This window comes from Luteococcus sediminum (assembly GCF_054783495.1).
The window spans coordinates 1-57,671 of sequence record NZ_BAAGQL010000001.1; the positions used below are offsets into that span (position 1 = coordinate 1).

The following is a 57,671-nucleotide window of genomic DNA, read 5'->3' on the forward strand; positions in this document are numbered from 1 at the left end:
CGCCCGAGGGCAAGTCAACCGCGTCGATCACGTGGTAGTCGGGCAGGTTGAAGATCACGCTCGCAGCGTCACGCAGCAAGCACATAGGCTCGGTCACAGCTCGTGGTCCTTGTCCGGGAGGATGCTTCGCAACACCCATCCCAGCGCAAGGCCACGAGCCCTTGCATCAACGACCCACCACGCTCAACTACGAGTAGCCCAGTATGCTCCGTCCTGGACTTGAATTTCTTCGCATGAAATCTGTAAGTTCGCCTGAAAGGTCCCCAGAAAAAGTCCTCCATCTCTCTCGTAGAGTGAAGAATCGAAGGACGTATTCCACGTCCGTCATCTCCGAATATGCTGCGGACTGCTCGTTGTGAATCTTTAGGCGATCGCGTAGGAATGGAGGCTCTTCACAATCCAGGGTGTAGATCCGGTCTGAATCCGCCTGCTTCGAGCAGTGATCTGGCGATGTAGTGGGTGAGGTTGCGGAAGCCGAGGGCGGTGCCGCGGAGGTGTTCGAGGCGGCCGTTGATGGCTTCCGTGGGGCCGTTGCTGGAGCCTGGGTGGTCGAAGAACGCGAGGATGTCATCACGGCGCTTGGCCAGTGTCCTGCCGAGCTTGGCTACCTCGATCAGGCTGCTGGGGACTGCGGAGCCGAGAGCGTCGATGAGCCGTGCCATCGCCGTCTTGCCTTGGGCGCGGCTGGTGGTTCGGTAGGCGACGATCATGGCTTGGTAGACACCCCAGGTGGCTTCGACTTCGATGTGCTGGTCATCGGCGAACAGGGCATCGAGTCGGGTCTGCTGCTTGTCAGTGAGCAGGTTGGCGCCAGTGTGGAGCGTTCTCCTGGCTTGGTAGAGCGGGTGGTGTTTGCGGCCTCGGCTGCCGTGCAGTGAGATCTGGACGCGACGTCGGCAGGTATCGAGGGCGTCGCCCGCCAGCCGAATCACGTGGAACGGATCCATTACCGTCACCGCCGTGGGGACCTCTTCCGTGGCGGCGGTCTTGAAGCCGGTGAAACCGTCCATCGCCACGATCTTCACTCCGTCTCGCCAGGTCTGGGGTTGTTCCGCGAGCCAGGTCTTGAAGGCCTGCTTGGATCGGCCCTCGACCATCGCCAACAGTCTCGACGGCCCGGTGCCCGTGCTGACCGGGGTCAGGTCGATGACCACGGTGACGTACTTGTCCCCGCGTCGGGTATGACGCCACACGTGCTCATCAACACCGACGACCGTCACCTTGTCGAGTCGGCCGGGCTTGTCGATGAGGAGTCGTTGGCCTTCAGCCAGGACAGCATCATTGGCGGTGTTCCACGCGACTCCCAGTGCGGCCGCGATGCGGGTCATGGACAGGTGGTTGACCACCAGCGCTTCCAGCGCCCACCGCAACGCGCCGTTCGACAAGCAGGAGCGCGGCTGCGCCGCGCCGGTGATGTTCTGGCGCCACACGTGGCCGCATTCGGTGCAGTGGTAGCGGCGCAGGCGAACGTGGAGGGTGGTGGGGCGCCACCCGAACGGGACATGCGCAAGTTCACGGACGACGCTGTCACGTGGTGTTCCGTGGCAGCCGCAACGATGACACCAGTCATCCGGCTGGACCGGCCGGCAGGCTAGCACCGCCTTGGCAGGGGTGATGTGTTGCCCGGTCACGGCCAGGCCGAGGTCGTCGATGCGGCAGAACGTGGTCACGTCAGGCGCGGTGAAGGTAGCGTGGTCCATGTCGAGGTCTTCTGGATGGCGAGCGTGAGAAATTCCATCATCAGGGGACCTCGATCCCTGTCACCAGCCCCTCGGCGACCACCGGCCTACACCCTCATCTGTGAAGAGCCGGAATGGATGCTGTGAGAGCTCAAGGAGTAGGTCATTTAGTTCCCCAGCGAACGCGACATTCCTGAGTTCTTGATTATTCAGGGGCTGGCCGCCAGTGTTGAGGCGCATGAAGACTTCATGTTTCACCCACTCTTGACTTTGGCGCATGATGATGACGGTGCGAAGTGGTCGCATTTGAAGGGTAAGCTGAACGGAGTTTGGTAGATCGGAGAATCTGCAATCATTGAATTCTTCGAGAAATGTCAATCCAGAAAGAGGATAGCCATCATCTATGTAAGTTGCGATCGCTGTGAGGCGTTGCTTGCCATCGATGGCGAGGTACTTTCCTTGTCTGTCCTCCGCCAGATAGACTGGTGGAACAGGGGCATTGATCAGAAATGATTCAATTAGGCGGGATTTTCGGTCACGATCCCAACGATTGCGACGCTGGAATTTTGGGCTGAGGTCCAGTGATCCACCGTTCGCGAGGCTATGAATGTTCATGAGAGCGAGTTCGTTGGATTGAATGACGAGGCCATTTTCGCTAAGTAGCTCGTTGGGGTTGGGTACTAGTTGGGGCATGTTCTTCTCCTGGTGGAACAGGCAATCTCATGAGTTGAGGCGCCGCTCGACCTGACTGTAGCTCAACAGTGATGACGAGGTGCGGAGACTGACGTAATGGCTTCAGGGCAGATCAAGAGGTGGGGGGGTCCCCTGTGGGGAGACCAATCACGTGCGCTTGCTTAGCGGCTTATCGAAGTCCAGCGAATCCGTGGTGCTTGAGGTCGTATCTGCCTAAGGATTGGAAAGGCGCCCCCACCATTGCGGTGGGGGCGCCTTCGTCGTGCGGGGAGGGTGGACCGGGACTCAGTGGTTGCCGCCGTCGCCGGCGATCTCGTCGCGGTTGCCCGACCACAGCACGTGGTACATGCCGTCGCCGTCGATGCGCTTGTAGGTGTGCGCACCGAAGTAGTCGCGAAGGCCCTGGGTGAGCGCGGCATTCAGGCGCGGGGCGCGGGCCTGGTCGTAGTAGGCCAGGGCCGAGCTGAAGCCGGGCACCGGCACGCCGGCGGCGATCGCGGTGCCGATCACGCGACGCCAGGCATCCTGGGCGTCGGCCAGGCCGGCCTTGATCGAGGGGGCCTCGAGCAGGGTCACCAGGTTGTTGGCGGCGTACTCGTTGCTGATGCGGTCCAGCAGCTTGGCGCGGATGATGCAGCCGTCGCGCCAGATCTTGGCGACGGCGGCGACGTCGATGTCCCAGCCGTACTCCTGGGCAGCGACGCGGATCTCGTCGAGGCCCTGGGCGTAGGCGATCACCTTCGAGGCCCACAGCGCCTGGCGGATGTCCTCGGTGAAGGCCTTGACGTCGTCGACCGTGAGCGAGCCGTCGGGGCCCTGCAGTGCGGCCTGGGCGTGCTCGCGCAGCTCGGGGCTGGAGCTGATGGCGCGGGCGAAGACGGCTTCGCTGATGGCATTGACCGGCACGCCCAGCTTCAGGGCGGACTGCACGGTCCAGGTGCCGGTGCCCTTCATGCCGGCCTGGTCGACGATCATCTCGACCAGCGGCTTGCCGGTGCGCTTGTCGACGTGGCGCAGCACGTCGGAGGTGATCTCGATCAGGTAGGAGTCCAGGTCGCCGGTGTTCCACTCGGCGAAGACATCGGCCATCTGGGTGTGGTCGAGCCCGGCGGCCTTCATCAGCGTGTAGGCCTCGCCGATGAACTGCATGTCGGCGTATTCGATGCCGTTGTGCACCATCTTGACGAAGTGGCCCGCACCGTCGGTGCCGATGTAGGTGCAGCAGGGCTCGCCCTCGTACTGGGCCGAGATCTTCTCCAGGATCGGACCCATCGACTCGTAGGCCTCCTTGGTGCCGCCGGGCATCATCGACGGACCCTCCAGGGCACCGACCTCGCCACCGGAGATGCCGCAGCCCACGAAGTGCAGGCCGGCGGCGCGGACCTTCTCCTCGCGGCGGATGGTGTCCTCGTAGAAGGCATTGCCGCCATCGACGATGATGTCGCCGTCCTCCAGCAGCGGGATCAGCTGGTCGATGACGGCATCGGTGCCCTTTCCGGCCTGCACCATGATGACGATGCGGCGGGGGCGCTCCAGCGAGGCGACGAAGTCCTCGATCTTCTCCGAGGCGATGAAGGTGCCCTCGGTGCCGTGCTCGGCGATGACCTCCTCGGTCTTGGCATAGGTGCGGTTGTAAATGGCGACGCTGAAGCCCTTGTGCGCCATGTTGCGGGCCAGCGACGAGCCCATGACGGCCATGCCGATCACGCCGACGTCGGCCAGGGCCTTCGCGTCGGTGGCAGCAGTGGTGGTCTCGGTCATCGAATCTCCATTCGGTCGGGGCAGGGGCCGCGGCACGGCTGCGTACCGAAGCCTTACGGGGACCAGTCCATCATTGCGGTCAAGCCGCACCGAGCCATTGCCACATGTTGTCGCTTCCGCCGGCTCCCAGACGCGTGCTCCCAGAATCTTTGTGGCAAGGGAGTTCACCGTTCCATGCGGACTTGCACTCTGTTGCCACCCGGTGGGGCCGGGCCTAGGCTCAAGCCATGAGCGACGCCAGGCCCGAGGACAGCAAGCCCGCCACCATCTACCAGGTGGCGGAGGCGGCCGGCGTGAGCCCCTCGACGGTCTCGCGCGCCTTCTCGCGCCCCGGCCGGGTGAGCGACCAGACCGCCGCCCGGATCCACCAGATCGCCCAGGAGCTGGGCTACCGCACCGAGGCCGTCTTCCGGGCCGAGCGTCCCGCCCGTACCCGGATGATCGGGCTGGCGATCAGCGACATCACCAATCCCTTCTACTTCAACATCATCCGTGGCGCGGAGAAGGCGGCCACCGATGCCGGCTTCTCCATCGTCCTGGCCGATGCCCAGGAGTCGGCCGAGCTGGAGAAGACCTTGCTGGACCGCACCCTGCAGGTGGTCGACGGACTGGTGGTGGTCACCTCACGACTGTCCGACACGGCCCTGCGCGGGGTGAGCAAGAAGGTCCCGACCGTGGTGTTGAACCGCCAGGTGATGGGCCTGCCCTGCATTGGCACCGACAATGCCCGGGGGATGCGCCGCGCGCTGGAGCATCTGGGGGAGCTGGGGCATCGCCACATCGCCTACGTGGCCGGACCCGAGGCGGCCTGGGTGGACGGGATGCGGTGGCGAGCCTTCCGCGAGGCCTGCCAGGAGCTCCAGCTGGAGGACATCCGCTACGGCCCCGTCGTCCCGACGGTGAAGGGCGGACTGCAGGCAGCGTCCGAGATCGGATCGAGGGGCGAGACCGCGGTGGTCTGCTACAACGACCTGGTTGCCATCGGGGTGCTGCGTGGGCTGTCCATGCGCGGGATCGACGTGCCGGGCAGGATCTCGGTGATCGGCTTCGACAACACCTTCGCCTCCGACCTGGTCACGCCGACGATCACCACCGTCGCCTCGCCCCTGCGCCAGCTCGGCGAGCACGGCGTCAATGCCGTGCTCGCCATGATCAGGAAGCAGCGCCCGATGGGGCCCTCGATGGCGATGATGCCGATGGAGCTGGTGGTGCGGGAGTCGACCGCTCGGCTCAGCGCTGCGAGTTGAGCTTGAACAGGATCTCGCCGGCATTGGGGACCACCAGCGTGCCGGGCACCTTCGCCTCGGCCTCGAGGTCGATCGAGTCGGGGTCCAGGTAGCCCAGGTTCACCTGGCGGCAGACCTCCTCGGGGATTGCGGTGGCCAGCGTCACCGTGAGCCGGTTGGTCTCCACGCCGGTCTCAACATCGTAGGTGCCGGCGCCGCGCACGTGCGTCGAGTGGGCGAGCACGCCCTTGGGCACGTCGCTGAAGCGGTCCCACTGCTTGGTGAAGTACTCGATGCAGTGGTAGCCGATCTCGTGGATCTCGCGGTGCACCTCGGAGACCTCGGTGACGTGGGGGGCGTAGATGACCACTTCGCCGCCGTCGGCCATGGCGGGCTGGGCCTTGTAGCAGCCCTTGGCCGCGGTCCAGATGTCGTCATAGCGGGTCGGCATGCAGGCGATCACCTTCTGCAGGGGCTCGTCCAGCCAGGTGATGTGGCTGTCGGCGGCCACCTGGGCCATCGCGGCCCAGGCGTCCTCGCTGGTGCCGAAGGCGGCGGCCTCGAGCTCTCCCGAACCGGACTCGACCACCAGGCACAGGGCCAGCTTCTCGTTCTCGATCAGGTCGGTGCCGGCATTGATGATGCGTCGCATCGGGGTGATGCCCTGGGTGCCGATCACCTTCTCGACGCCGAGCAGCGCCCCGACCCAGTGGCTCAGGTCGATCGCGTCGTGGGTGGCGCAGCCGGGGATGAAGTACTTGTTGCCGCCCGAGATGCCGACCACCTCGTGCGGGAAGACCGGCCCGATCACGATGTTGTAGTCGGCCTCGACCACGTGGCGGTTGATCTCGACGTCGACCGCCACCTCCTGCGCGCCCTCGCTGAGCTCCTTGATGGTGGCCGCGTCCAGCGTGCCCACCTTGACGATCATCGACGGGTCCTGCCACTCGTGGTTGACCACGCGCAGGCCGGGGTAGGCCTCCTCGAGGCTGGCGGGCTGGCCCTCGCCGCCGACGCCGAACCAGGCATCGATCTCGTCGGACTCCATGTAGGAGTGGGTTCCCAGGGCGATGACGGCGGTCATCTCGGCGACGCGGCCCGCCAGCTGGGCGTGGACGTGGCGCAGCACCATCGGCAGCGGCATCGAACGGGTGCCGTCGGGGACCACCAGCACCACCTTCTTGCCGTCCAGAGGCAGCGGGGCGAGATTGCGCTCGACGAAGGCGGTGAAGTCGGCCTCAGCAATGTGCTGGTGGGCTCCGCCGATGGACTCGACAGGGATCTGGGTGGTCATGCGGCCAGTCAAGCGGCATGGCAGCCGGGCCTGCAAGCAGTTGCCCCGCCTTGCCCCGGGCCGGGGCCGGACTCAGCGACGGGCAGGGCAGAGCTCGGGTTCCGGCCCCAGTCGTGCCTCCAGCCCCGAACGCACCCGGGGCCACTCGTCACGCAGGATGCTGAAGTAGTCCACGTCGGCCACCGTCCCGTCGGCGGCGGGACGAAAATGGCGCAGGGTTCCCTCGAAGTGGGCCCCCAGGCGCTCGATCGCGCGGTGAGAGCGGGTGTTGCGGTGGTCGCAGCGCAGGGCGACGCGGCCCACGCCGAAGACCTCGAAGGCGTGCTCCAGCAGCAGCAGCTTCGCGGCGGGGTTCACCGCGGATCCCCAGACGTGGCGGGCGTAGATGGTGTTGCCGATCTCGACCTTGAGCCCGTCGACCAGGTCGTAGAAGCAGGTGCGCCCCACCAGTCCACCGTCGTGCTCCACGGCGAAGGCGAGGGTTGCCGGGGCGTCAACCAGGTCGCGGAGGTGGACCGCCATGGCGGCATCGGTCGCCGGCAGCGGCACGCCCATGCCGGCCCAGGACTGCTCGTCCACGATCGCCCGGAACCCAGTGGCGTCGGCGGGGGAGAGGGGACGCAGCGTGGTGCTGCCGTGCTGCAAGGCCAGGTGGTGCTCCATCCCTGCACAGTAACGGGGCCGCCGGACCGGACGCCGGTAGTCTCGGGGGCATGGTGGAGCCAACCCCGTCCCCCGCCCCGCGCCCGGCCAGCATCGGTGCGTGGCCAGACCTGCAACACGTGGCAACCGATGGAAAGTGTCACAGGCAGCGGGAAGCATGACGGCCATGGCACCGGCAATGACGCTCCACCCAGACCGACTCTTCCCCGCAGATCCCACGACGCGCGAGATCGCGCGTCGCCTCTACGACGAGGTCAAGGACCTGCCCATCATCTCGCCCCACGGCCACGTGCCCCCGGCCTGGATCGCCGACGACCTGCCCTTCGGCAACCCCACCGAGCTGCTCATCACGCCCGACCACTACGTGAACCGTCTGATGCACGCCAATGGCGTCGAGCTGTCCACCCTGGGCGTGCCCGTCGGCACCGAGATGAGCCAGGAGCAGTCGCGCGAGGCCTGGCGCACCTTCTGCTCACACTGGAGCGACTACAACGGCACCGCCATGCGCTACTGGATGCAGGACCAGCTGGTCGGCATCTTCGGCATCGACCAGCGTCCCACCGCCGAGACCGCCGACGCCATCTACGACACCATCGACGCGAAGCTGGCCACCCCCGAGATGCGCCCGCGCGCCCTGATGGACAGCTTCGACATCTCCTTCATCGCCACCACCGACGACCCCTGTGACGACCTGCACCACCACGAGAAGATCGCCGCCGACGAGGACTTCACCCGACGCGTGGTGCCGACCTTCCGTCCCGACAAGTACCTCGAACCGAGCCACAAGGACTGGAACGAGCTGGTCGACCAGCTCGGCGAGGCCGCGGGCCTGCAAATCACCAGCCACGCCGACTACACGGCCGCCATGGAGCAGCGCCGGGCCTTCTTCAAGGACCACGGTGCGGTCTCCACCGACCACTCCCACGCAGACCTGGGCACCGTGGAGCCCGACCCGGTCGAGGCGGCCAAGCTCTTCGACCTGGCGCGACGCAAGGAGGCCAGCCAGGAGCAGTGCACCCAGCTGCGTCGCCACCTGCTCACCGACCAGGTGCGGATGGCCACCGAGGACGGGCTGACCATGACCCTGCACCCGGCCGTCGCCCGCGGGCACGACCATGCCGCTACCGAGAAGTACGGCGCCGATGTCGGCAATGACATCCCCGTGCGCCTCGAGGTGACCCGGGCACTGGAGCCGGTGCTCAATGCCTACGGCAACCACCCCAACCTGAACCTGGTGCTGTTCACCCTGGACGAGGACAACTTCAGCCGCGAGATCGCGCCGCTGGCCGGCTGGTACCGCAGCCTCTACATCGGGGTGCCGTGGTGGTTCATCGACGCCCCGGAGTCGATCATGCGCTTCAAGCAGGCCACCACCGAGATGGCCGGTTTCAGCCGCCTCTCGGGGATGATCGACGACACCCGCGCCTTCTGCTCGATCCCCGCCCGCCACGACATGTCGCGCCGTCTCGACTGCGCCCACCTGGCAGGACTGGTGGCCACCCACCGCCTCGACGAGGACGAGGCAGCCGCCACCGCCGTCGCACTCGTCTCCGACAACCCGAAGAAGGTGTTCAAGCTGTGACCACGTTGACCCGAGCCGAGCATGGTCGTCCCGTGGCCCCGGTGCGCATCGTCCACCTGGGAATCGGCAACTTCACCCGGGCCCACCAGGCCTGGTACACCGAGCACGCCCACGACGCCGACCAGTGGGGCATCGCCGCCTTCACCGGCCGCTCCCCGCACATCGCCGAGACCCTGCGCCCCTCCGAGGGGCTCTACCAGCTGTGCGTCGCCGATCCCGAGGGTGACCGGGTGGAGGTGATCAGCTGCCTGTCGGCCGTGCACGCCGCCGACGAGCTCGAGGCGTGGCGCGGCTACTTCGCCGACCCGCAGCTGGCGATCGTCACCTCGACCATCACCGAGGCGGGATACCTGCGCAATTCTGCCGGTGACCTCGACCTGGCCGACCAGCAGCTGGCCGCCGACCTGGCCGCCCTGCGCACCGATCGGAAGGCCGAGGTCAGCACGGCCCCGGCCAAGTTCGTCGCGGGCCTGCTGGCGCGCCGCGAGGCCGGCGCGGGGCCGATCACCTTCTGCCCCTGCGACAACATCCCCGAGAACGGGCCCATGGTGAAGCACATCGTGCGCCAGGCCGCAGCGGAGGTGGACGAGACGCTCGCGGAATGGGTCGACGAGAACGTCGGTGTCGTCACCACCATGGTGGACCGGATCACGCCGCGCACCACCGACGAGGACCGCGCGCGGGTCGCCGACCAGACCGGCATCGAGGACCCCGCCCTGGTGATCACCGAACCCTTCTCCGAGTGGGTGCTGGCCGGTGACTTCGTCGCCGGACGCCCCGCCTGGGAGGACAGGGGCGCGCGCTTCGTCGACGACGTCGTCCCGCACGAGGCCCGCAAGCTCACCCTGCTCAACGGCTCGCACTCGCTGCTGGCCTATGCCGGCTCGATCCGCGGCCACGAGACGGTCTTCGACGCGATCAGCGACGAGGTGGTGCTCGGCTGGGTCAACGAGTTCTGGGACGACGCCGTCAAGCACCTCACCCTGCCCGAGCAGGAGCTCGCCGACTACCGCGAGGCCCTGCTGGCCCGCTACCGCAACCCGCGCATCAAGCACCTGCTGGCCCAGATCGCGGCCGACGGTTCGCAGAAGGTGCTGATCCGTCACGCCCCGACCATCAAGGCCGCCCTGGTCCAGGACGAGGTTGCCGAGGGCGCCACCCGCGCCGTCGCAGCCTGGGTGCTGCACCTGCGCGGCCACGGAGCCCCGGTCAACGACACCCGAGCCGACGAGGTCACCGCCCTGGTGGGTGGCGACGAGCAGGATGCGGCCCAGCGGGTCCTCGACTACCTCGACATCGATGACGAGCGCATCACCGAGGCCGTCGTGCGCCAGATGGGCGAACTGCAGGCCTGAGGCACAAGCCCCTCACACGACCGGCGATGGTGCCCCACTCACGGGTCCGGCACCATCGCCACCAACACGAACGAACTGGAGAACACATGTTGAAGCTTCGCGAGGACGCCCAGTGGTCGATGGTGGTTCCCACCAGCATCGGGATCCGCATCACCCCCGAGAACCGTCAGAGCGTCCACGTGAGCGACCGCTACCTCATGCAGGCCACCTCGGCCGAGGCGAATGTCGCCGCGATCTCCTCCTACCTGGGCGAGCCCGCCAAGGTGCTCACCGCCTTCGTGGAGGGCTCCCCGATCAGCGCCCTGATCAAGTCGCAGCTGCGCGCCCGCGGCATGGCCTATGAGGGCCCCGAGGTTCCCCAGGGTGACGCGTGGGGTTTTCGTCACCAGTTCAACATCGCCGACTCCGGCTTCGGTGGCCGCGCGCCGCGGGTGTGGAATGACCGCGCCGGCGAGGTCGGCCGTGAGCTGAGCATCGAGGACTTCGACCTCGACCGCATCTTCGGCACCGAGGGCGTCAAGATCCTGCACATGTCCGGTCTGGTGGCCAGCCTGTCGCCCAAGACCAGCGCCTTCTGTGTCGAACTGGCCAAGAAGGCCAAGGAGCACGGCACCCTGGTGAGCATGGACATGAACTACCGCGCCTCCTTCTGGAAGGGCCGCGAACAGGAGCTGTCCGCCGCCTTCCACGCCATCGCCGAGCAGTGCGATGTCCTGTACGGCAACGAGGAGGACTTCCAGCTCTGCCTGGGCATCGAGGGCCCCGAGGCCGGCGGTGACGAGATCAACGGCCAGATCGACGGCTTCAAGCAGATGATCGGCCGAATCAAGAAGGCCTACCCGCAGGCCTCGATGATCGGGACCTCGCTGCGTGAGGTGGTCAGCGCCAACCACCACAAGTGGGGGATGGTGCTGTGGAGCGACGCCCAGGACGCGGCCGGTGAGTTCAGCGTCCAGGAGCTGCGTGACATCGACGTCCTGGACCGTATCGGGGGCGGTGACGGCTCGGTCGGCGGCGTCCTCTACGGCGTGCTGCAGGGCTGGGGCGTGGAGAAGTGCGCCCAGTTCGGCTGGGCCACCGGTGCCATGGCCGCCACCAGCCTGACCGACAATGCGGCCCCCGCCGACGAGGCCCAGGTGTGGTCCATCTTCGAGGGCAATGCCCGCGTCCAGCGGTGAATTACTGCCTGTAGTTGACCAGGGCCAGTGCCCCGCGGGATCCAGATCCTGCGGGGCACTGCCGTGTGGTCAGGGCTTTTGTCGCTATGGTTCCCGAAATCACCAGTTATCCACCCCCCGGGGTGGAAAATCTGGTGAAAAGCGGCGTGTTATTTCGCTGTCGGTGGATCGGCTCGCCCTGGGGCTGGTCGGATGTCCAGCGTCTAACGGGTCGGAAGGGCCGGAACCGTTGCAAGGGGCCGGGCCCGACCAGTCAGGCCTCGGAGCAGACCGAAGCCACAGTGCAGTCAACCTCAGGAGACATCATGCGCAAGACCCTCGCAGCCGCCGCCCTCGGAGGCGCCCTGGTGCTCGGCGCACCCCAGATCGCCAATGCCGAGACCGCCACGCCGGAGCCCACCGCCACGGCCACCGAGCACACCACCACGACCGTCGAGCACAAGGATCGCACCGGACTGTGGGGCCTGCTGGGCCTGGCCGGTCTGGCTGGCCTTGCCGGCCTGAAGAAGAAGCCCGAGCAGCACGTCGTGCGCGAGCGCCGCACCGAGCCCGTGCGCACCACCCCGGTGCACACCGAGCGCCACGATGCCACCCACACGAGCGCCCCCGAGGGTGCGCACCTGCGCAAGGACACCACGCACACCACCAACACCACCCCGGACACCACCAACACCACCCCGGGCACCCACCTGGACAACGACACCCGTCGCGGCCTCTGAGCCAGCGCGGGCAGTCGCCACACGAAGCGGCCCTCCAGACCTGGTCTGGAGGGCCGCTTCGTGTGCACTACCTGGGGCGGGGTGGATCAGCCCACGGGCTGCAGTTCCTGTCCGGCCGGCAGGTCCGAGCGGCGCTGCAGGCGACCGTCGTAGATGTCCTGGTCGAGCACGCCCTCGCGCTTGGCGACGATCGTCATCACCGCGGCCTGGCCGGCCACATTGGTGGCGGTCCGGGCCATGTCGAGGATCGGGTCGATGGCCAGCAGCAGGCCGACGCCCTCCAGCGGCAGGCCCAGCGTGGACAGGGTCAGTGTGAGCATCACGATCGCGCCGGTCAGGCCCGCCGTGGCGGCAGAGCCGACCACCGAGACGAAGGCGATCAGCAGGTAGTCGCCGATCCCCAGCGGGATGTCGAAGAGCTGCGCGACGGTGATCGCCGCCAGCGCCGGGTAGATCGAGGCGCAGCCGTCCATCTTGGTGGTGGCGCCGATCGGGGCGGCGAAGGAGGCGTAGTCACGCGGCACGCCCAGGTTGTCGACCACATTGGCTTGGGTGACCGGCAGCGTGCCCACCGAGGAGCGGGAGACGAAGGCCAGCTGGATGGCCTGGCCGGCGCCCTTGAAGAAGCGCAGCGGGCTCAGGCCGTGCACCTTGAGCAGGATCGGGTACATCACGAAGACCACCAGGGCGCAGCCCAGGTAGATGTCCAGGGTGAAGATGCCCAGCGGCTGCACCAGGTCCCAGCCGTAGCTGGCCACGGCCTTGCCGATCAGGCCAGCCGAGCCGATGGGGGAGAGCAGGATCAGCCACCAGGTGAGCTTCTGGAAGATCTCCAGCCCGGCGCGCGAGAAGTTGACGAAGGGGGCGGCGGTCTCCTCGCCGATGGCCAGTGCTGCAGCGCCCAGGGCGATGCCGATGACCACGATTTGCAGCACATTGAAGCTGAGCTTGCTCTCGACGGTGGCGCTGGTGCCCTCACCGGAGAGCTCGGAGCTCACCTGCAGGCCCAGGATGTTGTTGGGCACCAGCGACTTGAGGAAGTCCAGCCAGCTGCCCTGGGTTCCGACGGCCTGTGCCTCGGCGGTGGAGATGGTGGCGTGGGCTCCCGGATCGGTCAGCAGGCCGATCACCAGGGCGATGCCGACGCTCAGGGCGGCGGTGATGCCGAACCAGACCAGGGTGGTGGCGGCCAGCTTGGCGGCATTGTTCACCTGGCGCAGGTTGCTGATGCTCACCACCAGGGCGAACAGCACCAGCGGGACGACGACCACCTTCAGCAGGCTCACGAAGATGGAGCCGACGGTGGTCAGCAGTTCGGTGAGCCAGGCCAGCTCAAAGGTCCGGGCGAGGTAGCCCAGGATGATGCCGACGGCCAGGCCGACGAAGACCTTGGCCCAGAAGGGGATGGAACGACGCTCAGAGCGCTGCGGACTGGACGTGACGGGGGTGGAGGGCAAGACGGGACCTTTCGGGACGAGACGTGGACGGGACCTGGGCGTCCCGACACCCCGTGGTCTTGCGTCGCCCCTGGTCGATGGTCCGGCGCTCCCAGAACCGGCGGGCGGTGCCTGCTGCCATGGGTGCGCCTCCTTCATCGGCACTGGGCGCCGTGATGCGCTCCAAGTGACCACAACGACCTCCGGGAGGCATTCTATTCCCGCGCCTTCGACATGGATGCGGGAGCTTGCCTTCCGCTGGTCGCGTGGCATAGGAGAAGACCATGGAGCACAACTACCTCGAGCTGGACGTCTTCAGCACCGGAGCCTTCACCGGCAACCCGCTGGCGGTGATCGGCGAGGCGGACGGCCTGACGGACGAGCAGATGGCGGGCATCGCCCACTGGACCAACCTGTCGGAGACCACCTTCCTGCTGGAACCCACCCGCGCCGAGGCCGACTACCGGGTGCGGATCTTCACCCCGAACACCGAGTTGCCCTTCGCGGGCCATCCCACGCTCGGCACCGCCGGGGCCTGGCTGGAGCTCGGGGGACAGCCGCGCCGAGCGGGCGTCGTGGTGCAGGAGTGCAGCGCAGGGCTGGTGGAGGTGCGCGTCGACGGCGACGAGCTTGCCTTCGCCTCGCCGCCCTGCACCCGCACCGGTGAACTGGAGCCCGAGGTGCTGGCCCGCACCCTGGAGGGTCTGGGGCTGGCCGAGGACGAGGTGGTGGCCCACGGCTGGGGCGTCAACGGGCCCCTCTGGCAGCTGCTGCAGCTGCGCGGTGCCGACGCGGTGCGTGCCGTGCGCCGGGGCCCCTTGCCCGAGGGTGCCCACGTGGGGCTGGTGGGGCTGGAGCGCCAGCCGGCCGGCCACCTGGTGGAGATCCGGGGCCTCACCGACCTGATCGAGGACCCGGTGACCGGGTCACTCAATGGTGCGATGGCGCAGTGGCTGAGGGCCCGGCAGGTGGTTCCGGAACGCTATGTGGCCAGCCAGGGAGGACAGGTGCGACGGGCCGGACGGGTCAGCATCGTCGACGACGGCACCCACATCTGGGTGGGTGGTGGGGCCGATGTGCGGGTGAGGGGACGGCTGACCACCTGAGCCGATCCAAGACCGTCAGGAAGCAGTGGCCCGGTGCGCTTGCGGCAGACCGCCGCGCACCGGGCCTGTCCTGTCAGCGGGAGTGCGTGCGCACACCCTTCCAGAAGGTCGCCACCACCGGATCGGGCAGTTCGCGCCCGTGGTACGGGTTGTTGCGGCTGCGCGAGGCGGAGGCCTCCCGGTCGACCGTGCCGCGCGCCGTCGGGTCCACCAGCACCAGGTTCGCGGCCGAACCGGGCACCAGCGCCTGCGCCTGGAAGGCGTCGACGCCGCCGATCCGGGCCGGGGTGGTGCTCATCCGCTGCACGAGGGTCTCCCAGTCCATCCGCCCGGTCTCGACCATGGTCTCCATCACCACCGCCAGCGCCTGCTCCAGACCCAGCATGCCGGGACGGGCGTCGACGAAGGCGTGGTCCTTGTCCTGCGCGGCATGCGGCGCGTGGTCAGTGCCCACGACGTCGATGGTGCCGTCGGCCAGGGCCTCGCGGACCGCCTCGATGTGCTCGTCGGTGCGCAGCGGCGGGTTCACCTTGTAGGTGGTGTCATAGCCCTCCAGCTCGCGCGTGCCCAGCAGCAGGTGGTGTGGGGTCACCTCGGCGGTGACGTCGATGCCGCGCTTCTTGGCCCAGCGCACCACCTCGACGCCCTCGGCGGTGGAGATGTGGCACACGTGCAGGCGGGAGCGGGTCAGCTCGGCCAGCTGCACGTCGCGGGCGATGATGACGCTCTCGGCCACGGCTGGCCAGCCGCCCAGGCCCAAACGACCCGAGATCTCGCTCTCGTGGCAGCAGGCCCCGGGGCCTGCCAGGGAACCGTCCTGGGAGTGCTGGGCGATGACCCCGCGCAAGGGGCGCACCCATTCCAGGGCCCGGCGCATCAGCAGCGGGTCCTGCACGCACATCCCGTCGTCACTGAAGACGCGCACCGCTGCACCGGAGCGGGCCATCAGCCCCATCTCGGCCAGCTCGGCGCCCTTGAGCCCCTTGGTGACCGCGCCGATCGGCTGCACGAAGCAGGAGCCGTCGCGTTCGCCGAGCAGCTTGATCCACTCGGCCTTCTCGGCGTCGTCGGTGACCGGCTGGGTGTTGGCCATGGCGAAGACGGCGGTGTAGCCGCCACGCGCCGCCGCCCGGGTACCGGTGGCCACCGTCTCGGCGTCCTCGCGGCCGGGCTGGCGCAGGTGTGTGTGCAGGTCCACCAGACCGGGCAGCGCCAGCAACCCTTCGGCATCGATCCGCTCGGCGCCACGGGGCGCCTGGTCGACCAGCATGCCGTCGGCGATGAACAGGTCGGTGGGGGTGCCGTCGGCCAGTCGTGCTCCGGCGATCACATAGGTCTGGCTGGTCTGGTCGGTCTGGGTGGTCATGTGAGGGAGCCTTCCTGGGTGTCATTGGCCCTGATGGCATTGGACTTGGAGTCGATGGAGCCGCCGAGCAGGTGGTACAGCACGCTCATCCGCACGGCGACGCCGGAGGAGACCTGGTCGAGCACGCGGGAGCTGGCGCCGTCGGCGGCCTCGCTGCTGATCTCCAGGCCGCGGTTCATCGGGCCCGGGTGCATGATCGCGGCGTGCTCCTGCAGCCGGTTCAGGCGGGTGGCGGTCAGGCCCCAGCCGGCGATGTACTCGCGCTCGCTGGGGAAGAATCCGCCACTCATCCGCTCCCGCTGCACCCGCAGCATCATCACGATGTCGGCGCGGCTGATCGCCTCGTCGAAGCTGTCCACCACCTCGCACGGCCAACCCTCCACACCGGTGGGCATCAGCGTCGGCGGCGCACACAGCAGCACCTGTGCACCCAGCGTGCGCAGCAGGGCGACATTGCTGCGCACCACCCGCGAGTGCAGCAGGTCGCCGGTGATCGCGACGGTGGCACCGGCCACCTCGCGCCCGATCCCGCGCAGGTGCTGGCGCATCGTCATCGCGTCCAGCAGCGCCTGGGTCGGGTGCTCGTGAGCACCGTCGCCGGCATTGACCACCCCGGCCCGCACCCAGTTGGCGGCCTGCTGCACCGTGCCCGAACCCGCATGGCGGATCACGAAGCAGTCCACCCCCATCGAGTCGAGGGTGAGCAGGGTGTCCTTCATGGACTCGCCCTTGCTGACGCTCGACCCCTTGGCGGACACATTGATCGTGTCGGCGCTCATCCACTTGCCGGCGATCTCGAAGGAGGTGCGGGTGCGGGTGGAGTCCTCGAAGAAGAGGTTGATGATGGTACGCCCGCGCAGCGCCGGGATCTTCTTCACGTCACGGTGCTGGATCTGCTGCATCTCGTCGGCCAGGTCGAGGATGCTCGTGGCCTCGGCGAGGCTGAGGTCGGCTGCCGCCAACAGGTGCTTCATCGGTTCTCCTCGTGCTCGGCCATCTCACGGCTGATGACGACGCGGTCCTCGCCGTCCACCTCGGTCAGGCGGACCCCGACCCTCTCGTCGCGGGCAGTGCCGGTCTGCAGGCCCACCACATCGGCCTGGACGGGCAGCTCGCGGTGGCCCCGGTCCACCAGCACCGCCAGCATCACCCGCGCCGGACGCCCCAGGTCCTTCAGCGCCTCCAGGGCGGCCTGGACGGTGCGCCCCGACTGCAGGACGTCGTCGACCAGCACCACGGTGCGGTCGTCCAGCGCCACGGGCACGTGGCTGCGGCCCACCGTCATGGTGGGGTGGCGACGCAGGTCGTCACGGTACATGGTGGTGTCGATCTCTCCCACCTCGACGCGGCCACCCTCCACGGACTCCACCGCGCTCGCCAGTCGTCGGGCCAGGGGTGCGCCACGGGTGGGGATGCCGAGCAGGACCAGACCGTCGGTGCCCCGGTTGAGCTCCACCACCTGGTGGGCCATCCGGGCCAGGGCCCGAGAGATCTCACGGTCGTCCAACAGGGTGCGCGGGGATTGGTTCGTCACGGCTGCTCCTGTGCCGAGGGATCCGGGTCCACGCCGATCGGGGACGCCGGTCCTCGACGGCAGAATCTACCAAGCCGCGGCGCGCCGCGTGTCGCCTCCGGCTCAGCTAGGATCGGGGCATGAACCCGATCTCCCTCACCCTGCTGGAGTCCACCTTCCCGGGCTGGCCCGAGTTCACCGCACCGTCGCCGCTGCACATGCTGCTGCTCACCCTCGGCGCTCCCGGCCTGGTCTTCCTGCTGGCCATGGCCCTGGGCGTCGGCGTTGCCCGTCGCGAGCAGGCCGCCCGCAACCAGCAGGTCGCCGGCCTGGTCGACGCGCCGGTGCGCCGCGAGGCCCTGGAGAGCCGCCACGAGGATGTCGTGCGCCACGACGACCATGAGCTGAGCCCGGCCGGGGGAGCGCACGTCGCCCCGCGCCACGCCGAGCTCGACTGACACCCGCCCGAACCCGACAGGGGCCGCGGACGACGACGTCCGCGGCCCCTGCTGCATGCCCTGGCGCGGGACGGGTCCGGCGTGCCCGACTCCCAGGGAGGAGTCCCACCCGCCAATACTGACGCCAGCAGGAAAATCCTTGGGATGTCTACAGTATGGGACCAGCTTGGGATCGGGTGAAGATCGTGCTTGACTCTTTGCCATGCACCACCACGCCGCGCTCCTCCTCGTGACCCGCCGTCACGTGGACCTGCAGCGCCTTCGTGGCTGCATGTGTCGGATGCCGTGATCCGCGTCTGACCAACCCCCGACCAGGGGATTTCCGTCCGGGCGCGTGACGCCCGGGCCGACGACCTCCACCGTTGTCCCACCGCAACCGCAGGCGTCACGTGCCACCCACACGAAGGTGACACAGTGAACCAGACCCCGCCAGCCGCCAGCCGGGTGAGGCCGCCACGCGCCGGCCAGTCGAAGGGCCAGTGGGCCGTCGACGGCAAGGCACCCCTCAACCACAACGAGGAGTTCAAGGCCGAGGAGAACCCGCTCAATGTGCGCCAGCGCATCATTGACGTCTACTCCAAGCAGGGCTTCGACTCCATCCCCGAGGACGACCTGACCGGCCGCTTCCGCTGGCTGGGCATCTACACCCAGCGCAAGCCGGGGATCGACGCCCGCCAGACCAGCAAGCTGGATGCCGGGCAGCTCAGCGACAAGTACTTCATGATGCGGGTGCGCATCGACGGCAAGCACCTCAGCCTCGAGCAGCTGCGCGTGCTCGGCTCCATCGGCGTCGACTTCACCCGCGACACCGCCGACGTCTCCGACCGCCAGAACATCCAGTACCACTGGATCCGCATCGAGGACGTCCCCGAGATCTGGCGTCGCCTGGAGTCGGTGGGCCTGTCCACCACCGAGGCCTGCGGTGACACCCCCCGCGGCTTCCTGGGCAGCCCCGTCGCCGGCATCGCGGCCGACGAGATCATCGACCCCACCCCGACGATCAAGGCGATCAGCGAGCGCTGGATCGGCGACGAGCAGTTCACCAACCTGCCCCGCAAGTTCAAGACCGCCGTCACCGGCCACCCCAGCCTCGACGTCGTGCACGAGATCAACGACATCTCGCTGGTCGGCGTGGTGCATCCCGAGTTCGGCCCCGGCTACGACCTGTGGGTCGGCGGCGCGCTGTCCACCACGCCTCGCCTGGCCGAGCGCCTGGGCGCCTTCGTCAGCGAACAGGACGCCGTCGAGGTGTGGGCCGGCGTGTGCGGCATCTTCCGCGACTACGGCTACCGCAAGCTGCGCACCAAGGCCCGCCTGAAGTTCCTGCTGGCCGAGTGGGGCGCCGAGAAGTTCCGCCAGGTGCTGGAGGACGAGTACCTGGGCCGCACGCTGCCCGACGGCCCGGCCCCCGCCAAGGCCGTCGGCGATGCCGACCACATCGGTGTGTACGACCAGAAGGACGGCCGCAAGTACGTCGGCTTCGCCCCGACCGTCGGGCGCCTGTCCGGCACCCTGCTCAACCAGGTGGCAGACCTGGCCGAGGCCGCCGGCTCCGGCCGGATCAGCTTCACCCCGCACCAGAAGCTGCTCGTGCTGGATGTCGACCCCGACAAGGTCGACGCGCTCGTCGAGGGGATGGAGGCGGTCGGCCTGACCGCCCACCCGTCGCCCTTCCGCCGCGCCACCATGGCCTGCACCGGCATCGAGTACTGCAAGCTCGCCTTCGTCGAGACCAAGGGACTGGCCGGGCGCACCATCACCGAGCTCGAGCAGCGCCTCGACGACGTCGAGCTGGAGCGCCCGATCAGCCTCAACATCAACGGCTGCCCCAACTCCTGCGCGCGCATCCAGATCGCCGACATCGGCCTCAAGGGCCAGCTGGCCGGCGACGACTTCGCCTTCCAGGTGCACCTGGGTGGCGGCCTGGCCAGCAGCGACCGCGAGGAGGCCGGCCTGGGTCGCACCGTGCGCGGGCTCAAGGTCACCGCCGAGGACCTGCCCGACTACGTCGAGCGCGTCACGCGCAGCTACCTGGCCAACCATGAGGGCGACGAGAGCTTCGCCGAATGGGCCCACCGGGCCGAGGAGGACGCACTGCGATGAGCACCCCACCCATCGACGGCAAGCCCAAGGACGTCCGCCACGAGCAGCCCACGGGCCTGCTCGGCGCGATCACCCTGGACGAGCCTGCCGTCCCGGCCCCCGGCAGCCTGCGCGTCGGCACGCCGCGTCGCAGCGCCGAGGAGCTGAAGGCCGTGGTGGAGCAGGCCCAGGCCCGCTTCGCCCAGTCCGATTCCACCGAGGCCAGCCCCGAGGAGCTGCTCGCCTGGGCCGCCGACGAGTTCGGCGACGCCCTGGCCGTGGCCTGCTCGATGGCTGCCGACACCATCCTGCCGGCCCTGGTGAGCCAGACCATCCGCGACGTCGACGTGCTCTTCCTGGAGACCGGCTACCACTTCGACCAGACCCACAGCACGCGCGACGAGCTGGCCCGCACCTGGCCGGTCAATGTCATCGACGTGCTGCCCGAGCTGACCGTCGCCCAGCAGGACGAGCAGTACGGCAAGGACCTGTTCGCCACTGACCCGGCCGCCTGCTGTGGGCTGCGCAAGGTGGAGCCGTTGGCCCGTGCCCTGTCGGGCTACGAGGCCTGGGTGACCGGCATCCGCCGCGAGGACAATGCGCTGCGCGCCAATGCCCAGCTTGTCGAGTGGGACCAGACCCACCAGATGGTGAAGCTGAACCCGATCGCGGCCTGGAGCTTCGAGCAGGTCCTCGACTTCGCCACCACGCACGGCGTGCCGGTCAACCCGCTGCTGGCCGACGGATACCCGTCGATCGGCTGCAAGCCCTGCACGCGACGCGTTGCCCCCGGAGAAGACCCCCGAGCCGGCCGCTGGGCCGGCCTGGCCAAGACAGAATGCGGGATCCACCTGTGACCACCTTCACCCACCTGGACGCCCTCGAGAGCGAATCCATCCACATCTTCCGCGAGGTCACCGCCGAGCTGGAGCGGCCCGTGCTGCTGTTCAGCGGCGGCAAGGACTCCGTGGTGATGCTGCACCTGGCCGCCAAGGCCTTCTGGCCCGCGCCCATCCCCTTCCCGGTGATGCACGTCGACACCGGACACAACTTCCCCGAGGTCCTCGACTTCCGCGACCGCACCGTCGAGAAGCTGGGCCTTCGCCTGGTGGTGAAGAAGGTGCAGGACTACATCGACGACGGCCGCCTCACCGAGCGCCCCGACGGCACCCGCAACCCCCTGCAGACCATGCCGCTGCTCGACGGCATCGCCGAGAACCGCTTCAATGCCGTCTACGGCGGCGGCCGGCGCGACGAGGAGAAGGCCCGCGCCAAGGAGCGCATCGTCAGCCTGCGCGACGAGTTCGGCCAGTGGGACCCGCGCAACCAGCGCCCCGAGCTGTGGAACCTGTACAACGCCCGCCACCGCCCCGGCGAGCACGTGCGCGTCTTCCCGCTGAGCAACTGGACCGAGCTGGACGTGTGGCGCTACATCGAGCGCGAGCAGATCGAACTGCCCGAGCTCTACTACGCCCACGACCGCGAGGTCTTCCACCGCGACGGCATGTGGCTGGCCGTCGGCGAGGTCTCCCAGCCCCGCGAGGGCGAGCCAGTCGTCACCAAGCGGGTGCGCTACCGCACCGTCGGCGACATGTCCTGCACCGGCGCCGTCGAGTCCGACGCCACCGGCGTGGCCGACGTGGTGCGCGAGGTCGCCGCCACCACGCTCACCGAGCGCGGCGCCACCCGCGCCGACGACCGCATCAGCGAGGCCGCCATGGAGGACCGCAAGAAGGAGGGCTACTTCTGAGCCCCGTCGCAGAGCGAGGGGGGACGACCCCCCTCGGACCCCCCGCGCCGTCGCGCGCACCGGTCCTCGCAGGCTCGGACCTGCGCTCCGGAAAGGAAGAGAACGCGGGCCCAGCCCGTGCCGAGAACTTGGAGAACCCCATGAACACCTTCACGACCACGGCGAGTGAGCCCGTCGAGACCCCCACGCTTGACCACGACGCCACCCTGCTGCGCCTGGCCACCGCCGGCAGCGTCGACGACGGCAAGTCCACCCTGGTGGGCCGGCTGCTGTTCGACTCCAAGAACATCCTCGCCGACCAGCTCGACGCGGTGGAGCGCGTCAGCAAGGAGCGCGGACTGACCGGCGCCGACCTGGCGCTGCTCACCGACGGTCTGCGCGCCGAGCGCGAGCAGGGCATCACCATCGACGTCGCCTACCGCTACTTCGCCACCCCGGAGCGCACCTTCATCCTGGCCGACTGCCCCGGGCACGTGCAGTACACCCGCAACACCGTCACCGGGGCGTCCACCGCCGACGTGCTGGTGCTGCTGGTCGACGTGCGCCGCGGCGTGCTCGAGCAGACCCGACGCCACCTGGCCGTCGCCGCCCTGCTGCGCGTGCCGCACGTGGTCGTCGCGGTCAACAAGCTCGACCTGGTGGACTTCTCTGCCGAGCGGTACCAGAGCGTCGACGCCGACATCCGCACCATCGCCGAGGAGCTGGGCGTCGAGTCCATCTCGACGATCCCCGTCAGCGCCCTGCTCGGCGACAATGTCGTGGACCGCTCCACCAACACCCCCTGGTACGAGGGCCCGACGCTGATGGAGCTGCTGGTCTCCATCGACCCGCAGGACGAGGCCCGCGGGCCCGCCCTCCACCAGCTGCCGCTGCGCTTCGCCGTGCAGTACGTGCTGCGCCCCCAGCAGGCGGCGCTGAGCGCCGAGCACGTCGAGTACCGCGGCTATGCCGGTGTGGTCAACCAGGGCACCGTGCACGTCGGCGACCAGGTCGTCGTGCTGCCCAGCGGCCGCACCACCACCGTCGTCGGCATCGACCAGGCCCCCAGCGCGCTGTCCGACGGCCAGCTCCAGCAGGCCTTCGCAGGGCAGTCGGTGACGCTGCGCCTGGCCGACGAGATCGACATCACCCGCGGCGACCTGATCGCGGCCGCCGACGGCGCCCCGCAGCCGGTCACCGAGCTGAACGCGATGGTCAGCTGGCTGGCCGACACGCCCCTGCGGATCGGCCAGCGGGTCCTGCTCAAGCAGACCACCCGCACCGTGCAGGCGATCGTGCGCGACCTGGAGGGCCGGCTCAACCTGGACACGATGACGCCGGAGCCCGTCGAGCACCTGGGGCTCAACGACATCGGCCGGGTCCGGCTCAAGCTGGCCTCCCCGGTGATGGCCGAGCCCTACTCGGACTCGCGCGCCATGGGCGCCTTCCTGCTCGTGGACGCCCAGGCCGGGCTCAGCCTGGCCGCCGGCATGGTCGACGACCCCGAGGCCCCCGGGATCGTGCACTCCCAGACCGCCTTCCACTGGACCATCTGATTCGACCCGCCCGCCAGGGCCCGTGAGACAGGAACACCCCCGATGAGACACCTCCTCCTGCTGGCCCTGGCCGGTCTGGTCGCCCAATTGATCGACGGCTCGCTCGGCATGGGCTACGGCATCACCTCCACCTCGGTGCTGCTGGCCGGCGGCCTCTCGCCGGCCGTCGCCAGCGCCTCGGTGCACCTGGCCGAGCTCGGCACCAATGTCGCCTCCGGCGCCTCGCACTGGAAGATGCGCAATGTGGACTGGGCGCTGGTGCTGCGCCTGGGCCTGCCCGGGGCGGTGGGCGCCTTCCTGGGCGCCACCGTGCTGTCCCGATTGTCCACCGAGGCGGCCACCCCGGTGATGGCGGCGATCCTGGTGGGCCTGGGCCTGTTCATCCTGGCCCGTTTCACCCTGCGTCGCACCGCCGTCTCCGAGGCCCGCGTCTCGCCGCACGGCAAGCGCTTCCTGGCCCCGCTCGGACTGCTGGGCGGTTTCGTCGACGCCACCGGTGGCGGTGGTTGGGGACCCATCTCCACCACCGCCCTGGTCAGCGCGGGCCGCACCAACCCGCGCACCGTGATCGGCTCGGTGGACACCTCGGAATTCCTCGTATCGCTGGCCGCCTCACTCGGCTTCCTGTTCGGGCTGGGCACCATCGGAGTGCGCTTCGACTTCGTCCTGGCCCTGCTGGCCGGCGGCCTGGTCGCCGCGCCGGTGGCCGCCTGGCTGGTGAGCCGGATCCCCCCTCAGATCATGGGCGGCCTGGTGGGTGGCGGCATCGTGCTGAGCAACCTGCGCGCCTTCTTCAAGGGCTTCGACATCCCCTCGGCCGCGCAGACCCCGATCGTCATCGGCCTGCTGGCGGCCTGGGCCTGCGCCATCGCCGTCGGCGTGCGACGCCACCTGGCCGACCGTCGCCAGGCCGGAGCCGAGGTCATCGCTCCCGTCGCGGACAGCGACCAGGAGCCGTCACTGGTGGGCAGCCGATGAGCATCCTGCTGGCCGCCCACGGCACCCGGAGCCAGGCGGGGCGTGACTGTGTTGAGGACATCCGTTCTGCCCTGGAGCATCGGCTGGGCGAGCCGGTGCGGCTGGGCTGGGTGGACGTGTGCGAACCGCACGTTGCCGACCTGGTGCGCGACGACGACCTCCTGCTCCCGGCCTTCCTGGGCCTGGGGCACCACGTGAGCGTCGACGTCCCCGAAGCAGCGGCCCACGCCGAGCGCGTCACGATCACACCGCACCTGGGATCCGCGCTGGGCCAGCCGTTGGTTGAGCAGGCCATTGTCGAGCGGGTCCTCGAGGCCGGCGGGCCCTGGCCCACCACGATCATCGGCTGGGCCGGCTCCAGCCACGCCACCAGCCGCGAGCAGGCCCGCGCCACGGCCCGCCGCCTGGCCACCCGCTGGGAGAGCGGGGTGCGCGTAGAGCTGGCCACCCCGCGGCAGCTGCCGCCCCTGCTGGAAGCTGCTCGTGGGTGCGGCGAGCGGGTGGGCATCGCCAGCATGCTGCTGGCCCCCGGCTTCTTCCAGACGCGTCTGGAGGAGTCGGGCGCCGATGCCATCAGCGCCCCGCTGGGGGCCCACCCGGCGATCGTGGAGGCCCTGGCAGCCTGCCTTGACCGGGCACGCGAGGAGCGCCTGGCGGCCTGAGCGCGGTCTCCGGACGGAGACGACGAGGGCCGACACCCCTGTGGGTGCCGGCCCTCGTCACGTGCTGACCCGTGCCGGCCAGGCGGCTCAGGCGCTGGCGGCCTGCTGGCAGCGCAGCGCCCGGCGGGCCGCGTCGGCCTGCTCCAGCAGGATCCGACGCACGCTGGGGGCCGTCTGCTCGTCGGCAGCCAGCTCGTCGACCCTGGACAGGAAGTCCTCGTCGGCCACCGGGTGCGGGAACAGGTAGAGCAGCACGTGCTGGGTGGCGGCGGTGCCGCGACGGTCCCAGCCCTGTTCGCCGGCGCTGATGGTGCGGGCCAGCTCCAGGTAGCGCTCGGCATAGGGACGCAGCATGTCGGCCTGTCCATAGCTCCAGAAGCCGGCGCACATCCGTAGGTGGGTGCCATTGGGCACCGACTCGTCGGTGGTGGCCTGCACCCAGGCGCGCTCCTTGGAGTCCGCGTCGGCGAGCGCCGCCCGGGCCCCCGCTGCCCACTCGGCACCAGTGATCGTCTGGTCCCGCTCGGCCTCGGCCGCGATCCCGGCCTCGTCGATGGCGCCCAGGCGGGCCAGCGAACCGACAATCCGCCAGCGCAGGTCGGCATCCACCTCGAGACCCTCCGGGACCTCGTCGCCGTCCAGCCAGGCCTGCAGCAGGGCGGCGCCGGTGGGTCCGTCGACGGCCTCGACCAGCGCCGAGGCGAAGGCCAGCTGGTGGTCGCTGCCCGGCTCGGCATCCTTGAGCAGGCCGGCGAAGCCGGCCACCAGGCGGCCGCGGCTGGCGGGACGCTGCTCGGCCGGGGTGTAGGCGATGGCGGCGGTGGCGGCCTGCGCCCGCAGTGCCCGCACCGCATTGGGGTCGGACTCGGTGCCGATGCCGCCGAGCACCAGCTCGACGTAGGCGCTGGGCGACAGCTGGGCGTCGCGGCACATGTCCCAGGCGGCGGACCAGCACACGGCGCGGGCCAGGGGGTCCTCCAGCTGGTGGATGTGGCGGGTCAGGGTGCGCATCGAGGCCTCGTCCAGGCGCACCTTGGCATAGGTGAGGTCACGGTCGTTGAGCAGCACCAGGTCACCGCGGTGCTGGCCCACCAGCGCCTCGATGGGGGTGCGCTCGCCGGTGACGTCCACCTCGATGCCGTGGCGACGGCGCAGCATCGGGTGCTCTCCCTCCGCGTCCAGGGCGAAGATGCCGATGGCGATGCGGTGTGTGCGCAGGGTGGGGTGGGCCTCGTCGGCCTCCTGGACCACGTCGAAGCGGGTGATGCGCCCCAGCTCGTCGGTGTCGAAGTCGGCACGCAGGGTGTTCGGGCCGGTGGTCTCCAGCCAGGTGGCGGTGAAGTCCGACAGGTCACGGCCACTGGACAGCTCCAGCGCGTCCAGCAGGTCGGTCAGCTCGGTGTTGCCGAAGGCGTGGCGCTCGAAGTAGGTGCGCACGCCACCCAGGAACTCCTCGGTGCCGACGAAGGCCACCAGCTGCTTGAGCACCGAGGCGCCCTTGGCATAGGTGATGCCGTCGAAGTTCTGCTCCACCGCCTCCAGGTCCACCATGTCGGCGGCGATCGGGTGGGTGGTGGGCAGCTGGTCCTGGCGGTAGGCCCAGCTCTTGCGGTTGTTGCAGAAGCCCACCCACGGGTCGCTGCCGCCGTCGTCGGCATTGATGCGTGCCATGGCGTGGTGGCTGGCCCATTCCGCGAAGGACTCGTTGAGCCACAGGTCGTCCCACCAGCGCATCGTCACCAGGTTGCCGAACCACATGTGGGCCAGTTCGTGCAGGATCGTGTTGTCGCGGCTCTCGTACATCTCGGCGCCGACGCGGGAACGGAAGAGGTACTCGTCGCGGAAGGTGACGCAGCCCGCATTCTCCATGGCGCCGGCGTTGAACTCCGGCACGAAGACCTGGTCATAGGAGTCGAAGGCGTAGGCGTGGGCGAAGTCGGCCTCGAAGACATCGAAGCCGCGCTGGGTGGTGCGCATGATGCGTTCGTCGTCGAGGAAGTCGGCCATCGACTGGCGGCACATCACCGAGGCGGGGATCTCACCGCGGATGCTGCGGATGGTGTGCTCGACGCGGTGGTATTCGCCGGCCACCAGGGCGGTGATGTAGCTGGGGACCGGCTCGGTGGGGGCGAACTCCCAGATGCCGCAGCCATTGGCACCGTCCTGGGGCTCGACGGCGACGGTATTGCTCACCACGGTCCAGTGGCGTGGGGCGACAACGTTGAGCTGGAAGGTGGCCTTCTGGTCGGGCTGCTCGAAGTTCGCGAACATGCGACGCGCGTCGGCGGTCTCGAACTGGGTGTACAGGTAGACCTTGTCGTCGGCCGGGTCGACGAAGCGGTGCAGGCCCTCGCCGGTGTGGGAGTAGCGGCACAGTGCGGTGATGGTGAGGGTGTGCTCGCCGGGCTCGCTGGTGAAGGGCAGGCGGCCGTCGGCATAGCTGGCGGGATCGAGCTGGGTCTCGTCCAGCCAGGCGTCGAGCACCTCGTCGGCGATGAGGTCGATGTGGCTGTCTCCGCCGGCGGAAGTGAAGGTGGCCTCGCTGGTGGAGATGAAGGTATCGGCATCGGCCAGCGGCTCGCCCTCCAGGTCGAACCCCGACAGGTCGACGGTGACCAGGTAGGACTTGGCGGTGATGACCTGTGATCGCTGCCTTGCCTGGTCACGGGTGATGTTGGCTGGCTTCATGGGCCCGGGCCTTCCTCGATGCGTGTGTGGGGGGATCCCCGAACGGATCGGTCGGGAGTCCAGAGCGTGAGCCTACTCGTCGCTCCCGCGTGGGCAAGGAGGCGGGCCGGGCAACTCCCGGTCACCCCTGGGCCCGCGACGTAGGCTGGGAGGCATGACGACACAGGTTGACTTCTGGTTCGATCCGCTGTGCCCGTGGGCCTGGATGACCTCTCGCTGGATGCTGGAGGTGGAGAAGGTGCGCGACGTGCACACCACCTTCCACGTGATGAGCCTCTCCGTGCTCAACGACGGCCGCGACCTGCCCGAGGACTACAAGGAGCACATGCTCGAGGGCTGGGTGGGCGTCCGCGCCAGCCTGCTCGTGGAGCAGCAGTACGGCAGTGAGAAGCTACGCGAGTTCTACACCGCGCTGGGTACCCGCTATCACTTGGGCAAGGAGCCGAAGACCGCCGAGACGGTGCGCGCCGCGCTGGCCGAGTGCGGCCTGGACGAGTCCATCGCCGAGAAGGCGAACGCTTGGAAGCCGGGCGACGCCCCGGACTCGCTGGATGCCGACCTGCGCAAGAGCCACCACGAGGGCATGGACCCGGTGGGCGACGAGGTGGGCACTCCGGTGATCCACATCAACGGCAAGGCGCTGTTCGGCCCCGTGATCAGCCCCGCCCCGAAGGGTGAGCAGGCCGGGCGCCTGTTCGACGGTTTCGCGCTGGTCACCGAGTACGACGGCTTCTACGAGCTCAAGCGCACCCGGACCGTCGGCCCGATCTTCGACTGATCAGCCGCTCCCCGGTGAAGTGTGCGCCCCAGCCCTCGACATCGAGGGCTGCGGCGCACACTCGTGACCGGGATCCCCGGTCAGGGGTGACGGTCGGGTGTCAGGTGGAACCAGATCGTCTCGTCGGCCACCTGTTCACGACACAGTGAGGGCGTTTCGATCCGATGTCGGATCACAACGCGCTCACTGTGCAGTGTTCGGGTCAACGCCGGGGCGTTGACCCCTCCAGCGCCGCGGTGCCGTCGAGCGTCGAGACCTCGGGCTCGTGGTGGAGCGTCGGGTCGACGGCCAGGTAGGCCTTGGTCTCGCGGGCGATGAGGCCCGAGCAGATGAGCAGGCCCACCAGGTTGGGCAGGGCCATCAGGCCGTTGGCGATGTCGGAGAAGGCCCACACCGTCGACAGCTCGGTGGTGGCGCCGACGAAGACGATCGCCGAGAAGAAGAGCCGGTAGGGGAGCACGCCCTTCACCCCGACGAGCCGTTCGACATTGCGCTCGCCGTAGTAGGCCCAGCCGAGCACGGTGGAGTAGGCGAAGAAGACCAGCGACAGCGCCACCACCATGCCGCCCCAGGTGCCGGGCAGGCCGTGGCTGAAGCCCTGGGCGGTCAGCGCGGCGCCGGTCTGGCCGGAGGTCCACACGCCGGTGGTGAGGATCACCAGGCCGGTCATGGAGACCACGATCATGGTGTCGATGAAGGTCTGGGTCATCGAGACCAGGCCCTGGCGCACCGGGTGGCGGGTGCGGGCGGCGGCAGCGACGATCGCCGCCGAACCCATGCCCGACTCGTTGGAGAAGATGCCGCGCGCGATGCCGAACTGGATGGCCTGGGCCATGGCGGCGCCGGCGAAGCCACCGACGGCGGCGGTGCCGGTGAAGGCGTCGGTGAAGACCAGCTGCAGCGCCGGCCAGATGCCGCGCCAGTTGATGGCGAGCACCACGAAGCCGGCCACCACGTAGAAGACGATCATCAGCGGCACGAAGCCCGCGGTCACCTTGGAGATCGACTTGATGCCGCCGAGCAGCACCAGGGCGGTCAGGATCGCCAGCACGATGCCGACCAGCACGGGGCTGATGCCCAAAGTGTCCTCGAGGGCGGAGGCCACCGAGTTGGACTGGGTCATGTTGCCGATGCCGAAGGAGGCGATCACGGCGGCAATGGCGAAGAAGAGGGCCAGGAACTTGCCGAAGCCGCCGGGGATGGCTCGCTGCAGGTAGTACTGCGGGCCGCCCGAGACCTCGCCCTTGGCGTCGGTGGTGCGGAAGCGCACGGCCATGAAGGCCTCGGAATACTTGGCTGCCATGCCGAACAGGGCCGAGAGCCACATCCAGAACAGGGCACCGGGGCCGCCGAGGTTGATGGCGGTGGCGACGCCGGCGATGTTGCCGACGCCCACGGTGGCGGCCAGCGCGGTGGCCAGGGCCTGGTAGTGGGAGACGTCGCCCTCGTGCGAGTCGCCGTCGCTGCGGCGCACCAGGGCCAGTGAGAGGGCGGGGCCGAGCTTGGTGATCTGGAGGAATCCGAGCCGGATGGTCAGCCAGATGCCGGTGCCGAGCAACAGGGGGATCAGCAGGAAGGGGCCCCAGATGATCCCGCCCACGCTGGCGAGAAGGTCGTCGAGCATGAAGTCTCCTGTGGTGGGGGTTGGACTGTTGCCCGACAGCAAATCGTGAAAAATGTCACAAATCAAGGGTCAGTTGTGGTGGCTTGACCACCCGCACATGCCCCGCCCCGAAGATCAGGGGGCTCCCAGCCAGTAGGCCAGTCCGATCATGGCGGGTGCCGTCGCCAGCACCAGCAGCACGGGTGCCTCCTCTGGCCTTGGGAGAGTTACCGTCGACTCCGCTGACCAGGGACCCTCGTGGCTCAGATTCTGCCCCATCCCCCCGTATGCCAGCTCCCAAGCGTGTCCCGGACGTGAACCGTCCGGGACACGCACGAGCCAGGGTCAGCGCTTCAGCTGTTCGGCCAGCTCCTGGAAGCGCGGTGCCGGGTTGCCGAAGCGGTGCAGCGTCATCGCGATGGCCTGCTCCCGCAGCCAGTTGCGCAGCTCCACGCGTCCCGAACCGGTCACCGGATCGTCCAGCAGGGCAATGTCCGGGCGCTCGCCCAGGCCCTGGCGGAAGGACTCGGGCGTGGTGCCCACCAGCCGGATGCGGGGCGCACCCTTCGGTCCGGCGACGGCGTTCACCGTCTGGCGCAGGAAGGCCTCGTCGTCGACGACGTCGGTCCGCAGGCCCAGCTCACCCTTGGCGAAGTCCACCAGCTCGTGCACCTCGACCACGCAGTCCGGGTGGACGCTCAGGCGCAGCTCGGCGTGGGCGGTCTGCGCGGCCAGCAGCAGGCGCGCCACCTCCACGGCCCGGGCATCGGCGCTGGCGCGCAGCACCACCTCGGCGGGGCGGTACCGGAAGATGTTGGCCTCCGAGGCCAGCCCGGTCACGTCACGCGCCGTGGCGAACTCTGCATTCCACGCCCGGACGTCGTCGGCGGCGGCCTGGTCGAGCCAGTCGCGCTCGGCCTGCTCGAAGCCGGTGGCCTCCAGCAGGCGCGACAGGTCCTCGCCCGCAGCCGGGGCGCCGGGAATCCGGGTGGCCGGCCCGCTGGGGGTGGCATCGTCCCAACGACCCATCAGCATCAGGTAGTTGGGGCCGCCCGCCTTCGAACCCAGGCCCACTGAGCTCTTCTTCCAGCCGCCGAAGGGCTGGCGCTGCACGATGGCGCCGGTGATGCCACGGTTGATGTAGGCATTGCCCACCTGCACCGCATCAAGCCAGCGGCGCACCTCGTCGACGTCGAGGCTGTGGATGCCGCCGGTCAGGCCGAAGTCGGTGGCATTCTGCAGCTCGATGGCCTCGTCCAGGTCACGCGCCTTCATCAGGCCCAGCACCGGACCGAAGACCTCGGTGGTGTGGAAGAAGGATCCCGGACGCACCCCGTCCTTGATGCCCGGCGACCACAGGCGGCCCGAGTCGTCGAGCTGGCGCGGCTCCAGCAGCCAGCTCTCGCCCGGCTCCAGCGTGGTGAGGGCTCGACGCAGCTTGTCACTGGGCAGCTCGGTGAGCGGGCCCACCATCGCCGACAGGTTGGTCGGCCAGTCCACCACCAGCGAGCTGGCGGCATCGACCAGCTGGCGACGCAGCCGCTCGGAGTCATAGGCGCTGCCGACCAGGATGCCCAGCGAGGCCGCCGAGCACTTCTGCCCGGCATGACCGAAGGCGCTGGTCACCAGGTCTGCCACCGCCAGGTCGCGGTCGGCCGAGGGGGTGACGATGATGCCGTTCTTGCCCGAGGTCTCGGCATTGATCCGCAACTCCGGACGCCACGAGGCGAACATCGCGGCGGTCTCCGAGGCGCCGGTGAGGATGATGCGGTCCACGCCCTCGTGCGAGACCAGGCGACGGCCCACCTCGCCCTCGTCGGGGGCAATGCCGTGCAGCAGGTCACACGGCACGCCGGCCTCCCACAGCGCCTCCAGCACCGCCATCGAGCAGTGCGGGGTGGGCTTGGACGGCTTGTGGATCACACCGGCACCGGCCGCCAGCGCCGCGAAGGTGGAGCCGGCGGGGATGGCGATCGGGAAGTTCCACGGCGGGGTCACCAGCACGCAGCGGTCGGGCACGAAGCTGGCATTGGCCACCTCGTCCAGCTCCAGCGCCCGGTGGGCGTAGTAGCGGGCGAAGTCGATGGCCTCCGAGATCTCGGTGTCGGACTGCTGCACCGACTTGCCCACCTCGGCGGCAGCGATCGTGACCAGCTCGCCACGGCGCGAGGCCAGGATGTCGGCGGTGCGGTACAGGATCTGGGCCCGCTCGGCAGCCGGGCGTGCGGCCCACTGCTGCGCGGCACGCCGGGTGATCCCGACGACCTGGTCCACCGCGTCGAGGGTCAGCTCCTGCGGCGTGGGCAGCCCTGCCAGCCAGGCCTCGTCGGTGGAGCGCTCGACGGCCTCGCGCGCCCAGCGCTGGTTGGCCAGCAGGGCCGGGTTGGTGTCGGGCTCATTGTCGAAGGGTGCCAGCTGGCTGTCGGTAGCCTCCGCCGGCACCTCGGTGCTGCGGTCCTGACGGTGCTTGGGCAGGGGAGCGGTGTGGCCGTCGCGCTCCAGAGCCTCGCCCAGGACGTGCACGGAGCGACGGAAGCGTCGCTCCTCGCGGCGGAAGACCTCGTTGTCGGGGGCGATGGTGAAGATGCCCGACAGGAAGTTCTCGTGGGCGGAGTTCTCCTCCAGGCGACGCACCAGGTAGGCGATGGCGACATCGAACTCCTCCGGCCGCACCGCGGGCACGTAGAGCAGGGGACGGCCGATGTCGCCGCTGGCCGCCTCGGCCTGCTCGGTGGCCATGCCCTGCAGCATCTCGAACTCCATGCGGTCCGAGACACCGCGGCGCTCGCCCAGCAGGTGGGCGAAGGCGATGTCGAACAGGTTGTGGCCGGCCACACCGATACGCAGGCCCCTCATGTTCTCGGGCTGCAGCAGCCAGTGCAGCACCAGCTTGTAGTTGGCATCGGTGGCCTGCTTGGAGTCACAGGTGGCCACCGGCCAGCCCGCCACCTCGGCGTGCACGCGCTCCATGGCCAGGTTGGCGCCCTTGACCAGGCGCACCTTGACGCCGGCGCCGCCCTCCTCGACGCGCTGGGCGCCGAAGGCGGCGAGTTCCTGCATCGCACCAAGCGCGTCAGGCAGGTAGGCCTGCAGCACGATGCCGGCCTCCAGCCCCTTGGTCTCGGGCAGGCTGAGCAGCCGCTTGAAGACCTCGATGGTCAGCCGCAGGTCGCGGTACTCCTCCATGTCGAGGTTGATGAACTTGGTGCCGCGCGGGGCGCGGGCGGCCTCGAGGTAGAGCGGGGCCAGGCGGGCGACGACCTGGTCGACCGTCTCCTCGAAGCCCCACATGCTCAGCTGCGAGGTGATCGAAGAGACCTTGATCGAGGCGTAGTCGACGTCGGGGCGTCGTAACAGGCGTACCGTCTCGGCCAGGTGGTGGTCGGCCTCGGCCTGGCCGAGCACCGCCTCGCCCAGCAGGTTGATGTTGAGGCGGTTGCCGTCGACGGTCAGGTGCTCGACGGCCTTGCCGAACTGCTGGTCGCGGGCGTCGACGACCATGTGGCCCACCATCTGGCGGATGCGGGCGCGGGCGGCGGGCACCACGACCTGCGGCAGGCCACGGGAGAACAGGGCACCGGAGGTGATCTGCGCACGGTCCAGCAGCGACATCGTCTTGGGCGTCAGGGAGCCGAGCTGGTGCAGGGTGCGGCCGGCGGCCTTGAGGTCCTCGGTGCGCACCACCCGGTCGACGAAGCCGACGGTGAAGTCGAGGCCGGTCGGGTCGGAGAGCACGGCCGAGAGGCGCTCGGCGGCCGGGTCGGGGCGGTGGGCGGCGGCGCTGGCGGTCAGCCAGCGGCGCACGGTGGCGACGGACTCGTCGGCCAGTTCGGTCAAATCCAGGACGCCGGATGCGGGGTGGCGCACCTCGGCGTCGGCGACGGGTGGGGTCATCCTCGGCTCCTTCTGGTTGTCCATGGTGGGGCGGCTCACAGCGCCGGCACTGGGCTGTTGACCAGACAGTAGAGGTCCTTGGGGTCGTCCGGGTCGGCGACCAGGTCGATGGTGGTCTGCAGCTCGGTGCCGGCGGTCATGTCGCGCAGGCAGCGCAGGGCGGAGAAGTCACTGATGGCGAAGCCCACCGAGTCGAACAGGGTGATCTGCCCATCGCTGGTGCGGCCCTGCTCGGCGCCGGTGAGCACCTTCCAGAACTCCACCACCGGGAAGTCGGGCTCCATCTGCTGGATCTCGCCCTCGATGCGGGTCTGCGGCGGGAACTCGACGAAGACCGTCGAGCGGCGCAGGATGGCGGCCTCCAGCTCGGTCTTGCCGGGGCAGTCGCCGCCGATCGCGTTGAGGTGCACACCGGGGGCCACCTGGTGGTCGGACAGGATCGTGTTCTGGGCCTTGTCGGCGGTGCAGGTGGTGATGATGTCGGCATCCCGGACGGCCTCGTCGACGGTGGTGACGGGGGTGATGCGGAAGCCCAGCGGCTCCAGGTTGCGGATCACCTTGTCGACGGCGGCCGGGTCAGTGTCGTGGACAGTCAGGTCCTCGATGCCCATGGCGGCACGGAAGCCCAGCGCCTGGAATTCCGACTGCGAGCCGGTGCCGATCAGGGCCATCCGGCGCGAGTCCTTGCGGGCCAGGTGTTTGGTCACCATCGCCGAGACGGCGGCGGTGCGCAGGGCGGTGAGCAGGGTCATCTCGGCCAGGAAGGTGGGGTAGCCGTTGTCGACGTCGGCCAGCACGCCGAAGGCGGTCACCGTCTGGAAGCCGCGGGCGGGATTGGACGGGTGGCCATTGACGTACGTGAAGGAGTACTCCTGGCCGTCGGAGGTGGGCATGAGCTCGATCACGCCGAAGGGGGTGTGGCTGGCGACGCGGGCGATCTTGTCGAAGCGCTCCCAGCGAGCGAAGTCACGCTCGAGGTGGCCGATCATCTCGGCGATGATGCGCTCCACCCCCTCGCGCTGAATCCAACGGGCCATGTTCTTCACGTCGACGAACTGGGTCATGTGTCATTTCCTTTCACGGATGGTCCAGGTCAGAGGATGTTCAGGGTCAGAAGAGGTCGGGCTCGCCGGTCTGCGCCTCGGACAGTGCCGCGATGCGGTGCCGGATGCGGAACCAGCCGAGGCCGAGGATGGGGAAGACGAGCATGGAACAGGTCAGGGTGGCACGGCCGACAGGATCGAACCACATCAGCACGACGACCACGGCGAGGAAGAGCAGCGTCAGGTAGTCGGCGAAGGGGGGTGAAGGGAGCCCGGTAGCTGGGCCGCTGGAGCTCGTTGCGACGGGCCAGCTGGACGAAGCGGATGTGCGACAGGGTGATGGCCACCCAGCTGGCGATGGTGCCCAGGGCCGCCAGGTCCACCACGATGGCGAAGGCATCGGCGGGCACCAGATAGTTGATGACCACGCCCACCAGGGCCACCAGCGAGGTGAGGGCGATGCCGCCGACGGGCACGCCGCGGCTGGTGAGCCGGCCGCAGAGGGCGGGGGCCGAGCCGGCGCGGGCCATCGAGTGCAGGATGCGCCCGGTGGAGTACATGCCGGCATTGAGCGAGCTGAAGGAGGCGGTGATGACGACCATCTGCATCACGACGTCGATGCCGGGCACGCCGATGGAGGAGAAGAAGGTGACGAAGGGTGACTTGTTGGCCGAGGACCTGGTCCAAGGCAGCATGCACAGCAGCACCACGGAGCCGACGTAGAACAGGGCGATGCGCACGATGACGCTGTTGATCGCGCGGGGGATGACCTTCTCGGGCTCCTTGGCCTCGCCGGAGGCGGTGCCGATCAGCTCGATGCCGGCATAGGCGAAGACGACGCCCTGCAGCATGATGAAGGCGGGCAGCACGCCGTTGGGGAACAGGCCGCCATTGCCGGCGATCAGCGCCGGGCCGGTGGCGTCGCCGGTGGGGGTGCCGAAGATGACCAGGGCGGTGCCGACGATGAGGAAGAGCACCAGGGCGCCAACCTTGATGATGGAGAACCAGAACTCGAGGTGTCCGAAGACCTTGACCGACAGGAAGTTCATCACAAGCACGACGACGACCACCGCCAGCGCGCTCACCCACTGCGGGACCTCGGCCAGGGCGCTGTTCTAGCGGCTGAACCAGCCGATGTAGATGGCCAGGGCGGTGGCGTCGGCCACCGCCGTCATGGCCCAGTTGAGCCAGTAGAGCCAGCCGACCACATAGGCCATCCCCTCGCCGTAGAACTCACGGGCATAGGAGACGAAGGAGCCGGAGGTGGGGCGGTAGACGATCAGCTCGCCGAGGGCGCGCAGGATCAGGTAGCCGAAGAAGCCACAGACCGCATAGACCAGGAAGAGCGACGGGCCCGCCGTGGCCAGCGCTCCGCCGGCACCCAGGAAGAGTCCGGTCCCGATGGCACTGCCGATGGCGATCATCTGCATCTGGCGGTTGCCGAGCCCCTTGTGGAGGCCCTCGGGTGTCGTGGAGTGGGACGGACAGTCGGCCGGGACCAGCACCATGGGGCTCTCGTCCCCGGTGTACTTCCTGCGTTCTGCCATTGATCGTTCTCCTTGGTTCGGGCTCGCCTCGCTGCGAGGTCCGAGGATCGAAGCTAGGAGTGAAGAGTTGCCGGAAGAACCACTCATTGGGGTGTGTAACTGCGCAAGGAACTAGTGTAAATGCCCAAGAATCTCAAGCGTGTGCGGGCATGGGCCGGGTGGTTGCCGCAGATCCTTCGGTGGTGTGACCACAGAGCGGTACATTGGGTGTGGCCTTCGTCACGCCCTGCCTGCGCCGTGCGGCAGGATGGAGCGGTGACCGAGCGCAACGAGCCCATCGACAGCACCCCCACGGACCGGGCCCTGGCCGAGCAGGTCGACCTCGCCGCCGCCGAGGTGGCGGCCGCCCCCGAGGCGGGCACCGACGAGCGTCACCGCTGGCACGACCTGGCAGGGCGGATCACCGACGCGCAGGAGGCCTACTACGGCGCCGACGCCCCCACCCTCAGCGATGCCGAGTACGACGGCCTGATGCGTGAGCTGCAACAGCTGGAGGACGAGCACCCGGAGCTGCGCACCCCCGACTCGCCCACGCAGAAGGTGGGCGCTGCGCAGCGGATGACCGACTTCGCCCCCGTCACCCACGCCGAGCGCCTGCTCAGCCTCGACAATGTCTTCAGCCCCGAGGAGCTCCAGGACTGGCTGGCCCGCACCACCGCCTCGCTGGGTGGCGAAGGCGTCGGTGGATTCCTGTGCGAGCTCAAGATCGACGGGCTCGCGATCAACCTCACCTATGAGCACGGACGCCTGGTGCGGGCCGCCACCCGCGGCGACGGCCGGGTGGGCGAGGACGTCACGGGCAATGTGCGCACCATCCGGTCCATCCCGCAACAGCTGGCCGGCGACGACCTGCCCGAGCTGGTCGAGGTGCGCGGCGAGATCTTCTTCCCCATCGAGGCCTTCGCCGACCTCAACGCCTCGCTGGTGGAGTCGGGCAAGCCCCCCTTCGCCAATCCGCGCAATGCCGCGGCGGGGTCGCTGCGCCAGAAGGACCCCTCGGTGACGGCCACCCGGCCGCTCGACATGCTCGTCCACGGCATCGGCGCCCACACCGGCTTCGACCCGGTGCGCCAGTCCGAGGCCTATGACCAGCTCAAGGCCTGGGGGCTTCCCACCTCGCCCTACTACCGGGTGCTGCAGACCCCCGAGGAGGTGCTCGACTTCGTCGCCCACCACGGCGAGCACCGCCACGACGTGAGCCACGAGATCGACGGCACCGTCATCAAGGTGGACCGGGTGGCCGGCCAGCGGCGCCTGGGCTCCACCTCGCGGGCCCCGCGCTGGGCGATCGCGTACAAGTACCCGCCCGAAGAGGTCAACACCAAGCTGCTCGACATCGCCGTCAACGTCGGGCGCACCGGGCGGGTGACGCCCTTCGGCGTCATGCAGCCGGTGAAGGTGGCCGGGTCGACGGTCTCGATGGCCACCCTGCACAACGGCTTCGACGTCAAGCGCAAGGGCGTCCTGATCGGCGACACCGTCGTGCTGCGCAAGGCCGGCGACGTCATCCCCGAGATCCTCGGCCCGGTGGTCGAGCTGCGCGACGGCACCGAGCGGGAGTTCGTGATGCCCACCCACTGCCCCTCCTGCGGCACCGAGCTGCGTCCCGAGAAGGAGGGAGACAAGGACATCCGCTGCCCCAACTCGCGCAGCTGCCCCTCCCAGCTGCGCGAGCGGCTGTTCAGCCTGGCCTCGCGCTCGGGCCTCGACATCGAGGCGCTGGGCTTCCAGGGGGCCGATGCCCTGCTCGCCTCGGGCGTGCTGGCCGACGAGTCGACGCTCTTCGACCTGACCCAGGACGACCTGCGCCGCGTCGCCTTCTACACCCGCGCCGCCAACTCGAAAGACGACCCCGAGACCGTCGTCGACGGGCGGGTGCTCTCGGCCAATGGGCTCAAGCTGCTGGACAACCTGGGCAAGGCCAAGGAGCAGCCGCTGTGGCGGGTGCTGGTGGCGCTGTCGATCAGGCACGTCGGACCCACCGCGGCCCGTGCCCTGGCCACCCGCTTCGAGTCGCTGGAGGCGATCAGCACCGCCAGCGTCGAGGAGCTGGCCGACACCGAGGGCGTCGGCCGGGTGATCGCCGAGGCCGTGGTGGAGTGGTTCGGCGTCGACTGGCACCGCCAGATCGTCGAGCGCTGGCGCGGGGCCGGGGTCCGGATGGCCGACGAGCGCGACGAGTCCGTCGAGCGCACCCTGGAGGGGCTGACGATCGTCGTGACCGGCGGGCTGGAGGGATTCACCCGCGACAGCGTCAAGGAGGCCATCATCAGCCGCGGCGGCAAGGCTTCGGGCAGCGTGAGCAAGAAGACCGACTACGTGGTGGTGGGGGAGAATGCCGGGTCCAAGGCCGTCAAGGCCGAGGAGCTCGGGCGTCCGATCCTCGACGAGGCCGCCTTCGTCCAGCTTCTGCAGGGCGGACCGGAGGCACTGGACTGATGGACCGCGAGGCCCGCGACCCGTCGACGCGCGAGCACGAGTTCGCCGACCGGCTCAGTGCCGCGATCGCGACCCGAGGGCTGAGCCTGGAGCGCATCCGACAGCACCTGGCGGCCCGTGGCGCCCAGGTCTCGACGGCCGCCCTCAGCTACTGGTCCACCGGCCGCTCGCGACCGACCCGTGGCAAGTCACTCACGGTCCTGGCCGCCCTGGAGGAGGTGCTGCACCTGCCCCAGGGGCACCTGGCCGAGGTGCTGTCGCGGGGCAATACCCATCCGCCCGGCTCGTCACTGGGCAGGGTCGAGGCGATGCGCGAGGCGCTGGAGCGCCACGGCATCGTGCGCAACACTGGCTGGGCACATCTGCTGGTGCACCAGCGATTCCACATCGGTGCGGACGGTGCCCAGAAGGGCTTCGAGCAGCGGCAGCTGGTGCGAGCCACCGTCAGCGGGGCCCAGACCTGGGCGATGGCGATGTCGGGCGAGCCCGGCGACATCGTCTGCGAGGAGGGCGACGGCTGCACGTTGGCACGCCAGTTCGACCTGGGCGACGGTCTCGAGGTCTTCGAGTTCAGCCTCGCGCGCCCCCCTGGAGGTGGGCGAGATGGCCATGGCCTCCTACCGGCTCGCCTTCCACAACAACGGTGACACCCAGTCCACTGTCGGGCTGGGGCTGACCCGCCCGCTGGAGCGGCTGGTGCTGGAGGCCTGCTTCGACGGGGAACTGCCCACCAGCCTGACGCGCACCTTCACCGAACCGGGTGGGGGCACAGCCATGCCCATCGACAAGCCCATCTACCAGCACGGATGCACCGCCCAGGTCGCCATTGCGCACCCGGCTCCGGGCCTGCACTCCATCGCCTGGCAGTGGTGAGGGTGCCGGCTCAGAAGAGCACCACGTTGCGGGCGGGCTCGTCGACTGCGAACAGGTGGGCCAGCGTGCGGGCCGCACCAGGGGTGGCGGTGATGCGCTGTGCCGCCACCAGGGCGGCCACCCGTCCGGCGCCGAAGTAGAGCTCGCCCAGCACGTCGATGCCCATCCGGGCCTCGGCGCGCTCGTCCTCGGCGGAGTCCGAGAGCTGCTCCACCTGGGCGTGGCCGTCGCGGATGGTGACCCGCCAGGTGCCGGGGGTGATGTCGAGCGGGTCGTCGACGGCCAGCACGATGCTGCCGTCGTGGTCCCAGCCGCGGGCCTGCAGCATCGTCGCCACGTCGAGGATGCGCAGCCAGATCTGGTCCGACTCGCCCGCGGTGGTCACCAGCCGGTGGTCCACCAGCGCCTCGCGCAGGGCGCTGGCCGGCGAGAACTGCCGCACGACCGCCTTGGTCACCAGGTCGATGTCGTTCAGGTACTGCCACAGCGCCAGCTCGGCGTCGCCGTCGGCCACCATCCACTGCACGGTGAGCTTGTCCGACTCGTCGCCGAGGGTGAACACGACCGCACCGACGGGACGGGTGCCGTCCAGCGCGATGGCGGCGCGCAGGCTGGTGGCCTCGGCCTGCTTCTCCCAGTCGTACTCGCCGCTCCAGCCGACGCGGTGGTGGGCCATCGGTTCGTGGGCGCCGCGGTGGCGGGCGAGGAAATCCTCCAGCAGGTCGGCCACCAGGCCGCTGGCCGTGGAGGGGTCGGCCGCCTCGACGGTGGCGCGCGGCTCGTGGCGCAGCTGGAAGCGGCCATCGAGGGCCACCTCGACCGACTGGCGGCGAAGCGCCACCCCGAAGCCGAAGCGGCCGTAGATGCCGGCCTCGCTGGCGGTCAGGCTGGCGACGGGGCGTCCGTCGGCGCGGGTCTGGGTGAGTTCGTCGGCCATCATCCGGCGCAGCAGGCCCTTGCGGCGGTCGGTGGTGCGCACCGTGACGTCAGTGATGTAGCGCGCGGTGACCAGCTGTCCGCCGACATTGATGCGGTGGTCGAGGCTGCCGAGTGTGGCCACCGGCAGCGATCCCATGCCGAGTTCGTCCAGGGGCTGGTCGCGGTGCACCGATCGCCACCGCTGCCCGTCGGCGCTGGCCGCCGCCCACCATCTGCGGGTCGTCTCGTCGCTGCCGCGGCCCTCGTTGAAGCCGAGCCTGACGGCGGCCAGCCAGTCCCGGGCCTGGTCGTCGAGTTCTCCACCGGCGGTGCGTTCGCTGAAACGGTAGGCGTCCATGACCTCGACGCTACCCACAGGCCGTGGGGCAGGCCAGCACATTTCGGCGGCCACGGCCCGTCGCGGAGTCTGGAAGACTGGCGCCATGCGCGTACACATTGCCACCGACCACGCCGCCTTCGAGCTCAAGGAGTACCTGCGCGAGCAGCTCACCTCCGCCGGCCATGAGGTCGTCGACCACGGCGCCACCTCCTATGACGCCGAGGACGACTACCCCGACACCTGCATCCCCTGTGCGGAGGCGGTTGTCGCCGATCCCGAGAGCCTGGGCATCGTGCTGGGCGGATCGGGCAATGGGGAACAGCTGGCCGCCAACCGGGTCAAGGGATGCCGCGCGATCCTGGCCTACAGCACCGAGATCGCCAGCCTGGGCCGCGAGCACAACAATGCCAATGTCATCTCGCTGGGCGGGCGCTTCGTCACCAACGAGCAGGCGCTGGAGATCGTCACCACCTTCCTGTCGACGCCCTTCACCGACACCGGCCGCCACGCGCGCCGGGTGCAGAAGATGAGCGACTACGAGGACGCCCACCGCGCCTGATACGGCGCCTCCGCTGCGGCCGGGGGCGGGGTGTCAGCGTCGACGTCCCGTCCCCCTGGTCAACGCCTGCGTCCCGTCGCCCGGGCCACCAGCTGCTCGGCCACGGTGCGTGCGGCCGCCTTCTGCGACTCGTCCGGGCGGCTCACCTCGCGGGCCCGCAGAGCCCGGTCCTGGTCGACCAGGCCGGTGCTCCCGTCGCGGCCGAACTCCCGCTGGTGGCCACCCCTGCCGCGCTCCGCGCCACGATCATTGCCCATGGCCACAGCCTAGACTGGGCTGCCCGCCATTCCCGTCCCTGCAGGAGGTCCCACCGATGCCCGAAGGGCACGTCATCCACCGCCTGGCCCGCGCCCTCGACGCCCAGTTCGGTGGCGAGACGGTGCAGGTCAGCTCGCCGCAGGGACGTTTCGCCGACTCGGCGGCCCTCGTCGACGGCTACACGCTGGTCACGGCCCAGGCCTGGGGCAAGCACCTGTTCGTCGACTTCGACGCACCCGTCGCCGAGCACCTGCTGCACATTCACCTGGGGCTGATCGGCAAGCTGGGCCTGGCGCCGCTGGCAGCACCGGTCGGCGTGGTGCGGCTGAGGATCAGTGACGGCGAGGTGGCCGCAGACCTGCGCGGACCGCAGATGTGCCGGCTGGTGACCGAGGCCGACCGGGAGCAGGTCGTCGCCAGGCTGGGGCCCGACCCGATCCGGGAGGACGCCGACCCCGAACGTGCCTGGCAGCGCATCCACCGCTCCGCCAAGCCGATCGCCTCGCTGCTGATGGACCAGCAGGTCAGTGCCGGCGTCGGCAACATCTACCGCGCCGAGGTGCTCTTCCGGCAGCGCATCAAGCCCAGCTGCCCCGGCAACACGCTGCGCCGCGCCAGCTTCGACGCGATCTGGCAGGACCTGGTGGTGCTGATGCGCGACGGCGTCGAGGTGGGGCGCATTGACACCGTCACCCCGGAGCACTCGCCCGAGGCCATCGGACGGACCGCGCGCGAGGACGCCCACGGCGGCGAGGTCTACGTCTACCGGCGCGCCGACCTTCCCTGCCTGGTCTGCGGACACCGGGTGCGCAGCGCCCTGCTGGAGGGCCGCAACCTCTACTGGTGTGGAACATGCCAGCGCAGGCACTGACCCGCTGGCAGGGCCTGGACGTGGCCGTCGAGGAGGACGGCAGCCTCCAGGTGGCCCTGGCCGAGACTGGGGAGGTGGTGCTCGACGACGTGGCTGTGGGCTTCGACGGCGGCTGGCAGCGGGCCCGCACCGAGGTGCTGGTCGACGAGGTGGAGCAGCACTGGTTGCTGGAGCACGAGGGCGCCGTGCAGGCCCGCGCCGTGGTGCGCCACGTCTTCGACGACGCCTGGCGCGTGCGCGTGCAGCTGCAGAACCTCACCGACGTCGAGATCGCCGTGCCTCCGTGCCGCCTCGACATGAGCGCCGCCTGGCCGATGCGCCGCTGGCTGGCCGGGGCCGAGGGCCAGATCAGCATCGACGCTGGCCGCGAGGACGGCCAGCTGCTCACCTTCACCCAGCTGCGCGGCCGCTCCCGGTTGAGCGAGGGCCACAGCTGGCTCACCGACCTGCCGGTGCGCCTGGGGCCGGCTGGCACGCCGAGTGCCGGCTACCAGGTGGGCTGGCGCGGCGACTGGCTGCGCGACCAGCGGGTGCAGGCCGCGGCGCTCCCGTCGTGGTGGCCCGCTCGCACGGTGCTGGCCGATGCCCAGGAGAGCGTCCGGCTCGACCTGCCCGATGCCGCGATCGAGGCCGCCGGGGTCTCGCTGCTGGAGGACGAACAGGGAACCCACCTGGTGGCCCGTCCCGGCATCCATCTGGTGCAGGTCCATGCCGGGCGCGGCACCACCGATGTGGAACTGGCCTGGGCCGACGACCTGGTCGCCGACCACCTGGCACCTTCTGTGGAGTCCTTGGTCGGTACCGATCCCCGCGTCCTCGAGCCGCACCAGGCGGTGCTGCTCACCCGCGCGGTGCAGCACGGTCTCGACGTCGACCCCGAGCACCTGGCGCAGGCCGTCGAGACGCTGGCGACCCGGCCCGGGACGGTGCACCCGCTCGCGCTGGCGGCAGCCGCCGACCTGGCGATGACCAGCCCCGATGCCGTGGATCACCTGCCCGAGATGGCGTCGAGGATGGCGCTGCAGCCCGGGGCACTGACCGTCGCCCTGCACGCCATGACCGCGAGCCGTCTGGCCGGGGGGCCCGCGACGCTGCCGCTGCCCAGTGGGGTGCCCCTGCCCGTGGCAGGGCTGGACGAGACCGTCGCCCGGGCCGTCGTGGAGGCCGAGGTCGCCTGCTTCCGGGCCGGGACGGACAGTCCCGCTGGGCCGATGCCGCGCCCGGTGGAGCGGGTGATGGCGCTGCTCGGTGCGGGCCTTCCGGGCCACACCGTCGGCCCGCAGGCACGGGCCCTGTTGCTGGCCGTCGCCTCCCGGCTCCCGGAGCTGTGGGAGGCGCCACACTGGCCGGTGACCGTGCCGGAGCTGCGCGAGCTGGCGCGCCGCCGGCTGCTGGCCGAGCGCTGCGACGACGTCTCGCTGGCGTGGTTGCTGCTGTCCCTGGAGTCCTGAGCGTCCGCCGTGGCCGTCTGCCGCTGACTGGCGAGCCCCCGCGCGCCATGATGGGGGCATGCCTGTCCTGCGTCGACCACACGGCCGCCCCCCCGCATCCCGGTCCTGGTCTCGCGCCTGTTCTACGTCGCCAGCCTGCTGACCCTGCTGGGGATCCTCTTCCCGGGGACGCGGTGGGTGATGGCCATGGTCCACCTGTTCAGCATCGTCGTCTTCCCCATCGAGGACGGAGGGCTTGGCCTGGCGATGGGCCTGGGCCTGGTCGCGGTCTCGCTGATGCGGCACAAGCGGATCGGCTGGTGGGGCACCGTGGTCTGGCTCGGGCTGGTCTGGATGCTGGCCGTGGCGATCTGCGTCACGGTGGCGATGGCCCACCACAACGGCCAGGACGTCACCCGCGGCATGTATGCCGAGCTGCTGAGCTATGCCATCACGCTCGCGACGACCACCGTGCTGCTGGCCCTGCTGGTGCGCCACCGCCACGACTTCCGGGCCCGCCTGCGCCCCGGCAATGTCGGCGCATCCGTCGTCGTCGCGCTGGTCGGGACCGGCGCCTCGCTGGCGATCGGCTATCTGCTGGGGCTGGTGACCGGACACGAAGGACGCCCGCGTTCGAGACTGGTCGCGATCATCCGTCGTCTGCTGGGCGACCAGGGCGCAACAGCGCTGGTCCCGCACTGGGTGCAGCTGCTGGTCGGCCTGCTGGTGGCCCTGAGCCTGCTGGCCGCGGTCGCGGTGCTGCTGCGCAGCCAGAAGGCGCAGGCCGTGCCGAGTCTGGAGGCCGAGCTGGAGGTGCGCGCCCTCCTCGCCGATGACCCGCACGACTCGCTCGGCTATTTCGCCACCCGGCGCGACAAGATGTTGGTCTTCAGCCCAGACCGTCGCGCCGTGATCGCCTACCGGGTGCAGCTCGGCACCTGCCTGGCCGCCGGCGACCCCTTGGGCGTGCGCGAGTCCTGGCCCGCCGCCGTCGACGAGTACCTCGAGACCTGCCACACCTTCGGGTGGACCCCCGGGGTGGTCGGCGCCTCCGAGGAGGGGGCGGCCGTCTACGAACAGGCCGGGTTGCGGGCGCTACGGGTCGGCGACGAGGCCATCCTCGACCCGCGGTCCTTCGACCTGACGGCCCGGGAGCTGCGTCCGGTGCGGGCCAGCGTCAGCCGCCTGCGCAATGCCGGCTGGACCAGCCGGGTCAGGCACCACGACAAGATCGGCGATGACGAGCTGGGCCGGCTCATCGGGCTCGCCGACCGCTGGCGGACCGGCGACGACCGCGGCTTCTCGATGGCCCTGAACCGTCTGGGCGATCCGCTCGATGGCCGCTGCGTGATGGTCGAGGCGCTGGCCCCCGATCCCGAGACGGGCCAGGAGCGCGTCATGGGGCTGCTCTCCTTCGTGCCGTGGGGCTTGCACGGTCTCTCCCTCGACGTGATGCGACGCTCGCCGCAGGCCGAGAACGGCGTCACCGAGTTCATGGTGGCCGCGCTGATGGCCGCGGGGCGGGAGCGCGGCTGGCGACGGGTGTCGATGAACTTCGCCGTCTTCCGCAGCGCGCTGGAGGAGGGCGAGCGGGTCGGGGCGACGGCCCTGCGTCGGGCCCAGCGGCGGGTGCTGCTGGTCTTCAGCCGCTGGTTCCAGATCGAACAGCTCTACCGCTCCAACCAGAAGTACCTGCCGCGCTGGCAGCCGCGCTTCCTGGTCTACGAGGACCCGGCCGACATCGGTCAGGTGGGCGCGGCGATGGCGCTGGCGGAGGGTTTCGTCGACCTGCCCGGCCTGTCCGGTTCGCTGGGGGAGCGCCCCCAGCCCCTGGCCGACGCGTCCGATCCCCGGGTGATCGCCTGGCTGGAGCGACCGCTGGCCGTGCTGCCCGCCCCGCGGCTGCCGGAGCAGGTGCGACGCCGGATGGCGACCAGGGAACGGATGCTGGAACAGGGCCTTGAGCCCTATCCGGTGCACACCGGGGTCGACGCGCCGTGCAGCATCGTCGACCAGGTCGACCACACCGGTCAGGTGGCCACGATCGCCGGCCGGGTCATGACGACCGGTGACCACGGAGGAGTCATCTTCTGTCGCATCGAGGACCTCAGCGCCCGGGTGCAGGTGCTGCTGGACCGGGAACGGCTCGGGGCCGAATCGCTGCGCAGCTTCAGGTCCCTGGTGGGTCTCGGCGACCTGGTGGCCTTCACCGGCCACGTCGGCCAGTCCCGCACCGGCACGCCCTCGCTGGTGATGCACTCCTGGCGGATCATCACCAAGAGCCTGCGCCCGCTGCCCGACAAGCGGGCCGGGATCAGCGACCCGGAGGCCATGGTGCGGCAGCGCGCGCTGTACCTGGCCACCAGCGCCGAGGCTCGCGGGCGTCTGGTGGCGCGCAGCCGCACCATCCAGGCGGTGCGCTCCACCCTGCTCGACGAGCACTTCCTGGAAGTGGAGACGCCGATCCTGCAGACCATCCATGGCGGCGCCAATGCGCGTCCCTTCCAGACCCACATCAATGCCTATGACCTGGACCTCTACCTGCGCATCGCCCCCGAGCTCTACCTGAAGCGGCTGATGGTCGGCGGCATGGAACGGGTCTTCGAGATCGGGCGCAACTTCCGCAACGAGGGCGCCGACGCGACGCACAATCCCGAGTTCACCGTCGTCGAGGCCTACCAGGCCCACGGTGACTACCGCACCATGCGGCGGCTCACCGAGCAGATGGTGCGACGCGCCGCGCTGGAGGCCACCGGCAGCACCGTGGTGCGGGCCGCGGGCCCGACGGCAGCGTGTGCGAGGTGGACCTGGCCGAGCCCTTCCGCTGGGTGGGGGTGCACGAGGCGATCAGCGAGGGGCTGGGGGAAAAGGTCGGTCCCGACAGCTCCCGCGAGGAACTGGCCCGCCACCCGGGCGGCTCGGCATCGAGGTGGGCCGACGGCACACCCGCTCCGGCATCGTCGAGGAGCTCTACGCCGAGCTGTGCGAGTCGCGCACCGTCGAGCCCACCTTCTACTGCGACTTCCCGGCCGACCTGTCGCCGCTGACCAGGCCCCACCGTGACGACCCCCGCCTGGCCGAGAGGTGGGACCTGGTGGTCTTCGGCTCCGAGCTGGGCACCGCCTATTCCGAACTGGTCGACCCGGTGATCCAGCGGCAGCGGCTGACCGAGCAGTCACTGCGCGCGGCGCAGGGCGACCCGGAGGCGATGGAGGTGGACGAGGACTTCCTGGCCGCCCTGGAGCACGGCATGCCGCCCACCGGTGGCCTGGGCATCGGGCTCGACCGGCTCGTCATGTTGTTGACCGGCGGTTCGATCCGCGGGGCCATCGCCTTCCCGCTGGTGCGCCCGGGCGGTGGTCGTCGTGGTTGACCCCACCCAGCACGTGGACCGCTTCGCCGGCCGCGAGATGCACTGGCAACTGCACGAGGGCACCGGCCCGACGGTCGTCCTGGTCAACGGCGCCGGCATGTCGATGGAGCACTGGGACCGGGTGGTGGAGCTGCTGCCGGGGCGGCGCGTGCTGTGCTTCGACCGTCCGGGCATGGGTGGAACCGGCTTTCCGGGGCGCCTGCCCAGCCTTGACGAGGAGGTGGCGAGCCTGGCCGCCCTGGTGCGCGAGACCGGTTCGGCGCAGGGTGGTGGCGTGGTGCTGGTGGCGCACTCGATGGGCTCCTTCCACGCCGAGGCCCTGGCGCGGCGGCACCCCGAACTCGTGGGCGGGATCGTGATGGTCGACGGATCGGTCGAGGAGCTGGATGCCCGCCCCGGCTGGCGTCTCGGGCAGGTGGCGACCGGTCTGGTGACCTCACTGGGCTCACTGCCAGTCAACCGGCTGATGGGGCAGGCGCTGCGGCTGGGGGTGTGGCGCCAGACTCATCGACCGCTGGCCCACGTCTCCACACCGCGCTTGTCCGACGTCTACCGGGACCGCGACTCGCTGGCCATGGGCACTGCCGAGTTCTTCGCCTACTACCAGCAGGCCTGGGACCTGCAGCTGCTGCGCCGGACGCATCCGTTGCCGCGGGTTCCGATGGTGGTGCTCACCGCCGCCGACAGTACCGAGCGTGCCTGGTCCAAACGCCAGGCGCGGTGGGCGAGGCTGCTGCGGGCCCGCCAGTACCCGGTGGAGGACTCCCGTCACCTCATGATGATTGACCGTCCCGAGGTGGTGGTGCAGGCCGTGCTCTCGCTCGACGGACGGGCCGAGGTGCCGGGCCAGGAGCCCTGTTCGCCAGGGGCGTGACCACATCACCCCTTGTGGTGCGGTTCTGCGGCGCCATACCGGGCAAAGTTGGATGGACCGGCGACCCACGGGTCCGCCCCCGCACCAGCCAAAGGAGCCCCATGAGCGACAGCACCAGGCGCACTGCCCTCCCCGCCCGCATCCTTGCGGTCGTCACCAGCACCGGCGAGTACGAGCGCGTCGGTTACCGCACCGGCCTGTGGCTGGGTGAGCTCACCCACTTCCACGACGTCGTCACAGAGGCCGGCCACCAGGTCGACATCGTCAGCATCACCGGCGGCGACGTCCCGCTCGACCCGGAGAGCCTCAGCGCCCCGATGCTGCTGATGGGCGGCACCAAGAAGCGCTACCAGGACCGCGCCTTCATGGACCTGCTGCGCGGCACGAAGTCGGTGGCCGACGTCGACGTGGAGGACTACGACGCGATCTACCTGACCGGTGGGCACGGCACCATGTTCGACTTCACCGATGCCCGGCTGGCCGAACTCGTCGGCGCCTTCGCGGCGCAGGGCAAGATCGTCTCCTCGGTCTGCCACGGCGCCGTCGGCCTGCTGGAGGCCACCGTCGACGGCCAGCCCCTGGTGAAGGGACGCGAGCTGACCGGCTTCTCCTGGAACGAGGAGAAGGTGGCAGGACGCCAGGATGCCGTCCCCTTCAACCTGCAGGAGCGCCTCACGGAGCTCGGCGCCGACTACACCAAGGCGCTGGCGCCGATGGTCGAGAAGGTCGTCGTCGACGAGAAGCTGGTCACCGGCCAGAACCCGACCAGCGCGAAGGGCGTGGCCAAGGCCGTGCTGGAGCTGCTGGAGAAGAAGCAGACCTGACGTCCGGGCCCAATGCCCGATTCCATGTTCTGAACCATTGTTCTCAACAAAGGAGACACCCATGAACCTCATCGACACCGCCGTCCTGCGACTGGTCGACGGCTACCGCGCCGGCATCTCGCCCCGCAAGGGCTGGAAGTGCGCCGCCGGTGCTGCCGGACTCGGCAGCACCTGCTCCACCGTCATCCGCAACAGCATCGCCGACCAGGGCGTCGCCCGCTCCGTCGCGCCCACAGCCCGCCAGTTCGCGCAGTGCGCTGGCGCCGCGCACCGCCTGGGTCGCTCGCAGGCGCGCGTCGAGGGCGTCTGCTGCTGCGGACCGATCCCGATCCCCTTCCGCTTCTGAGTTCTCACATCCAGGAATTCCGATGTGGTGCGTGGAAGCCGATCTCCTCGGCCCACGCTTCGGAGATCTCCTCCGCCTGGTCCGGGTTGGGTGACTCCTGCAGTCTGCGGTGGGCGGCATGGGCGGTGACGATCCGACGGCCCAGGCGCCGCCTGTTGCACTCGGCCAACAGCTCGTCGAAACCGGGCCCGTGGGGAAGGCAGACCGCCACCGCATGGGCACAGGTGACCAGTTGGTCGTCGCTGAGGCCCGCGATGCCCGTGTGGACGATTTCGTTTACGGGTGGCAGCGGGTCATCCTGCGCGATGGTGGAGCGCCAGTCGTAGCCCGGTTCCGCCGAGACGATGGCCAAGGTGGGCAGCACCCGATCGGACGGTATCTTGCGTTGCCCGGGCGGGAGCAGCTTGCGCGCCCGGGTCTCGATGGACTTCACGGTCTTGTCGAAGACATTGCCGATCTGGGTGAGGCTTGCGCCTTCCTGGGCCATGGCGATGATGACGTCGTGATCGTCGTCGATGAAGCCATTGCGGGGACGTTGGGCAATCGGTGTGGGCAAGGGTGGGATGGTCATGGATCCAGCGTCGGCGCCCCGTGGCCGCAGCTCAAGGGCTGGGTGTTGTCCGCTTGTTGTCCGGACCTGTCGAAGGGACAGTGCGCCGCCACCAGGGCTCGCAGACCATCAGCAACGGTCCTTGGCCGGCATCAGCGGTCCCGAGCCTCCTGCATCAACGGTCCCTGAGCCTCGGCATCAACGGTCCCTGAGCCTGTTGAAGGGACAGTCCGCCGCAAGATCGTCTAGACTCGTGGAGTTCGCATCCCTGAGGCTCCACTCGGGGGTGCGGCGTTCCGGGGCGTAGCGTAGTGGCTAGCGCGCCTGCTTTGGGAGCAGGAGACCGCAGGTTCGAGTCCTGTCGCCCCGACAGTTTCACGAAGATCGATGACAAGGCGTTTTCCCTAGGTTGACTAGGGGGAACGCCTTGAACTTTGTTCGGGGCGAGGTGGGCACGAAGGGGCAGAAGTGGCCTTGTGTGGGCATTCGTAAGACACGCAAGAGACACGAAATGAGGCTGCCATGGCCAGGACGACCACAGCGACGCGGCGGGGGAACGCAGGCGAGGACACTCGAGGGAACGCGACCCGGGCGAGGGGGAACGCGAGGACACAGCGAGGGAACGCAGGGGGAACGCAGCGTCGAGCGCCGCGGCGCGACTTCGGCCGGCTGACGAAGCTGCCGTCGGGCAAGTTCCGGGCGCGCTACTTGGGCCCGGACGGGCATTTGTACAACGCGCCGCGGACCTTCGTGGCGCGGATCGACGCCGAGGGCTGGTTGGCGCAGGTGGAGCGGACGATCAGCCGAGGGGAGTGGGAGCCGCCCGCAAAGGTGGAGACTTCGGTGGCGGAGCTCGTGTTGGAGTTCGAGGCCGTGGCCAGGACGGAGATCGAGCGACGGGACCTGACGCCGAAGACCCGCGAGCTGTACACCGGGATCCTGAACCGGCTGTTGGTGCCGACCTTCGGGCAGATGAAGGTGGACGAGATCACGCCGCGGCAGGTGCGGGCCTGGTTCGATTCGTTGGATGCGGACAAGCCGACGCAGCGGCAGCACGCGTACGCGTTGCTGAAGTCGATCATGGCGGCCTGCGTAGCCGAGGAACTGATCTCGTCGAACCCTTGCCGGTTGCGGTCTGCCGGCAAGCGCAAGACGACGCGGCTGATGCAACCGGCCACCGTTGAGCAGCTAGGACTGGTCGCTGATGGGTTGCCGCTGCGCTCGGCGCTGCCGGTGCTGATCGCCGGGTGGTGCGGTCTGCGCTCGGGGGAGGTGCGCGCGCTGCGAGTGCGCGACGTCGACGTGGACGAGGGCTGGATCTTCGTACGCCAGGGGGTCACCCGCGTGAAGGGACGGGTGATCATCGGCCCGCCGAAGACCCCGGCCGCGGTGCGGAACGTGGCGGTGCCGCCGCACCTCTTGCCATTGATGCGGGAGTGGCTGTGGCAGGGGGACGTCGGTGACCCAACGGGCTTCTTCTTTCCCGGGCGGGGGAGCGGGCCGATGAGCGAGAAGGCGCTTCGGTGTGCGTTCGAGAAGGCGCGGGCCGTGATGGGCCGTGATGATCTGACCTTCCACGATCTGCGGCACACGGCCGCGACCCTGGCGGCGCAGAACGGGGCGACGACGGCCGAGCTGATGGCGCGAATGGGCCACACGACGGCCCAGATGGCGATGCGGTACCAGCACGCGAGTGCTGAGAGGGATCAGCAGTTGGCGAGGAGGTTAGCGGTGCTGGCGACGGCGAATTGATGTCTGTCCGTGGGCTCAGACTTCGGTCTGGCCTATCCATGATTCGTCGTGTTGCTGCCCGCTTGCTTAGTGAATCACCACGCCCAAGGCTGTAGTGGTTCGTGGGCCGCGCAGCCTGCAATCTCATTCACGGGGTAGTCAGTCGCGCGGCATCTTTTGTCGAGGCAGGTGGCGCTGCTTTGCTCGCTACCGATGCACTCGATGGGAGTAGCCTCAGGCCTTGGATCCCGAGGGCTTGTTGCTTGCGCGTGCGTCAATGACAACGATGGACTTCTCGTGGCTGAGATTGAGTTCCCTCAGAACAGTATCAACCTTCGCAACGTCGGCGTCCGTGAAGCAGACGATCATCTTGACCGAGGTGCGAGTGCCGTTGGCCCTCTCGTAGACTGCTACCTGGTTCTGGAGGTTTCGCTTCAGGTGACTGTTGCTGGCGAGCTTGATCTCGATGAGCGATTTGTCGATGCCCCCTTTGCTCACCTTGAAGTCCACTGGCCCGCGGCCGTTGTTTACCTCGCGGTTCACGTCGAACTCGCTCCCGAAGAAGATCAGGCCGAAGAAGAGCTGGACTTCCTTCTCCGTGGCGAGGGGGCGTTCGTGGCCGGGCCGGTTGAGAAGTCGGTGACCATCCTGGTTCTCGATGTACTGCTTGAAGCCGATCGCCCGAGCGAGCGCCTCGTCGTAGCTGTTGACCGGCGTCTGGTACAGCGTGGTGTTGGTACGGATGTCCTCGACGACCTGTTGCACCATCCGCACGAGAACCTCGAAGACCTCCTGCCGCCTCTTGGCACTGAGTCCGACTGCCTGCTCCCCGGTGTTCTCCTTCTGGCGGATGTAGTAGTCGATGACTTCCGGGAACTGGAGGATCGCCGCCGCCGCCAGGTCCGAGTACTCCTTCTTCGTGGGGTTGTCGCTCAACTTCTTGAAGAGGTAGTTGTTGACCTGCGCACGGAGCTGGTCATCCTCGATCGCGTCGGGGATGCTGCTGAACTCGCGCACCAGGTCAGAGCGACTGATCCAAGTGTCGTCCTTGGTGAGCATGTCGGCTGGGGTGAGCAGGACGTAGTCGTCGCGGAGTGCGGGCAGGTCGTACTGGCGCGGTTCCCAGGTCTCCGTCTCGTAGTTGAAGACCGCGCGAGCGACCGAGAACGCGCCGCGCTGGTCGGACGACAGATGCGCCTGGGCGAACGCCTGCGTGTACTCCAGCAGATAACCCTTGATGAGGTTCGTCGTGAAGTCGCTGATGTTGTCACGTCCGACGCCTTCTTTGATGAGCGCAAGCTTCTCCAGGTGAGCACCCTTGGTGATCGACTCCGACCCGAACCCCTTCAGTATCGAGCCGAGAGAGTTGTGGAGCGCGCGGGCAAAGCCCTTGCCGAGCCCGCTACCCGAGTTGCCGAGCACCGTGAATCCGAGCCAGTTCTGCTTCACCTCCTGGAACATGTACCAGGACTTGATGAGCCCAGGATCGAGGTCGGGGGTCGCCCGGTCGCGAAGGAAGACCAGGTAGCGGATCATTCCTTCGTGAAGATCGCGATACGCCGGCTTCTGGCTGTTGAAGAGGAGAAAGGGGTCGATGAAGAGTGGTAGGTCTGAAGCGAGGCTGATATCGAAGGCGCCGTAGTCCTCCAGAACTTTCGGCGATACTCCGAAATACTGGGAGAAGTAGAGCTCGATCGTCATCGTGGCTACCCGCCAGAAACGAGCTGCATCAGCTCGGTGTAGTCGGTCACCACGTCGTAGGTGACGTCGTTGCCGTTCTTCTCGCTGAGGGAGGCGAAGAACTTGCGGGCGCACTCGATCTTCGCGTCCTCGACGCCCTTCAGTTGCAGTGTGGACAGCGAGCCCTTGGTTTCGGCGACGAAGTAGACGTGCTTGACGCTGCCCTCGGTGAACGCGATGGCCCAGTCCGGGTTGTAGTCGCCGACTGGTGTGGGGATGAAGAACCCGCGTGGGAGCTTCGCGTAGACGGCGACCTCGTGGCTGGTGTCGAGTTCGGTGACGAACTCGCGTTCGATCTTGGAGTCGGTGACCACGTAGTCGTAGACGTGCTTCTTGAGCTTCGACCCGGCCTTGGAGAAGTCCTGAGCGGTCTGGTTCTCGGTGAAGATCGCGGAGTCGAACCGGTCTTCGAGCGCATCGTAGGCAAGGTGCTCGACGATGACGGTGGCCTTCTGCTCGTTGATGAGTCGCGCCGCTTCGGTGATGAACTGCTCGGGGTTGAGACGGAACTTGGCAAAGGTCCCAGGTGTGACGCCGCGGAGGATCGCAGCGACCGTGCGACGGGTGAGCTGGGTCTTCTCGGTGATCTCGCCTAGCAGGTCGTACTTCACCTGCGAGCCGGCACTCACGGTCTCGGTGTGCGTCTGCGTGGTCTGCACTGCGAAGCCGGAGCCGCTGGTCAGGTCGTCAGCCTCCAGCTGTTCCCGCTGCTTGCCCGCTTGCACGACGTACTGCAGTGCGGCGACATTGAGGTGCTTGTCGAGGTGCGCGATCGCTTTACGGATCAGCTCTGCGGAATCGAACTCGACCTGGTAGACGGCCCGGTGGTTGATCCGGCCCCACAGCGCCTGGAACTCCTTGCGCGCGAAGTTGGCTTCGTTCAGGGGTATCTTCTTCGGCTTGCGGTCATCGGTTGGCACCGGCAGATCAAGGTAGAGGATGTCGATCAGAGGCCACACGAAGTCGATGACGGGCTTGAGCACCTCAGAGGTCGGCGCGGCGAGCGTCCCATCTTCCTTGGCCTGCTTGTAAGCATCGGAGATCGTGTCGTCGTCGTTCACGTAGTCGTTCTTGACCAGGTACTTGTAGAGCGCCTGGGCAACGGCTTCCTCGATGACCGACTCGCCGGAGGGCGTCTGGATGGTCTTGCCGACGAAGAACTTGACGCTCGCTTTCCGGGGTCGCGCGGCCAGTGACTCGGAGATTTCGCGTTGGAGGCCGGTCACGAAGTCCGTGTAGGACTCGTCGGTGACGACGGTCAGCTCGTTGATGTCGTGCACGGTGACGGGGTTGTCCATCCGTTCTCCGTGCTGGTCGACGGACAGCCGCAGGCCCCGTCCGATCTCTTGGCGGCGGGAGACGGTGTTGTCGCTCTTCTTGAGCATCCCCATGACGAACACGTTGGGGTTGTCCCAGCCCTCGCGCAGCGCCGAGTGGGAGAAAATGAATCGCACGGGTTCGGCGAACGAGAGCAGTCGTTCCTTGTCTTTCAGGATCAGGTCGTAGGCGTCGATGTCGGTGGATTGACCCTTGTCGTCGCCGCGGCCGGAGACCTTGCCGTCGATCTGGTGCTTGGTCTTCTTGTCGATGGAGAAGTAGCCCTCGTGCACCTGCCGCGCGTCGTCGCGGCGCAAGTAGGTCTGGTACTCCTCGGTCGCCGCGTCGATGGCGAGTTCGCCGAGCACCTCGTCACGGATCGCGGCGTACTCCTCCTCGAACATCCGCGCATAGTCGCCCAGCGTGTCCTCGCGGCCGTAGTCGCGGTACTTGGCGACCTCGTCGATGAAGAACAGCGAGAGCACCTTCACGCCCTGGCTGAACAGCTCCCTCTCCTTGTCCAGATGGGCGCGAACGACCTCGCGAATCTGGATGCGCCGCTTGGTCTCCTCGGTGACGTCCCGGTCGGCGAGCTGGCCAGCCACGACCACATCGCCGTTGCTCAGCTCGATCACGTCCCGGTTCGCGTCAATCTCAGTGATGAACAGTCCCCTGTACGCCTCGATCCCGTTCGAGACATCGTGAAGGTTCGTCCCCACGTCGAGACGCTTGACCTGCCGCCGGATGCCCGTTGCCGTCTGCACCTCGATCTCAACCCTCGCGCGCGGCTTGGCGCCCTTCGCGATCTCGATGGCATCGAGATACAGGTAGGCGGTCGATCCAGCCAGACCCTTCACGGTGATGCCCCGCACGGCGATCTTCTTCACGAGCTTCTGGTTGTAGGCATCCAGCGCGTCGAGCCGGTGCACCTTGGTGTGATCGACCTTGTGCGTGGCCGAGTAGCGCAGCAACATCAGTGCGTTGAACCGCGACAGCGCTTCCAGCGACTTGGGGGCGCCGATCTTCTGCGGCTCGTCGATGATCACGATTGGGCGGTTGGCGCTGATGACATCGATCGGGCGGCGGGACTGGAAGTCATCCAGTTCGTCGTAGATGCGGCGGTTGTCCTTGCCGGTAGCGTTGAACGCCTGGATGTTGATGATCATCACCTGCACCCCGGCATCGGAGCTGAACCGCTCGAGCTCGTGCAGCTGGGACGAGTTGTAGATGAACGAACGGGGCTTCGTGCCGTACAGCTGCTGGAAGTGCTCGGCGGTCACGTCGAACGACTTCTTCACGCCCTCGCGGATCGCGACCGACGGCACGACGATGATGTACTTCGACCAGCCGTACCGCTTGTGCAGCTCCATGATCGTCTTGATGTAGACGTAGGTCTTGCCCGTGCCGGTCTCCATCTCCACATCAAGGTTCGGGGCACCCGGCGCGGCGGCGCTGGAGGCGAGCTTCGCCGACAGCGGGAGGTTCCGCGAGCGCTGCACCGCGTGCACGTTCTCCAGCAGTTGTGCTCCTGACAGGACGATCTCGGCGTTGCGCAAGCCCGCGTCCGGGCGCTCCTCGGCCTCGAACAGTGCCGGGGCGGTCACGGGGCTGACCTTGCCGGGGTCGATCCGGTAGGAGATGCCGTCATGCTTCGGTTGCCCGGCGAAGGTCTCGACGACAGCATCGACGGCATCGGTCTGGTACTGCTGGACCTTGAACTGGAGCTTCATCGAGTGTCTTTCTTTCTGCAACCGTCGCTGTTCGTCGTCGCTGCTAGAAGGGTGCGGGCGGTGTGGATGCCTGTGTTCATGCTTATCCTGGCCCTCTCGCGTCGTCGCTGTCGCCGTCATCCTTCTTGCCAGCGGGCTCAGACGGCAGGCTTCCGTCGTCTGCGTAAGAAAGCTCCCAGCGTGGCTTCGTGCGGGTGCCTCGGTTGACGATGACACCGTGGCGCCGCAGCTTGGTCAGGAGGTTCGTGATCTTGGTTGCCTTCTGCTGTTCGGTGAGCGCTTCGCTGAGCGCTGGCCGGAGCAGCGCCTCCACGTCGCCGCGGTCTGCGTGGCCCTGAGCGCGGAGGAAGTCGGTGAGGAGCGCCGCGTAGTGCGCGTCGGCCTGGGGCCGGGTGCGGATGTAGTCAGCCATCGACCCGGTCGCCGCTGCAACGCGAGGAGTGATCCGGCGGTGGGGTCTACGGCCCTCGATCAAGCCGACTCTCCGTAGATGGCGGGCGGCCTTCTCGCTGATGTCGAGTCCCTTCTGCACCCGATCCAGCGCAAGCACGTCTTCGAGGGGAAGATCGGTTCGGACCATGAGCAGCTGGGAGTAGGACTCGTCGATCACCGCGCCCGGGATGGTGAGCTTCACCTCGCCAGCGGTGCTGAGGTCGTAGTCGGGCAGCGGCAGGAAGCGACGGACCTGGTCTTGCACCATGCGGTGGATTCCGTAGCCCATCTGGTCGATGAGGTTTAGCTCCGTCATCGTCTCCACGAGGAACGGGTTGCGATACTGCCGTGGGGTGCGCTCGTCCAGGGCGTAGTCATCGGGTGCGCCGTCGAAGAACTCGCCCACGCTTTCGAACACGATGCGGTCGGCATGCTCGGTGACGATGATCCGAGAGTTTCGCGTGTAGTCCTGGTGCG

General features: G+C 68.8%; 44 protein-coding genes, 1 tRNA gene and 2 pseudogenes (1 of these 47 running past the window's edge). 27 read left to right on the plus strand and 20 right to left on the minus strand.

Annotated features, from left to right (window positions below):
• Positions 1-392: 392 nt before the first annotated feature.
• From ACYVKA_RS00005 to gndA, 3 genes are all read right to left on the minus strand, one after another.
• Complete coding sequence (locus ACYVKA_RS00005; protein ID WP_460701930.1) at positions 393-1,700, minus strand: ISL3 family transposase; 1,308 nt, start codon at positions 1,698-1,700, stop codon at positions 393-395.
• A gap of 60 nt (positions 1,701-1,760) precedes the next feature.
• Positions 1,761-2,372: a DUF262 domain-containing protein gene (locus ACYVKA_RS00010; protein ID WP_460701932.1), complete on the minus strand. Its 612-nt coding sequence runs from the start codon at positions 2,370-2,372 to the stop codon at positions 1,761-1,763.
• Between the two features lie 285 nt (positions 2,373-2,657).
• On the minus strand, positions 2,658-4,133 hold the full coding sequence (gene gndA / locus ACYVKA_RS00015; protein ID WP_460701934.1) for an NADP-dependent phosphogluconate dehydrogenase: 1,476 nt from the start codon (positions 4,131-4,133) through the stop codon (positions 2,658-2,660).
• A 227-nt stretch (positions 4,134-4,360) separates the two neighbouring features.
• Here gndA and ACYVKA_RS00020 point away from each other — a divergent pair, with 227 nt between their 5' ends.
• Positions 4,361-5,380 carry a LacI family DNA-binding transcriptional regulator gene (locus ACYVKA_RS00020; protein WP_460701936.1) on the plus strand — a complete coding sequence of 340 codons (1,020 nt, stop codon included), beginning with the start codon at positions 4,361-4,363 and terminating at the stop codon, positions 5,378-5,380.
• On the opposite strand, the gene ACYVKA_RS00025 is transcribed toward ACYVKA_RS00020, so the two are convergent.
• Complete coding sequence (locus ACYVKA_RS00025) at positions 5,364-6,653, minus strand: lactate racemase domain-containing protein (RefSeq protein WP_460701938.1); 1,290 nt, start codon at positions 6,651-6,653, stop codon at positions 5,364-5,366. The two genes, ACYVKA_RS00020 and ACYVKA_RS00025, sit on opposite strands and share 17 nt — an antisense overlap.
• A 72-nt stretch (positions 6,654-6,725) precedes the next feature.
• The gene (locus ACYVKA_RS00030; protein WP_394275663.1) at positions 6,726-7,316 is read right to left on the minus strand and encodes a GNAT family N-acetyltransferase; all 591 of its coding nucleotides are present in this window, start codon (positions 7,314-7,316) and stop codon (positions 6,726-6,728) included.
• Positions 7,317-7,482: 166 nt separating this feature from the next.
• Here ACYVKA_RS00030 and uxaC point away from each other — a divergent pair, with 166 nt between their 5' ends.
• The 4 genes from uxaC (at position 7,483) to ACYVKA_RS00050 (ending at position 12,150) form a co-directional block, all read left to right on the plus strand.
• A complete protein-coding gene (uxaC, locus tag ACYVKA_RS00035) occupies positions 7,483-8,898 on the plus strand; it encodes a glucuronate isomerase (RefSeq protein ID WP_460701940.1) in 1,416 nt (471 codons plus the stop codon).
• On the plus strand, positions 8,895-10,253 hold the full coding sequence (locus ACYVKA_RS00040) for a mannitol dehydrogenase family protein (protein WP_460701942.1): 1,359 nt from the start codon (positions 8,895-8,897) through the stop codon (positions 10,251-10,253). The genes uxaC and ACYVKA_RS00040 overlap by 4 nt, the downstream gene beginning before the upstream one ends.
• An 86-nt stretch (positions 10,254-10,339) precedes the next feature.
• Positions 10,340-11,431 carry a PfkB family carbohydrate kinase gene (locus ACYVKA_RS00045; protein ID WP_460701944.1) on the plus strand — a complete coding sequence of 364 codons (1,092 nt, stop codon included), beginning with the start codon at positions 10,340-10,342 and terminating at the stop codon, positions 11,429-11,431.
• 305 nt (positions 11,432-11,736) lie between these two features.
• Positions 11,737-12,150, plus strand: a complete 414-nt coding sequence (locus ACYVKA_RS00050; RefSeq protein WP_460701946.1) for a WGxxGxxG family protein — start codon at positions 11,737-11,739, stop codon at positions 12,148-12,150.
• An 86-nt stretch (positions 12,151-12,236) separates the two neighbouring features.
• On the opposite strand, the gene ACYVKA_RS00055 is transcribed toward ACYVKA_RS00050, so the two are convergent.
• Positions 12,237-13,607, minus strand: coding sequence for a dicarboxylate/amino acid:cation symporter (locus ACYVKA_RS00055; protein WP_460701948.1), 1,371 nt, complete (start codon positions 13,605-13,607; stop codon positions 12,237-12,239).
• Positions 13,608-13,870: 263 nt separating this feature from the next.
• On the opposite strand from ACYVKA_RS00055, the gene ACYVKA_RS00060 reads away from it, so the two are divergent.
• A complete protein-coding gene (locus tag ACYVKA_RS00060) occupies positions 13,871-14,692 on the plus strand; it encodes a PhzF family phenazine biosynthesis protein (protein WP_460701950.1) in 822 nt (273 codons plus the stop codon).
• A 73-nt stretch (positions 14,693-14,765) separates the two neighbouring features.
• Here ACYVKA_RS00060 and ACYVKA_RS00065 read toward each other — a convergent pair whose 3' ends face one another.
• From ACYVKA_RS00065 to pyrR, 3 genes are read right to left on the minus strand one after another with little or no spacing between them, the layout of a single operon-like run.
• Positions 14,766-16,058, minus strand: coding sequence for a dihydroorotase (locus tag ACYVKA_RS00065; RefSeq protein ID WP_460701952.1), 1,293 nt, complete (start codon positions 16,056-16,058; stop codon positions 14,766-14,768).
• Positions 16,055-17,032, minus strand: a complete 978-nt coding sequence (locus ACYVKA_RS00070; RefSeq protein ID WP_394277017.1) for an aspartate carbamoyltransferase catalytic subunit — start codon at positions 17,030-17,032, stop codon at positions 16,055-16,057. The genes ACYVKA_RS00065 and ACYVKA_RS00070 overlap by 4 nt, the downstream gene beginning before the upstream one ends.
• A complete protein-coding gene (gene pyrR / locus ACYVKA_RS00075) occupies positions 17,029-17,592 on the minus strand; it encodes a bifunctional pyr operon transcriptional regulator/uracil phosphoribosyltransferase PyrR (RefSeq protein WP_394277016.1) in 564 nt (187 codons plus the stop codon). The genes ACYVKA_RS00070 and pyrR overlap by 4 nt, the downstream gene beginning before the upstream one ends.
• Before the next feature lie 119 nt (positions 17,593-17,711).
• Here pyrR and ACYVKA_RS00080 point away from each other — a divergent pair, with 119 nt between their 5' ends.
• The 8 genes from ACYVKA_RS00080 to ACYVKA_RS00115 all read left to right on the plus strand — a co-directional run bounded on the left by ACYVKA_RS00080 (position 17,712) and on the right by ACYVKA_RS00115 (position 25,036).
• Positions 17,712-18,029 (plus strand): hypothetical protein, encoded by a 318-nt coding sequence (locus ACYVKA_RS00080; RefSeq protein ID WP_460701954.1) that lies wholly within the window; start codon positions 17,712-17,714, stop codon positions 18,027-18,029.
• 202 nt (positions 18,030-18,231) lie between these two features.
• The gene (locus ACYVKA_RS00085) at positions 18,232-18,318 is read left to right on the plus strand and encodes a putative leader peptide (protein ID WP_460702312.1); all 87 of its coding nucleotides are present in this window, start codon (positions 18,232-18,234) and stop codon (positions 18,316-18,318) included.
• A gap of 125 nt (positions 18,319-18,443) precedes the next feature.
• Complete coding sequence (locus tag ACYVKA_RS00090; protein ID WP_460701956.1) at positions 18,444-20,132, plus strand: nitrite/sulfite reductase; 1,689 nt, start codon at positions 18,444-18,446, stop codon at positions 20,130-20,132.
• A complete protein-coding gene (locus tag ACYVKA_RS00095) occupies positions 20,129-20,968 on the plus strand; it encodes a phosphoadenylyl-sulfate reductase (protein WP_460701958.1) in 840 nt (279 codons plus the stop codon). Before ACYVKA_RS00090 ends, ACYVKA_RS00095 begins: the two co-directional genes overlap by 4 nt.
• Positions 20,950-21,861 (plus strand): sulfate adenylyltransferase subunit CysD, encoded by a 912-nt coding sequence (gene cysD, locus ACYVKA_RS00100; RefSeq protein ID WP_460701960.1) that lies wholly within the window; start codon positions 20,950-20,952, stop codon positions 21,859-21,861. Before ACYVKA_RS00095 ends, cysD begins: the two co-directional genes overlap by 19 nt.
• Positions 21,862-22,001: 140 nt before the next feature.
• Complete coding sequence (locus tag ACYVKA_RS00105; protein ID WP_460701962.1) at positions 22,002-23,396, plus strand: sulfate adenylyltransferase subunit 1; 1,395 nt, start codon at positions 22,002-22,004, stop codon at positions 23,394-23,396.
• A 42-nt stretch (positions 23,397-23,438) separates the two neighbouring features.
• Positions 23,439-24,374 carry a sulfite exporter TauE/SafE family protein gene (locus ACYVKA_RS00110; protein WP_460701963.1) on the plus strand — a complete coding sequence of 312 codons (936 nt, stop codon included), beginning with the start codon at positions 23,439-23,441 and terminating at the stop codon, positions 24,372-24,374.
• Entirely contained in the window at positions 24,371-25,036 is a 666-nt protein-coding gene (locus tag ACYVKA_RS00115) for a sirohydrochlorin chelatase (RefSeq protein ID WP_460701965.1), read from the plus strand. The genes ACYVKA_RS00110 and ACYVKA_RS00115 overlap by 4 nt, the downstream gene beginning before the upstream one ends.
• An 87-nt stretch (positions 25,037-25,123) precedes the next feature.
• Here ACYVKA_RS00115 and pepN read toward each other — a convergent pair whose 3' ends face one another.
• Complete coding sequence (gene pepN / locus ACYVKA_RS00120; protein WP_460701967.1) at positions 25,124-27,724, minus strand: aminopeptidase N; 2,601 nt, start codon at positions 27,722-27,724, stop codon at positions 25,124-25,126.
• Between the two features lie 154 nt (positions 27,725-27,878).
• On the opposite strand from pepN, the gene ACYVKA_RS00125 reads away from it, so the two are divergent.
• The gene (locus ACYVKA_RS00125; RefSeq protein ID WP_460701969.1) at positions 27,879-28,502 is read left to right on the plus strand and encodes a mycothiol-dependent nitroreductase Rv2466c family protein; all 624 of its coding nucleotides are present in this window, start codon (positions 27,879-27,881) and stop codon (positions 28,500-28,502) included.
• A gap of 202 nt (positions 28,503-28,704) precedes the next feature.
• Here the strand turns inward: ACYVKA_RS00125 and ACYVKA_RS00130 are convergent, their stop codons facing one another.
• From ACYVKA_RS00130 to ACYVKA_RS00145, 4 genes and pseudogenes are all read right to left on the minus strand, one after another.
• Positions 28,705-30,126: an alanine/glycine:cation symporter family protein gene (locus ACYVKA_RS00130; protein WP_460701971.1), complete on the minus strand. Its 1,422-nt coding sequence runs from the start codon at positions 30,124-30,126 to the stop codon at positions 28,705-28,707.
• A gap of 324 nt (positions 30,127-30,450) precedes the next feature.
• Positions 30,451-33,999, minus strand: coding sequence for a proline dehydrogenase family protein (locus ACYVKA_RS00135; protein WP_460701973.1), 3,549 nt, complete (start codon positions 33,997-33,999; stop codon positions 30,451-30,453).
• 35 nt (positions 34,000-34,034) lie between these two features.
• A complete protein-coding gene (locus tag ACYVKA_RS00140) occupies positions 34,035-35,063 on the minus strand; it encodes an ornithine cyclodeaminase (RefSeq protein ID WP_460701975.1) in 1,029 nt (342 codons plus the stop codon).
• A 29-nt stretch (positions 35,064-35,092) separates the two neighbouring features.
• A pseudogene (locus tag ACYVKA_RS00145) lies at positions 35,093-36,676 on the minus strand (amino acid permease).
• Positions 36,677-36,892: 216 nt separating this feature from the next.
• Between ACYVKA_RS00145 and ligA the strand changes: the two are divergent.
• Genes ligA through ACYVKA_RS00160 form a run of 3 tightly spaced genes read left to right on the plus strand, consistent with a single transcriptional unit; the run spans position 36,893 to position 39,901 of the window.
• Positions 36,893-39,028: an NAD-dependent DNA ligase LigA gene (gene ligA / locus ACYVKA_RS00150; RefSeq protein WP_460702314.1), complete on the plus strand. Its 2,136-nt coding sequence runs from the start codon at positions 36,893-36,895 to the stop codon at positions 39,026-39,028.
• On the plus strand, positions 39,028-39,675 hold the full coding sequence (locus ACYVKA_RS00155; RefSeq protein ID WP_460701976.1) for a hypothetical protein: 648 nt from the start codon (positions 39,028-39,030) through the stop codon (positions 39,673-39,675). Before ligA ends, ACYVKA_RS00155 begins: the two co-directional genes overlap by 1 nt.
• Positions 39,632-39,901, plus strand: coding sequence for a hypothetical protein (locus tag ACYVKA_RS00160; RefSeq protein ID WP_460701978.1), 270 nt, complete (start codon positions 39,632-39,634; stop codon positions 39,899-39,901). Before ACYVKA_RS00155 ends, ACYVKA_RS00160 begins: the two co-directional genes overlap by 44 nt.
• Before the next feature lie 10 nt (positions 39,902-39,911).
• Here the strand turns inward: ACYVKA_RS00160 and ACYVKA_RS00165 are convergent, their stop codons facing one another.
• Positions 39,912-41,177: a GNAT family N-acetyltransferase gene (locus ACYVKA_RS00165; RefSeq protein ID WP_460701980.1), complete on the minus strand. Its 1,266-nt coding sequence runs from the start codon at positions 41,175-41,177 to the stop codon at positions 39,912-39,914.
• 85 nt (positions 41,178-41,262) lie between these two features.
• Between ACYVKA_RS00165 and ACYVKA_RS00170 the strand changes: the two genes are divergently transcribed.
• Positions 41,263-41,718 carry a ribose-5-phosphate isomerase gene (locus tag ACYVKA_RS00170; RefSeq protein ID WP_394276008.1) on the plus strand — a complete coding sequence of 152 codons (456 nt, stop codon included), beginning with the start codon at positions 41,263-41,265 and terminating at the stop codon, positions 41,716-41,718.
• 59 nt (positions 41,719-41,777) lie between these two features.
• Here ACYVKA_RS00170 and ACYVKA_RS00175 read toward each other — a convergent pair whose 3' ends face one another.
• Entirely contained in the window at positions 41,778-41,975 is a 198-nt protein-coding gene (locus ACYVKA_RS00175; protein ID WP_460701982.1) for a hypothetical protein, read from the minus strand.
• Positions 41,976-42,031: 56 nt separating this feature from the next.
• On the opposite strand from ACYVKA_RS00175, the gene ACYVKA_RS00180 reads away from it, so the two are divergent.
• The 6 genes and pseudogenes from ACYVKA_RS00180 (at position 42,032) to yidD (ending at position 49,694) form a co-directional block, all read left to right on the plus strand.
• Positions 42,032-42,847: an Fpg/Nei family DNA glycosylase gene (locus ACYVKA_RS00180; RefSeq protein WP_460701983.1), complete on the plus strand. Its 816-nt coding sequence runs from the start codon at positions 42,032-42,034 to the stop codon at positions 42,845-42,847.
• The gene (locus tag ACYVKA_RS00185; RefSeq protein WP_460701985.1) at positions 42,829-44,298 is read left to right on the plus strand and encodes a hypothetical protein; all 1,470 of its coding nucleotides are present in this window, start codon (positions 42,829-42,831) and stop codon (positions 44,296-44,298) included. The genes ACYVKA_RS00180 and ACYVKA_RS00185 overlap by 19 nt, the downstream gene beginning before the upstream one ends.
• A 135-nt stretch (positions 44,299-44,433) precedes the next feature.
• Positions 44,434-47,650, plus strand: a pseudogene (gene lysX, locus ACYVKA_RS00190) (bifunctional lysylphosphatidylglycerol synthetase/lysine--tRNA ligase LysX).
• Entirely contained in the window at positions 47,643-48,524 is an 882-nt protein-coding gene (locus ACYVKA_RS00195) for an alpha/beta fold hydrolase (RefSeq protein ID WP_460701987.1), read from the plus strand. Before lysX ends, ACYVKA_RS00195 begins: the two are co-directional and overlap by 8 nt.
• A 101-nt stretch (positions 48,525-48,625) precedes the next feature.
• On the plus strand, positions 48,626-49,348 hold the full coding sequence (locus ACYVKA_RS00200) for a type 1 glutamine amidotransferase domain-containing protein (RefSeq protein ID WP_460701989.1): 723 nt from the start codon (positions 48,626-48,628) through the stop codon (positions 49,346-49,348).
• A 61-nt stretch (positions 49,349-49,409) separates the two neighbouring features.
• Positions 49,410-49,694, plus strand: a complete 285-nt coding sequence (yidD, locus tag ACYVKA_RS00205; RefSeq protein WP_460701991.1) for a membrane protein insertion efficiency factor YidD — start codon at positions 49,410-49,412, stop codon at positions 49,692-49,694.
• A 4-nt stretch (positions 49,695-49,698) separates the two neighbouring features.
• Here the strand turns inward: yidD and ACYVKA_RS00210 are convergent, their stop codons facing one another.
• Positions 49,699-50,265 (minus strand): hypothetical protein, encoded by a 567-nt coding sequence (locus ACYVKA_RS00210; protein ID WP_460701993.1) that lies wholly within the window; start codon positions 50,263-50,265, stop codon positions 49,699-49,701.
• 276 nt (positions 50,266-50,541) lie between these two features.
• Between ACYVKA_RS00210 and ACYVKA_RS00215 the strand changes: the two genes are divergently transcribed.
• Positions 50,542-50,614 (plus strand) — tRNA-Pro (locus ACYVKA_RS00215).
• A gap of 380 nt (positions 50,615-50,994) precedes the next feature.
• Positions 50,995-51,996 (plus strand): tyrosine-type recombinase/integrase, encoded by a 1,002-nt coding sequence (locus ACYVKA_RS00220; RefSeq protein WP_460701995.1) that lies wholly within the window; start codon positions 50,995-50,997, stop codon positions 51,994-51,996.
• A 213-nt stretch (positions 51,997-52,209) separates the two neighbouring features.
• Here the strand turns inward: ACYVKA_RS00220 and ACYVKA_RS00225 are convergent, their stop codons facing one another.
• The 3 genes from ACYVKA_RS00225 to ACYVKA_RS00235 all read right to left on the minus strand — a co-directional run.
• Entirely contained in the window at positions 52,210-53,676 is a 1,467-nt protein-coding gene (locus tag ACYVKA_RS00225) for a hypothetical protein (protein WP_460701997.1), read from the minus strand.
• A gap of 5 nt (positions 53,677-53,681) precedes the next feature.
• On the minus strand, positions 53,682-56,762 hold the full coding sequence (locus ACYVKA_RS00230) for a type III restriction-modification system endonuclease (protein WP_460701999.1): 3,081 nt from the start codon (positions 56,760-56,762) through the stop codon (positions 53,682-53,684).
• 82 nt (positions 56,763-56,844) lie between these two features.
• Positions 56,845-57,671, minus strand: partial view of an RNA-binding domain-containing protein gene (locus ACYVKA_RS00235; protein WP_460702001.1) — the end only. Its footprint extends 913 nt past the window's final position; only the last 827 of its 1,740 coding nucleotides appear in the window; its start codon lies beyond the right edge, outside the window; the stop codon is at positions 56,845-56,847.

Coding starts and splice junctions, on each gene's coding strand:
- ACYVKA_RS00005 (WP_460701930.1), bottom strand. CDS start 1,700: ATGGACCACGCTACCTTCACCGCGCCTGACGTGACCACGTTCTGCCGC.
- ACYVKA_RS00010 (WP_460701932.1), bottom strand. CDS start 2,372: ATGCCCCAACTAGTACCCAACCCCAACGAGCTACTTAGCGAAAATGGC.
- gndA (WP_460701934.1), bottom strand. CDS start 4,133: ATGACCGAGACCACCACTGCTGCCACCGACGCGAAGGCCCTGGCCGAC.
- ACYVKA_RS00020 (WP_460701936.1), top strand. CDS start 4,361: ATGAGCGACGCCAGGCCCGAGGACAGCAAGCCCGCCACCATCTACCAG.
- ACYVKA_RS00025 (WP_460701938.1), bottom strand. CDS start 6,653: ATGACCACCCAGATCCCTGTCGAGTCCATCGGCGGAGCCCACCAGCAC.
- ACYVKA_RS00030 (WP_394275663.1), bottom strand. CDS start 7,316: ATGGAGCACCACCTGGCCTTGCAGCACGGCAGCACCACGCTGCGTCCC.
- uxaC (WP_460701940.1), top strand. CDS start 7,483: ATGGCACCGGCAATGACGCTCCACCCAGACCGACTCTTCCCCGCAGAT.
- ACYVKA_RS00045 (WP_460701944.1), top strand. CDS start 10,340: ATGTTGAAGCTTCGCGAGGACGCCCAGTGGTCGATGGTGGTTCCCACC.
- ACYVKA_RS00050 (WP_460701946.1), top strand. CDS start 11,737: ATGCGCAAGACCCTCGCAGCCGCCGCCCTCGGAGGCGCCCTGGTGCTC.
- ACYVKA_RS00060 (WP_460701950.1), top strand. CDS start 13,871: ATGGAGCACAACTACCTCGAGCTGGACGTCTTCAGCACCGGAGCCTTC.
- ACYVKA_RS00065 (WP_460701952.1), bottom strand. CDS start 16,058: ATGACCACCCAGACCGACCAGACCAGCCAGACCTATGTGATCGCCGGA.
- ACYVKA_RS00070 (WP_394277017.1), bottom strand. CDS start 17,032: ATGAAGCACCTGTTGGCGGCAGCCGACCTCAGCCTCGCCGAGGCCACG.
- ACYVKA_RS00080 (WP_460701954.1), top strand. CDS start 17,712: ATGAACCCGATCTCCCTCACCCTGCTGGAGTCCACCTTCCCGGGCTGG.
- ACYVKA_RS00085 (WP_460702312.1), top strand. CDS start 18,232: ATGCACCACCACGCCGCGCTCCTCCTCGTGACCCGCCGTCACGTGGAC.
- ACYVKA_RS00095 (WP_460701958.1), top strand. CDS start 20,129: ATGAGCACCCCACCCATCGACGGCAAGCCCAAGGACGTCCGCCACGAG.
- cysD (WP_460701960.1), top strand. CDS start 20,950: ATGCGGGATCCACCTGTGACCACCTTCACCCACCTGGACGCCCTCGAG.
- ACYVKA_RS00105 (WP_460701962.1), top strand. CDS start 22,002: ATGAACACCTTCACGACCACGGCGAGTGAGCCCGTCGAGACCCCCACG.
- ACYVKA_RS00110 (WP_460701963.1), top strand. CDS start 23,439: ATGAGACACCTCCTCCTGCTGGCCCTGGCCGGTCTGGTCGCCCAATTG.
- ACYVKA_RS00115 (WP_460701965.1), top strand. CDS start 24,371: ATGAGCATCCTGCTGGCCGCCCACGGCACCCGGAGCCAGGCGGGGCGT.
- pepN (WP_460701967.1), bottom strand. CDS start 27,724: ATGAAGCCAGCCAACATCACCCGTGACCAGGCAAGGCAGCGATCACAG.
- ACYVKA_RS00125 (WP_460701969.1), top strand. CDS start 27,879: ATGACGACACAGGTTGACTTCTGGTTCGATCCGCTGTGCCCGTGGGCC.
- ACYVKA_RS00130 (WP_460701971.1), bottom strand. CDS start 30,126: ATGCTCGACGACCTTCTCGCCAGCGTGGGCGGGATCATCTGGGGCCCC.
- ACYVKA_RS00135 (WP_460701973.1), bottom strand. CDS start 33,999: ATGACCCCACCCGTCGCCGACGCCGAGGTGCGCCACCCCGCATCCGGC.
- ACYVKA_RS00140 (WP_460701975.1), bottom strand. CDS start 35,063: ATGACCCAGTTCGTCGACGTGAAGAACATGGCCCGTTGGATTCAGCGC.
- ACYVKA_RS00155 (WP_460701976.1), top strand. CDS start 39,028: ATGGACCGCGAGGCCCGCGACCCGTCGACGCGCGAGCACGAGTTCGCC.
- ACYVKA_RS00160 (WP_460701978.1), top strand. CDS start 39,632: ATGGCCATGGCCTCCTACCGGCTCGCCTTCCACAACAACGGTGACACC.
- ACYVKA_RS00165 (WP_460701980.1), bottom strand. CDS start 41,177: ATGGACGCCTACCGTTTCAGCGAACGCACCGCCGGTGGAGAACTCGAC.
- ACYVKA_RS00170 (WP_394276008.1), top strand. CDS start 41,263: ATGCGCGTACACATTGCCACCGACCACGCCGCCTTCGAGCTCAAGGAG.
- ACYVKA_RS00175 (WP_460701982.1), bottom strand. CDS start 41,975: ATGGGCAATGATCGTGGCGCGGAGCGCGGCAGGGGTGGCCACCAGCGG.
- ACYVKA_RS00180 (WP_460701983.1), top strand. CDS start 42,032: ATGCCCGAAGGGCACGTCATCCACCGCCTGGCCCGCGCCCTCGACGCC.
- ACYVKA_RS00185 (WP_460701985.1), top strand. CDS start 42,829: ATGCCAGCGCAGGCACTGACCCGCTGGCAGGGCCTGGACGTGGCCGTC.
- ACYVKA_RS00200 (WP_460701989.1), top strand. CDS start 48,626: ATGAGCGACAGCACCAGGCGCACTGCCCTCCCCGCCCGCATCCTTGCG.
- yidD (WP_460701991.1), top strand. CDS start 49,410: ATGAACCTCATCGACACCGCCGTCCTGCGACTGGTCGACGGCTACCGC.
- ACYVKA_RS00210 (WP_460701993.1), bottom strand. CDS start 50,265: ATGACCATCCCACCCTTGCCCACACCGATTGCCCAACGTCCCCGCAAT.
- ACYVKA_RS00225 (WP_460701997.1), bottom strand. CDS start 53,676: ATGACGATCGAGCTCTACTTCTCCCAGTATTTCGGAGTATCGCCGAAA.
- ACYVKA_RS00230 (WP_460701999.1), bottom strand. CDS start 56,762: ATGAAGCTCCAGTTCAAGGTCCAGCAGTACCAGACCGATGCCGTCGAT.